Source organism: Halopseudomonas laoshanensis (assembly GCF_008365385.1).
Classification (GTDB): Bacteria; Pseudomonadota; Gammaproteobacteria; order Pseudomonadales; family Pseudomonadaceae; genus Halopseudomonas; species Halopseudomonas laoshanensis.
In genome coordinates this window covers 57,672-115,342 of the sequence record NZ_QOVF01000008.1, presented here as the reverse complement: position 1 = coordinate 115,342, position 57,671 = coordinate 57,672, and the positions used below count along the sequence as shown (strand labels likewise).

52 protein-coding genes, 2 tRNA genes, 1 other RNA gene and 1 pseudogene (2 of these 56 cut by a window edge) are annotated in these 57,671 nt (G+C 57.4%); 15 read left to right on the top strand and 41 right to left on the bottom strand.

Annotated features, from left to right (window positions below; all coding sequences use genetic code 11):
• Positions 1-1,280: the 3' portion of a tetratricopeptide repeat protein gene (locus tag DT594_RS17420; RefSeq protein WP_149334255.1), read on the top strand. It extends 541 nt beyond the left edge of the window; 1,280 of the gene's 1,821 nt are visible here — the last part of the coding sequence; its start codon lies off the left edge, out of view; its stop codon occupies positions 1,278-1,280.
• Positions 1,281-1,358: 78 nt separating this feature from the next.
• On the opposite strand, the gene DT594_RS17415 is transcribed toward DT594_RS17420, so the two are convergent.
• Positions 1,359-2,486, bottom strand: a complete 1,128-nt coding sequence (locus tag DT594_RS17415) for an acyl-CoA dehydrogenase family protein (RefSeq protein ID WP_149334253.1) — start codon at positions 2,484-2,486, stop codon at positions 1,359-1,361.
• 194 nt (positions 2,487-2,680) lie between these two features.
• Here DT594_RS17415 and DT594_RS17410 point away from each other — a divergent pair, with 194 nt between their 5' ends.
• Positions 2,681-3,406 carry a winged helix-turn-helix transcriptional regulator gene (locus tag DT594_RS17410; protein ID WP_149334251.1) on the top strand — a complete coding sequence of 242 codons (726 nt, stop codon included), beginning with the start codon at positions 2,681-2,683 and terminating at the stop codon, positions 3,404-3,406.
• Between the two features lie 19 nt (positions 3,407-3,425).
• Here DT594_RS17410 and DT594_RS17405 read toward each other — a convergent pair whose 3' ends face one another.
• The 4 genes from DT594_RS17405 to DT594_RS17390 all read right to left on the bottom strand — a co-directional run bounded on the left by DT594_RS17405 (position 3,426) and on the right by DT594_RS17390 (position 6,045).
• Complete coding sequence (locus DT594_RS17405) at positions 3,426-4,388, bottom strand: alpha/beta hydrolase (protein ID WP_149334249.1); 963 nt, start codon at positions 4,386-4,388, stop codon at positions 3,426-3,428.
• A 108-nt stretch (positions 4,389-4,496) separates the two neighbouring features.
• Positions 4,497-5,069 (bottom strand): DUF488 domain-containing protein, encoded by a 573-nt coding sequence (locus tag DT594_RS17400; RefSeq protein WP_149334247.1) that lies wholly within the window; start codon positions 5,067-5,069, stop codon positions 4,497-4,499.
• A complete protein-coding gene (locus DT594_RS17395; RefSeq protein ID WP_149334245.1) occupies positions 5,066-5,278 on the bottom strand; it encodes a hypervirulence associated TUDOR domain-containing protein in 213 nt (70 codons plus the stop codon). The genes DT594_RS17400 and DT594_RS17395 overlap by 4 nt, the downstream gene beginning before the upstream one ends.
• Positions 5,279-5,343: 65 nt before the next feature.
• Positions 5,344-6,045 (bottom strand): nitroreductase, encoded by a 702-nt coding sequence (locus DT594_RS17390; RefSeq protein WP_149334244.1) that lies wholly within the window; start codon positions 6,043-6,045, stop codon positions 5,344-5,346.
• Positions 6,046-6,441: 396 nt separating this feature from the next.
• Between DT594_RS17390 and DT594_RS17385 the strand changes: the two are divergent.
• Positions 6,442-8,460: pseudogene (locus tag DT594_RS17385) on the top strand (TonB-dependent siderophore receptor).
• A gap of 355 nt (positions 8,461-8,815) precedes the next feature.
• Positions 8,816-10,288 (top strand): NCS1 family nucleobase:cation symporter-1, encoded by a 1,473-nt coding sequence (locus tag DT594_RS17380; protein WP_149334242.1) that lies wholly within the window; start codon positions 8,816-8,818, stop codon positions 10,286-10,288.
• Between the two features lie 123 nt (positions 10,289-10,411).
• Here the strand turns inward: DT594_RS17380 and DT594_RS17375 are convergent, their stop codons facing one another.
• From DT594_RS17375 to DT594_RS17365, 3 genes are all read right to left on the bottom strand, one after another.
• Positions 10,412-12,769, bottom strand: a complete 2,358-nt coding sequence (locus tag DT594_RS17375) for a mechanosensitive ion channel domain-containing protein (RefSeq protein WP_218574550.1) — start codon at positions 12,767-12,769, stop codon at positions 10,412-10,414.
• 515 nt (positions 12,770-13,284) lie between these two features.
• Complete coding sequence (locus DT594_RS17370) at positions 13,285-13,698, bottom strand: hypothetical protein (protein WP_149334240.1); 414 nt, start codon at positions 13,696-13,698, stop codon at positions 13,285-13,287.
• The gene (locus DT594_RS17365) at positions 13,695-15,161 is read right to left on the bottom strand and encodes a GMC oxidoreductase (RefSeq protein ID WP_149334238.1); all 1,467 of its coding nucleotides are present in this window, start codon (positions 15,159-15,161) and stop codon (positions 13,695-13,697) included. The genes DT594_RS17370 and DT594_RS17365 overlap by 4 nt, the downstream gene beginning before the upstream one ends.
• Positions 15,162-15,516: 355 nt before the next feature.
• Here DT594_RS17365 and DT594_RS17360 point away from each other — a divergent pair, with 355 nt between their 5' ends.
• Entirely contained in the window at positions 15,517-15,930 is a 414-nt protein-coding gene (locus tag DT594_RS17360) for a hypothetical protein (RefSeq protein ID WP_149334237.1), read from the top strand.
• Positions 15,931-16,048: 118 nt separating this feature from the next.
• Here the strand turns inward: DT594_RS17360 and DT594_RS17355 are convergent, their stop codons facing one another.
• Together DT594_RS17355 and DT594_RS17350 are read right to left on the bottom strand one after the other, a co-directional pair.
• A complete protein-coding gene (locus DT594_RS17355; protein WP_149334235.1) occupies positions 16,049-16,843 on the bottom strand; it encodes an SDR family NAD(P)-dependent oxidoreductase in 795 nt (264 codons plus the stop codon).
• Positions 16,844-16,912: 69 nt separating this feature from the next.
• Positions 16,913-17,236, bottom strand: a complete 324-nt coding sequence (locus tag DT594_RS17350) for a winged helix-turn-helix transcriptional regulator (protein ID WP_149334233.1) — start codon at positions 17,234-17,236, stop codon at positions 16,913-16,915.
• Positions 17,237-17,331: 95 nt separating this feature from the next.
• Here DT594_RS17350 and DT594_RS17345 point away from each other — a divergent pair, with 95 nt between their 5' ends.
• Together DT594_RS17345 and DT594_RS17340 are read left to right on the top strand one after the other, a co-directional pair.
• Positions 17,332-17,886, top strand: a complete 555-nt coding sequence (locus DT594_RS17345; RefSeq protein ID WP_149334231.1) for a carboxymuconolactone decarboxylase family protein — start codon at positions 17,332-17,334, stop codon at positions 17,884-17,886.
• Between the two features lie 105 nt (positions 17,887-17,991).
• A complete protein-coding gene (locus DT594_RS17340) occupies positions 17,992-18,864 on the top strand; it encodes an alpha/beta hydrolase (RefSeq protein WP_149334229.1) in 873 nt (290 codons plus the stop codon).
• A 75-nt stretch (positions 18,865-18,939) separates the two neighbouring features.
• Here the strand turns inward: DT594_RS17340 and DT594_RS17335 are convergent, their stop codons facing one another.
• The 18 genes from DT594_RS17335 to rlmE all read right to left on the bottom strand — a co-directional run bounded on the left by DT594_RS17335 (position 18,940) and on the right by rlmE (position 36,419).
• The gene (locus DT594_RS17335) at positions 18,940-19,383 is read right to left on the bottom strand and encodes an ion channel (protein ID WP_149334228.1); all 444 of its coding nucleotides are present in this window, start codon (positions 19,381-19,383) and stop codon (positions 18,940-18,942) included.
• Between the two features lie 248 nt (positions 19,384-19,631).
• Positions 19,632-19,913 (bottom strand): DUF503 domain-containing protein, encoded by a 282-nt coding sequence (locus DT594_RS17330; protein ID WP_149334226.1) that lies wholly within the window; start codon positions 19,911-19,913, stop codon positions 19,632-19,634.
• Positions 19,914-19,953: 40 nt separating this feature from the next.
• On the bottom strand, positions 19,954-20,886 hold the full coding sequence (locus DT594_RS17325; RefSeq protein ID WP_149334224.1) for a DUF72 domain-containing protein: 933 nt from the start codon (positions 20,884-20,886) through the stop codon (positions 19,954-19,956).
• Positions 20,887-21,101: 215 nt separating this feature from the next.
• The gene (gene pnp, locus DT594_RS17320; protein ID WP_149334222.1) at positions 21,102-23,210 is read right to left on the bottom strand and encodes a polyribonucleotide nucleotidyltransferase; all 2,109 of its coding nucleotides are present in this window, start codon (positions 23,208-23,210) and stop codon (positions 21,102-21,104) included.
• A gap of 88 nt (positions 23,211-23,298) precedes the next feature.
• On the bottom strand, positions 23,299-23,568 hold the full coding sequence (rpsO, locus tag DT594_RS17315; RefSeq protein ID WP_149334221.1) for a 30S ribosomal protein S15: 270 nt from the start codon (positions 23,566-23,568) through the stop codon (positions 23,299-23,301).
• Positions 23,569-23,744: 176 nt separating this feature from the next.
• Positions 23,745-24,665, bottom strand: coding sequence for a tRNA pseudouridine(55) synthase TruB (gene truB / locus DT594_RS17310; RefSeq protein WP_149334219.1), 921 nt, complete (start codon positions 24,663-24,665; stop codon positions 23,745-23,747).
• Positions 24,666-24,668: 3 nt separating this feature from the next.
• Positions 24,669-25,055 (bottom strand): 30S ribosome-binding factor RbfA, encoded by a 387-nt coding sequence (rbfA, locus tag DT594_RS17305; protein WP_149334217.1) that lies wholly within the window; start codon positions 25,053-25,055, stop codon positions 24,669-24,671.
• A gap of 123 nt (positions 25,056-25,178) precedes the next feature.
• Positions 25,179-27,734, bottom strand: a complete 2,556-nt coding sequence (infB, locus tag DT594_RS17300; protein WP_149334215.1) for a translation initiation factor IF-2 — start codon at positions 27,732-27,734, stop codon at positions 25,179-25,181.
• A gap of 61 nt (positions 27,735-27,795) precedes the next feature.
• Positions 27,796-29,277, bottom strand: a complete 1,482-nt coding sequence (gene nusA / locus DT594_RS17295) for a transcription termination factor NusA (RefSeq protein ID WP_149334213.1) — start codon at positions 29,275-29,277, stop codon at positions 27,796-27,798.
• A gap of 52 nt (positions 29,278-29,329) precedes the next feature.
• Complete coding sequence (gene rimP, locus DT594_RS17290; protein ID WP_096344963.1) at positions 29,330-29,785, bottom strand: ribosome maturation factor RimP; 456 nt, start codon at positions 29,783-29,785, stop codon at positions 29,330-29,332.
• Positions 29,786-29,936: 151 nt separating this feature from the next.
• A tRNA-Met gene (locus tag DT594_RS17285) sits at positions 29,937-30,013 on the bottom strand.
• Between the two features lie 101 nt (positions 30,014-30,114).
• Positions 30,115-30,199: transfer RNA gene (locus DT594_RS17280), tRNA-Leu, on the bottom strand.
• A gap of 12 nt (positions 30,200-30,211) precedes the next feature.
• On the bottom strand, positions 30,212-30,592 hold the full coding sequence (gene secG / locus DT594_RS17275; RefSeq protein WP_096344964.1) for a preprotein translocase subunit SecG: 381 nt from the start codon (positions 30,590-30,592) through the stop codon (positions 30,212-30,214).
• Positions 30,592-31,350, bottom strand: coding sequence for a triose-phosphate isomerase (gene tpiA, locus DT594_RS17270; RefSeq protein WP_096344965.1), 759 nt, complete (start codon positions 31,348-31,350; stop codon positions 30,592-30,594). The genes secG and tpiA overlap by 1 nt, the downstream gene beginning before the upstream one ends.
• A gap of 66 nt (positions 31,351-31,416) precedes the next feature.
• The gene (glmM, locus tag DT594_RS17265) at positions 31,417-32,760 is read right to left on the bottom strand and encodes a phosphoglucosamine mutase (RefSeq protein ID WP_149334211.1); all 1,344 of its coding nucleotides are present in this window, start codon (positions 32,758-32,760) and stop codon (positions 31,417-31,419) included.
• 56 nt (positions 32,761-32,816) lie between these two features.
• Positions 32,817-33,674, bottom strand: a complete 858-nt coding sequence (gene folP / locus DT594_RS17260) for a dihydropteroate synthase (RefSeq protein ID WP_149334209.1) — start codon at positions 33,672-33,674, stop codon at positions 32,817-32,819.
• Positions 33,675-33,679: 5 nt separating this feature from the next.
• Positions 33,680-35,632, bottom strand: a complete 1,953-nt coding sequence (gene ftsH, locus DT594_RS17255) for an ATP-dependent zinc metalloprotease FtsH (protein ID WP_149334207.1) — start codon at positions 35,630-35,632, stop codon at positions 33,680-33,682.
• 157 nt (positions 35,633-35,789) lie between these two features.
• A complete protein-coding gene (gene rlmE / locus DT594_RS17250; RefSeq protein WP_149334206.1) occupies positions 35,790-36,419 on the bottom strand; it encodes a 23S rRNA (uridine(2552)-2'-O)-methyltransferase RlmE in 630 nt (209 codons plus the stop codon).
• A gap of 113 nt (positions 36,420-36,532) precedes the next feature.
• On the opposite strand from rlmE, the gene yhbY reads away from it, so the two are divergent.
• Entirely contained in the window at positions 36,533-36,847 is a 315-nt protein-coding gene (gene yhbY / locus DT594_RS17245; RefSeq protein WP_149334204.1) for a ribosome assembly RNA-binding protein YhbY, read from the top strand.
• Between the two features lie 5 nt (positions 36,848-36,852).
• Here yhbY and DT594_RS17240 read toward each other — a convergent pair whose 3' ends face one another.
• The 4 genes from DT594_RS17240 to carA are packed head-to-tail and all read right to left on the bottom strand — an operon-like array spanning position 36,853 to position 42,157.
• Positions 36,853-37,299, bottom strand: coding sequence for a DUF4149 domain-containing protein (locus tag DT594_RS17240; protein ID WP_246164677.1), 447 nt, complete (start codon positions 37,297-37,299; stop codon positions 36,853-36,855).
• Entirely contained in the window at positions 37,296-37,772 is a 477-nt protein-coding gene (gene greA, locus DT594_RS17235; RefSeq protein ID WP_149334202.1) for a transcription elongation factor GreA, read from the bottom strand. Before greA ends, DT594_RS17240 begins: the two co-directional genes overlap by 4 nt.
• Positions 37,772-40,987, bottom strand: a complete 3,216-nt coding sequence (gene carB, locus DT594_RS17230; RefSeq protein ID WP_149334200.1) for a carbamoyl-phosphate synthase large subunit — start codon at positions 40,985-40,987, stop codon at positions 37,772-37,774. The genes greA and carB overlap by 1 nt, the downstream gene beginning before the upstream one ends.
• Before the next feature lie 33 nt (positions 40,988-41,020).
• Entirely contained in the window at positions 41,021-42,157 is a 1,137-nt protein-coding gene (gene carA / locus DT594_RS17225; RefSeq protein WP_149334199.1) for a glutamine-hydrolyzing carbamoyl-phosphate synthase small subunit, read from the bottom strand.
• A 371-nt stretch (positions 42,158-42,528) separates the two neighbouring features.
• Between carA and DT594_RS17220 the strand changes: the two genes are divergently transcribed.
• On the top strand, positions 42,529-43,287 hold the full coding sequence (locus DT594_RS17220) for a hypothetical protein (RefSeq protein WP_149334197.1): 759 nt from the start codon (positions 42,529-42,531) through the stop codon (positions 43,285-43,287).
• Positions 43,288-43,363: 76 nt separating this feature from the next.
• Here DT594_RS17220 and dapB read toward each other — a convergent pair whose 3' ends face one another.
• From dapB to grpE, 4 genes are all read right to left on the bottom strand, one after another.
• The gene (gene dapB / locus DT594_RS17215) at positions 43,364-44,170 is read right to left on the bottom strand and encodes a 4-hydroxy-tetrahydrodipicolinate reductase (protein ID WP_149334195.1); all 807 of its coding nucleotides are present in this window, start codon (positions 44,168-44,170) and stop codon (positions 43,364-43,366) included.
• Between the two features lie 11 nt (positions 44,171-44,181).
• The gene (gene dnaJ / locus DT594_RS17210; RefSeq protein ID WP_096344975.1) at positions 44,182-45,327 is read right to left on the bottom strand and encodes a molecular chaperone DnaJ; all 1,146 of its coding nucleotides are present in this window, start codon (positions 45,325-45,327) and stop codon (positions 44,182-44,184) included.
• A gap of 136 nt (positions 45,328-45,463) precedes the next feature.
• Positions 45,464-47,386, bottom strand: coding sequence for a molecular chaperone DnaK (gene dnaK / locus DT594_RS17205; protein ID WP_096344976.1), 1,923 nt, complete (start codon positions 47,384-47,386; stop codon positions 45,464-45,466).
• An 88-nt stretch (positions 47,387-47,474) separates the two neighbouring features.
• On the bottom strand, positions 47,475-48,053 hold the full coding sequence (grpE, locus tag DT594_RS17200) for a nucleotide exchange factor GrpE (RefSeq protein WP_096344977.1): 579 nt from the start codon (positions 48,051-48,053) through the stop codon (positions 47,475-47,477).
• A 191-nt stretch (positions 48,054-48,244) separates the two neighbouring features.
• Here grpE and recN point away from each other — a divergent pair, with 191 nt between their 5' ends.
• A complete protein-coding gene (gene recN, locus DT594_RS17195) occupies positions 48,245-49,915 on the top strand; it encodes a DNA repair protein RecN (RefSeq protein WP_096344978.1) in 1,671 nt (556 codons plus the stop codon).
• Positions 49,916-49,935: 20 nt separating this feature from the next.
• Here the strand turns inward: recN and fur are convergent, their stop codons facing one another.
• Positions 49,936-50,343 (bottom strand): ferric iron uptake transcriptional regulator, encoded by a 408-nt coding sequence (gene fur / locus DT594_RS17190; RefSeq protein ID WP_149334193.1) that lies wholly within the window; start codon positions 50,341-50,343, stop codon positions 49,936-49,938.
• 93 nt (positions 50,344-50,436) lie between these two features.
• Between fur and DT594_RS17185 the strand changes: the two genes are divergently transcribed.
• Positions 50,437-50,877 (top strand): outer membrane protein assembly factor BamE, encoded by a 441-nt coding sequence (locus DT594_RS17185; RefSeq protein ID WP_149334191.1) that lies wholly within the window; start codon positions 50,437-50,439, stop codon positions 50,875-50,877.
• A 27-nt stretch (positions 50,878-50,904) separates the two neighbouring features.
• Here DT594_RS17185 and DT594_RS17180 read toward each other — a convergent pair whose 3' ends face one another.
• The 3 genes from DT594_RS17180 to DT594_RS17170 are packed head-to-tail and all read right to left on the bottom strand — an operon-like array spanning position 50,905 to position 53,076.
• Complete coding sequence (locus tag DT594_RS17180; protein WP_149334189.1) at positions 50,905-51,222, bottom strand: RnfH family protein; 318 nt, start codon at positions 51,220-51,222, stop codon at positions 50,905-50,907.
• Entirely contained in the window at positions 51,215-51,652 is a 438-nt protein-coding gene (locus tag DT594_RS17175) for a type II toxin-antitoxin system RatA family toxin (protein WP_096344982.1), read from the bottom strand. The genes DT594_RS17180 and DT594_RS17175 overlap by 8 nt, the downstream gene beginning before the upstream one ends.
• 20 nt (positions 51,653-51,672) lie before the next feature.
• Complete coding sequence (locus DT594_RS17170) at positions 51,673-53,076, bottom strand: sodium-dependent transporter (protein ID WP_149334187.1); 1,404 nt, start codon at positions 53,074-53,076, stop codon at positions 51,673-51,675.
• 109 nt (positions 53,077-53,185) lie between these two features.
• On the opposite strand from DT594_RS17170, the gene smpB reads away from it, so the two are divergent.
• Together smpB and ssrA are read left to right on the top strand one after the other, a co-directional pair.
• Positions 53,186-53,668 (top strand): SsrA-binding protein SmpB, encoded by a 483-nt coding sequence (gene smpB, locus DT594_RS17165; RefSeq protein WP_096344984.1) that lies wholly within the window; start codon positions 53,186-53,188, stop codon positions 53,666-53,668.
• Between the two features lie 248 nt (positions 53,669-53,916).
• Positions 53,917-54,304, top strand: a transfer-messenger RNA (tmRNA) gene (gene ssrA, locus DT594_RS17160).
• A 67-nt stretch (positions 54,305-54,371) separates the two neighbouring features.
• Here ssrA and lldD read toward each other — a convergent pair.
• Positions 54,372-55,541, bottom strand: coding sequence for an FMN-dependent L-lactate dehydrogenase LldD (gene lldD / locus DT594_RS17155; RefSeq protein WP_149334185.1), 1,170 nt, complete (start codon positions 55,539-55,541; stop codon positions 54,372-54,374).
• 415 nt (positions 55,542-55,956) lie between these two features.
• On the opposite strand from lldD, the gene rfaH reads away from it, so the two are divergent.
• Both rfaH and DT594_RS17145 read left to right on the top strand, forming a co-directional pair.
• On the top strand, positions 55,957-56,460 hold the full coding sequence (gene rfaH / locus DT594_RS17150; protein ID WP_178091570.1) for a transcription/translation regulatory transformer protein RfaH: 504 nt from the start codon (positions 55,957-55,959) through the stop codon (positions 56,458-56,460).
• Positions 56,461-57,081: 621 nt separating this feature from the next.
• Positions 57,082-57,671, top strand: the 5' portion of a protein-coding gene (locus DT594_RS17145; protein ID WP_149334184.1) for an outer membrane beta-barrel protein. Its footprint extends 565 nt past the window's final position; 590 of the gene's 1,155 nt are visible here — the first part of the coding sequence; the start codon lies at positions 57,082-57,084; the stop codon falls past the right edge of the window.

Here is a 57,671-nt window from a genome sequence, read left to right as displayed (position 1 = left end):
CGCACTTCGCCAGGGCCTATGGCGGGCTGGCGCTGTCCTGGTTCAATGAGTGGACCTGCCAGTTCTGGCACGCCTTCGACGCCAATGGCGAGAAAGCTTATAAATTTGCTCACCAGGCCCTGGCCCTGGATGACACCGACCCACTGCTGCACGTGGTGATCGCGCGCATACTTCTGCACCGGCGCGATTTCGACCAGGCCGCCTGGTACGTGGACCGTGCGCTGGCGCTGTCACCCAATCATCCCGACTGCCTGATTCAACTCGCGCTGTGCCACGCCCTGCTGGGTAACCACGACGCCAGCATCCGCTGTGCAGAACGCGCGTTTCGACTGCATCCTTTTCATCCGCAATGGTATTCCGCCTACGCCAGCGTGCCTTATCTGCTCGCCCGGCGTATTGATGAAGCCATCGAATTCGCGCGCAGTAGCCTGGACGTTCCGGTGGTCGATCTGCCAGCGGCGCTGGCGATTGGATACGTGCAGAAAGGCCAGATGGAAGAAGCCCGGCACTGGTACGGAAAGTTCGAAGCGCTGTTCCGCGCTAAAATCACCGGCGACCGGGAAGCACGCCCCGGCGAAGCAATTGACTGGCTGCTATCGGTCAACCCGTTGCGCCAGCCCGAAGACATCCGCTTTGTTCGCGAAGCCATGGCCCGCATCGATGCGTCGAAATCCTCTCCGGCCGCGCCTGTTGCAACTAACCCGGAGCCGGCCAAGGAGTCGGCAATGCTCCGCCAGGGCGCGGGATGGATGCTCAGCTATGCCGGACAAAGCGTACTGCTGCCGGATATGAAAGGCCTGCAGGACATCCGGGTATTGATCCGCAGTGCCGGCACCAGTATTCACTGTTTCGACCTTTCGGGCCATGTGAAAAATGCCGGTAAAAGCGACCAGGTACTGGATGACAAAGCCCGCAGTGGATACAAGGCACGCATCCGCGAACTGCAGGAGGAGCTGGCCGAAGCCGAGGACAGTAATGACCTCGGCCGCAGTGAACGGGCCCAAGCGGAACTGGATAGCCTGCTCGAAGCCCTGTCCGACGCGCTAGGCCTCGGCGGCCGCAGCCGGCGCCTGGGTTGCATGGCAGAGCGGGCCAGAACCACCGTTACCTGGCGCATTCGCTACGCCATCAAAAAAATCGAGACAGTGCATGCCCCACTCGGCCGGCATTTGCGCAAAGCGATCCGCACCGGGCTATTCTGCTGCTATGAACCCGAAACGCCGGTGAAATGGCGGCTGGCCGATAAAACCGACCCAGCCGAGGCAACGCTGGCGGGTTGAGGCCAGGCCGACGGTGCTGGCCTGTTCAGCACCGCCAGCCGGCATATTGAGGTCGTACCGCCTCACAGGTTGGCGCATTTATAAACAATGCTCCGTGACGTATTGCCCGGTAAATTCCACCTGCCGTCGTTCCGGCAACGGGTGAAAGTGCATTGCCCGGCTGTCGCGGATCAATCGCTCCATGACATGGCCTTTAAAGAATCCCGGCCCACCAATCAAAGTTGCTCCTAACTCGATCACCTGCTGCACCGCCTTGGTCGCCAATGTTTTGCGTACCAGAATGCTGTTGGTCAGGCCCTTGTCAGGCTGGAACTGGTAGTTGTCGCATAAGCGGATCATGTCCTTGAGTGCAATCTGGGCATTAGTGAGCGCGTTGGTCGCCTCGCCGACCAGGCCATCCTGGCCAGCGGTCTTCTTCGCCTGTTCGATGATCAGCCCGTAAGCTTGCTCTGCAAGTCCGGTATACGCGGCAACAATGATCGGCATGGCAATCGGCAAAATAGCATCCCAGACTGGGTGCCAGACGCCACGAGGCCGACGCGCGACTATCGCCGCATCGGGCACGAACACCTGGTCCAGTGTCACGTCATGGGAGCCGGTCGCGCGCATGCCGAGCGTGTTCCAGTTGTTACCTATGAGAATGCCCTCAGAGGCGAACGGTATCGAAAAGTGGATGATCTCAGGCCCCTGCTCGCCTTCAGTTACCGAACTGGTGACCAGCACGTTGGCAGCCGGTGCACCACTGACAAAATGCTTGGTGGCCGTGATTCGGTAACCGCCTTCGACCTTCTCGGCATGGCCGCTGGATTCAAGCCAGTCATTGGCACCGGTGCCGGCAATCACCAGTTCCTTTTCCGCAATACGACGCAGTGTTTGCTCAGCTTTGGCGTCGCCCCGTTTGTACTTGAACACGTTCAGGCATACCGGGTGTGAGTGCATCGCGTAGGCCAGCGCAGTGGAGCCACAGCCCCGGGCAATCAGCCGAGTGCTGTCGCAAACCTCTTCATGGCTGGCGCCACCACCACCCAGCTCCACCGGCACAGCAATGGAGAAAAAATGCGCTTCACGCAGGGCTTGGTAATGGGCAAATACGAATTCGCCGCTACGATCATATTCAGCCGCTGAATCGCCGAAACGCTCCGCCAGCGCGGTCGCAGTATCTCGCCAGCCGGCCAGATGCATGGTTTCCGTCTTGAGTTGTTCCATTTTCTGTCACCTATTCATCTTGTTGTGGTTTTTGCTGCTCTCAAACGCCACTATGGACGGCACACAGGGTGTATCTGAAGCCGCGTAGGCATTTGATGTGGTCAGTTTTTCACCAGCGACCAAGAGGAACTAGTACAATTTTTGTACCTCAAATATTGTTACTCCTCACATATATTTGAGGCGGGAGGTGATCGATGCAAAGTTACGGTCAGTTCTGCCCCGTCGCCAAAACGGCGGAAATTCTCGGCGAACGTTGGACGCCGTTGATCATCCGCGAGCTTCTTTGTCACCCGCAGAGCTTCAACGAGCTGCGCAATGGCGTAGCGCTGATCTCGCCAACGCTGCTGTCCAATCGCCTGAAAACGCTTGAGCACCGCGGTATCATACGGCGCGATTGTTCGGGAAAAGGTGTCATCTACTGCGTCACCGATGCTGGCGAGGAGTTGCGCAGCGTAATCACCGAAATGGGCGTATGGGGTCAGCGCTGGGCGCGCTCGAATTTAGCCTGGGGTGATCTGGACCCCACGCTTTTGATGTGGGATATCCATCGGCGATTGGATACAGAGCAGCTTCCCGCAGGGCGCACCGTCATGCGCTTCGAGTTCAACGACTGCCCACCTGCAACGCGCTTCTGGTGGTTGGTGGTGGATGGCGGCGAAGTCGACGTTTGCCTCAAGGATCCAGGCTATGACCTCGACCTTCTGGTCCACAGCTCGCTGAATATCATGACCGGCGTATGGATGGGTGACCGCTCCCTGCATGAGGCACTCAAATCACAGGCCATACGGCTGGCCGGCGATATCGCATTGAAAGAAAGCCTGCCGGACTGGTTTCTGTTGAACGTATTTTCGGACGTGAAGCCGGCTATCGATGCCGGCCGCCCTGGATCTGACGAGGACTCCGTTCGGGTTGGGCCTTAAACTGAATCTCGCCTGACCCTTAACGGGGATACGCTTCCACGAACTGACGCATCTCCCCCCATGCCCGCTTACTCTCATCGAGCCATGGTAATGCGAGCGGCCAGTCATGCTGCATGCCCTCACCCACCAGCATGCGAGACTCAGTGCCCTCCCGGCTAGCGGATTCATGGACGCGGCGAGCGTCATCGAGCAGGAGCTCGTCCTCACCCGCAAATAGCAAAAGCGGTGACAACTCTGAAAGGTCGGCAAAAACCGGAGAGAGGTAAGCCGAGTGAGCGTCCGCCTGGCCGACGTAGTAGTCTGCCCATACCTCGAGATGATTACGCGAGAACCACAGATCGCGCCCGTGATTGGCCTCGACCGAATCACCCGAGGTGGTCATGTCCGTCCAGGGTGACAACAGGATCGCGCCATCGGGCATCGCTAAACCGCGCTCGCGCAGCCTGATAAGTAGGCTCAGACCAAGCCCGCCTCCTGCAGAGTCGCCAGTGATAAAAATCGGTGCATGAGGCCGAAGTGCTCGCACGTGGCGAAAGGCCGCGTAGGCGTCGTCAAGCGCCGCAGGGTAAGGATGCTCAGGCGCCAGCCGATAGTCTGGGACGTAAACTTCGGCATCGAGACGATAGCTCAACCGTATTGTGCGTGTCCGGTAGGACGCAGGTGAACCCATAAAGAACGCACCGCCGTGAAGATGAAAGACGACGCGCTTTGGCGACTCGACGGCGCGAACAACTTCGATGCCAAGCGCGCCGACGCGCTGATCGTCAAACTCGACGTTGGGAAATTTCCCCTGAAGGGTATCTCGCGACACGCTACCAAAGCGCTCAAATCGGGCGCGCATTTTCTGCGGCGATGTGGTAGCGCCGAACAACATGCTCGTGACGAGCCCATAACCGCGTAGAGATAACCACTGTTTCAACGAGGTCATTGAGCGTCGAGGCGGGAGACCACCGTCGATCGGTCCGATCTTTTTCCCGGTCATGGCCACCTCCCGTCGCGCTTCGACTCAGGTGTTCAAGAATTCAACTCCACAGAGCCCAATGAATGGAGTATAGGCGCTACTTGGGGTTGCGAAGGCCGTCTTGGATATTCAGGCGCGGCCCCGCTCCTTGTCGTTCAAAACCTCACCCTTGGCTGAATCATAGGTCAACGTGCCTTTATAGAGACGAGCAGGCCCTGTAAACGGATGCTCAACAACACGCTTTTCATCCTGAATATGCATGACATTGACGCCCTCGACCATCAGTACATCTGACACCAGTGCCCGATGGCAGCGCCACCAGAGCACTTCAGCACACATCAACGTCGTTCTGTGCTCTGAAGCGAGCTTGTACAAGCGCTCCATCCCCTGGCCAAATTCCGCGCTTGCCAAATGATCGGCGTAGCCGCGAAACGACGTATTGTGCCACGCGGTGTTCAGCGAATCCGCCGCGGGACGTCGGCGCCCGCCCAGCTCCTTGATTAGCTGATACTGAATGCCCTGGCTTTCAAGACTTGCCTCCAGTGCCTTGCCACCAAACTGCGGCAGACGCCGGGAGCCAGGAAAGCGGCGGATATCGGCAACAGCCTCAATCTCGTAGTGCTTTAATACCGCTATAAACTCTTCGATCGAACGCGTGGAATGGCCGATGGTCCAGACTGTGTCAGGCGAAGTTGCACTCACTCTATCTTCCTGAGCGCATCTTCCTTGTGCATCGCAATATGATCGGTCTTGTCGCTCTGGATTTCATATTGCGGCTCGTCTTCACTGGCTCGGCGAGGGTGGCCTTTGTAAGTGGTGTCAGACGTATGCACCTTGATAATGGTGCCACTGACGCGCCCGGCTTCGGAATTCCAGCTGACGTGATCTTTGACTTTGAATTTATGAGCCATGTCGTTTCCTCCTTAGGTACCTGTTTTTGTGACAAGCACCTGGAGCGAAGGTTTACTGATGGCTTTTACTGACCGGCTTCTTTGAGCGGGTCATCGGCAAAACCCACAAAGGTCGCCACTTCATTAACAGGCCGACGCTTCGACACCACCGCGTTAGCCGGAAACTCCTCGTCCGGGTAACCCATGGCCACGCAGATCATGATCACCTGATCTTCGGGAATACCGGCATGCTCGCGCACTACGGGCGAATGCATGATGCCCTGGCTGTTAACCACACAGCCCAGACCGCGGGACCAGGCGGCATTGACCAGGCCGTTTACCAGCGCGCCGCAGTCGAACTGGGCGATATCGCCTTCCTGCAGAACCCGGTCATAGGTCACGACGATGGACACCGGCGCGTCGAACTGACGAAAGCCGCGCAAAATCCAGTCCTGGCGTTTGTCCTTGTCATCACGGGCAATGCCCATGGCCTTGAAGAGTTGCACCGCGATCTCTACCTGCCTGTCTCTATGCTCGCCTTCATAAGTACCAATACCCCGGCTTTCCTTGGAGGGCGGTACGCCGCCGAGCATGCGCTCGGTATTCTCGGCGCGAATACGGTCCAGCGGCTCCCCTGACAACACGTGCAGGTGCCACGGCTGGGTATTCATCGATGACGGCGCGCGCGTGGCCAGCTCAATCACTTCCTCCAGCACGCTACGCGGAACCGGCTTCTGCTGAAACGCGCGGATGCTGCGACGGCCCAGTACAACCTCTTCATATTTCAACCTGAATCTCCTCAAAAAAGTCTGGCTTGCAATGCAGCGCTCAGGGTCGCGCCGGCCTGAGCCAGACATTAGCATATCCGCGTCGGCGCTGAGGACCGCAAAGGAGCCGACACGCACTCACCTATCCCGCCACGAACTTCCTTGTAAGGCGTGCGCTTTACGAGCCATTATCCTCTGCGAATGAGAATACCTATCGTTCTTATAAAGAATTGGTATTATAATCCCGCCACAAACGCCATGGCACCTTTGCAGCAGAATAAAGCGAAGGGCCAAAACCACTGAATCACTAGGGACCTTAGGATGACTGAAAGTAAAACCGGGCTGAATAAGCCCCGCGCACCTTGGCAACGTACTACCACCGTTTTCCTGTGCTGCGCGCCGCTGGTAGCCGCATCCATGAGCACCAGCGCTCAGGAAACAGGCAAAGCCAATAACGATCAGCCGTACCGCCTGGCGCCGGTGATCGTCAACGCACAAGCCAATGCTGATGATGATGCCAACTCGGTCGTTGCTAAGGAGCTCTGGGTCGGCGGCAAGGTCGCTACCAGCCTGCTCGACACACCCGCCTCGGTATCAGTGGTTACCCAAAAGGAAATTGAGCAGCGCAGCGCGAGTACCACCGAAGAAGTGCTGCAATATACGCCGGGCGTGATTACCGACTACTACGGCACCGACGATCGTAACGATTACTTCACCATTCGCGGCTTCCAGGCGACTACCTACCGCGATGGCTTGACGCTGGGCTCGATGCGCGGTGTGCGTGAAGAGCCCTTTGCCTACGAACGTGTTGAAGTGCTGCGCGGTGCCAACTCCACTCTGTTTGGGCCAGCTGACCCAGGTGGCTCGGTCAATTTCGTCAGCAAGCGGCCACGCTTTGAGCGTATTGGTCAGGGCTATCTCACCTACGGCTCCTTTGATCACAAGGAGGCGGGGTTGGATGTGGGCGACTCGCTGAATGAAAACGAAACCCTGGCGTATCGCCTTACCGGCAAGATCCAGGACAGCGAGCGAGAATACGACTATTCACGTGACGACAACGAATTTGTCATGGGCGGCCTGACCTGGGAGCCAACGGTCTTCACCTCAGCCACAGTGATTTTGGATCACCTTAAATAGGACACCACACCCAACAGTGGCGGCTATCCCCGGGACAGGGAATATAACCGCAAAGACTTCTTTGGTGAGCCTGACTTCAATTATCACGATGTCGAGCGCACCAGCATTACTGGCAACCTCACCCACGATTTTGACAACGGCTTTGTGCTGCGCAGCAATCTACGTTACAGCGAGCTGACCGATGATTTCGGTTATGTCTATATCACCGACTCCCCTACTCGGGTGGGAACCGTAGTAGACCGCGGCTACTTTGGCACCGACAGTGATGCTGACGAGCTTATTGGTAACCTGATGCTGCAGTACGATGCCCGCTTTGAGCATTTCGACAGCAGCACGCTGGCAGGCGTCGAGTATCGTGATGCATCTACCGACGACAGTTCCTTTTATGGCGTTGCTGCTCCTATCGATCTCGCCAACCCGGTTTACACCGGCGCTCCGGCTAGCCTGAATATCTATGCCGCAAACGACCGGGACTACAAGACCAAGTCATTGTTCTTGCAGCAAAACATCTCCCTGCATGACTTCATTGTCGCAGCAGGTGTGCGCCACGATAAGCTGGATCTGTCCAGCACCGATATCTCTGGCGTTAACGCTTCGGATGACTTCTCGGAAACCTCGCTTCGCGGCGCCTTGACCTACATGGTCAGCGATGAGATCTCCACCTACATCAGTATGGTTGAATCCGTTGCACCGCCCACGATTGGCGTAGATCCCGAGCGCGGCAAGCAATATGAAGTCGGTGCCAAGTATGCACCCGCCGGTATAAATGCGCTGTTTTCGGCAGCCATCTATGACCTGACGAGAGAGAATCTGACCATCGCTGTGGTACAGCCGGATGGCAGCATCAACCGGGAAACAGTCGGCGAGTCGCGCGCTCGGGGTTTTGATCTGGAAGCCAAGGCTGAGCTGACCGATAACCTGAGTCTGGTCGGCGGCTATTCCTATATAGATTCCGAAGTTATCCGCGATAACAACGCATCCAGAGAAGGCAACCAGTTTGGCCAGGTACCGAAGCACTCCGCCTCGCTGTGGACCTACTTTGGTCTTCCCGGCACCGATATGAGCGTGGGCTTCGGTACGCGCTACCTCGGTTCCTATTATTTCGATGCGGCCAATACCGCCGAAAGCGATTCAACCATGCTCTTTGACGCAGCCTTCAACTATCCCATCGTCGAGGGTACGGATCTGGCGATCAACGTTAGCAACATCCTGGACGAGCAGTATGTTGTCGGCTCCGGCACTGCGGATTACTACAATCCCGGCCGCGAGATCACTGCCAAGCTGAGCTATAACTGGTAACACTCTGCATCACCACCTGCGCGGCCTAATGCCGTGCAGGTGGGCACTACCCCCCTCCCATTTCCCCTCTGCCCGTTCACCAGCGACTCTGCTCATCCGCAAGACGCGCACCGCCTTGGCGCGCAGTTTGCCCCGCATTTGTGCAATCCCCAGCCACGCTTTCAACAACTGAATACAAACCTGCTATATTTTGTACACAATTTTTAAGTGTTCCCGCTTGCGCACACGCCTGCCCCGGCAATCCTGCCGGGCGGCGCGATTAATACGGAACAGAACTTGCTTGCGCCACCTGCGAGGGTAGCGGAGCTGTAGCCCTGGCAAAAAACGATCACAACAACACGCAAGGACCAGCCCCATGAACAACGATGACTTTAAGATTCAGGATATTGACCCCTCGCTGTACAACGAAGACCTGGCGCCGCTGCCGCCGAGCAAGCGCACCTGGGGTTGGTTCGAAATCTTCAACGTTTGGTCCAACGACATTCAGAGTCTGTTCGGCTATACGCTCGCCGCGACGCTGTTTATTTCCTACGGCCTGAACGGCTGGGCGGTGTTGGCCGGGATTGTACTGGCGGGCTTTATCGTGATGGGGCTGGTGCAGCTGACCGGTAAGCCGAGCGTGAAGTACGGCATTCCCTTTCCAGTCATGGCCCGCTCGAGCATGGGCGTGCGCGGTGCAAATTTCCCGGCGATGGTGCGCGGGATTGTGGCGATTTTCTGGTATGGCGTGCAGACCTACTTTGCTTCAACGGCGGTCGCCCTGCTGCTGAACTCGGTACTGGAGACGCCAGCGGACGCGGCCACCTTCATGGGCATTACCGCAATAGGCTGGGTGTCCTACTGCCTGGTCTGTGTGTTTCAGGTATTGCTCTTCGTGCGCGGCATGAAGTGGATCACCAAATTTCTCAACTGGGCTGGTCCCTTGGTGTATATGGTGATGATCGCGCTGATGCTGATTATCTGGTACCAGGCCGGCCCCACCTTATTGAGCGAATTGGGCAGCATCTTCAGCGGTAGCGGAGTGTATGAAACCGGCCCGGTGGCGGCATTTTTCGCGGTGGTCGGCACCATGGTCGCCTACTTCGCAGCGGTGGTGATCAACTACGGTGATTTTGCCCGCTTCGTCAAAAGTGAAAAGCAGATGACCACAGGCAACTTTCTCGGCCTGCCGGTCAGCCTGGCGATTTTCTCGCTGATTGCGCTGGTGATCACCGCCGGCACCGTGGTGGTGTTTGGCGAAACCCTGACCAACCCCACCGATATTGTCGCCCGGGTCGACAACCTGACGTTGACCATCATCGCCGCGCTAACTTTCTTTGCCGCAACCGTGGGCATCAACCTGGTGGCCAACTTTATTCCGCCAGCCTATGACATCGCCAACCTGGCACCCGCGCACATCAGTGCACGCACCGGTGGCTTTATCACCGCCGCCATCGCCTTTTTTATTGGCGCGCTCTGGGTGGCATTTATCAGTCAGGTGGGTATAGCCGCATTCGTTGATACCCTGGGGGCGATTCTCGCGCCGCTGTACGGGATCATCGTCGCAGACTACTACCTGGTGCGTAAGCAACACCTGAACCTGCAGGATCTGTTCAGCGCCAAGGCCACCGCAACCTACTACTTTGATGGCGGCTGGAATCGCAAGGCGATGATCTCCTTCGCTATTGCATCGGTATTCTCGGTAGCGTCGGTATGGGTGCCGGCTGTCAGCCAACTGCATGGCTACGCCTGGTTGCTCGGTGCCCTGCTGGGCGCCGTGCTGCATTACCTGTTGATGCGCAATGCCGCTGCGCTGCACGCGTCCAAAACCGCGGCCAGCCAAGGCTGATCATCACTGCCTGCGCCGTGAGCTTCTGACGGCGCAGTGTGCTGAACACATTGACTTAGCCATGAACCATTGCAAGCACTGAGGCTGGCACCTTACCTGGCGCCAGCCTCATACCAACCGGTATTAGTCGGCCTCGTCGTAGTCCTCGCCCGGCTTGGCATTGGTAGCCGCTTGCTCGTCGGTCACGCGTTCCGCGGTACCACCTTTCTTCTCGGGCTTGGGGCGCTGAACAAGCAATGGCGCCGGTGGTGCATTGCCTTCCTTGTCCTCCCCGAAGTACATGGTGAGGTGCGGGAAAGGAATCTCGATACCGGCCGCATCCAGGTGATATTTGACCAGACGGTTATAGGCCCGACCCACAGACCATTGCGACCCTGGCATGGTCTTGATCCGCACACGGATATTCACCGAGCTGTCGGCCAGCGCGGTCACGCCGTGCACCTCCAGGTCTTCCAGAACCTGAGCTTTTTGATCGGGATCCGCAATCAGTTCGGCAAAGGCCTCGCGCAGGCGCACGATCACCTCGTCGATATCTTCGCGGTAAGCCACGCCGTACTCACCCACGTGATAGCCAAATCCACGCATGTAGTTGGATACGGTATCCACCGAAGAGAACGGAATTACGTGATAGGTGCCGGACAGATCGCGGATACCCAGCGAACGGATCGTCAGCCTTTCCGCGGTACCGGTAATACCGCCAGCGGTCACTACTTCACCGGTATTGATGGCGTTCTCAAGCTGAATGAAGACCCCGGTAATAATATCCTGCACCAGCTTCTGGGCACCAAAACCGATAGCCAGACCCAACACACCGGCGCCGGCAATAAGGGGCCCGATATTGATACCGATCTCTGCCAGCACAATCATCAGGGTCATGACGATCAATGTGATCGCCAGCGCATTACGGAAAATGGTCAACAGCGTCTTTTCCCGTGCACTGGGCTCGCCCTTACCCGTTTCCGGGTTCAGGCGCTGCTCAATCCAGCTAGCCGCGCCAATCCAGAACACCATGGCCAGGGTCACGATGATAGCCACCGAAACAGCTGCGCCGACTACCCTGCCGCCCGCGTCTGAACCGATCCATGCCGCCAGGCTAAAGGGTGTCCAGGCATCCACTATAAAGCCCAGCACTACAATCACGATGGCTACTCGGATGACCTTCAGAGCAGTGGGAATAAAGCTGTTGAGGCGCGCTTCCAGCATCGGGAAACGCAGTCGCGTTTCATCGTTGATCTTGAAACCACGGCTGACCAGTTGAGTCAGTACCACCGAGACGAACAGGCCTATTCCGATCGCCAGCAAGGTCTTGAGCGACGCTCCCAGCATGAAGGGCAATGCATCGTCCGGCCGGGCGACGGTCAATATCACCAGTGCGGCAAAATAGGCTATCGCGAGTATATGCCAGCACTTCGCCAACATACCCAACAACACACGGACAACACCCGAGTCCGAATTACGCGCCCGCTCGTGCAGGCGTTCGGAGACCAGTGCCTTGTTCTGCAGGATAATCATCAAGGCATACAGGAACGCCAGCACCATGATAATCAGCGCCGCCAGACGCCCGACCGCAGGGGAAACATTGAAGTTGATCATCGGCACGATCAGCAGAATGCCGTAGCCAATAAAGCTACTGAGGCGTGCCAACCATGCATTCCAGTAGGCGGCCTGCTCTGCAGGCAGGGGCAGCAACCTGAGCCCGTCGTCCTTGTCGGCGAAGAGCATGCGTAAAAAGGCTTTGAACACCTCAACAACCAGAAATGCATTCAGGAACAGGGATTCGCGTTCATCGATCTCACCCGACTCGCCGATGACAAAAATCGCCAGCAGATAACCAATCAAGAATGCTGCCAGAATCACCGCAAAATCCAGCAGTGCCGAACCCAACACCGCTATGGAACGTCGTAACAACGGGCTGCCGCGCGCGTCCCGCAGGGACCAGCGATTTGCCGCAGCAAACAGCGGCCGCACCAGGCGCCGCAAAACGAAAAACACCACCACTGTCGCCAGAATCACCAACGCCAGGTTGATCGCAGCGGCCGTGAGCGCGCTCTTGTCTATCTGCTGATCGCCACTGCCGACGGCGCTGAGGGCCTCCATGCCAGTGGAAAGCTGGCTGACAAAATTCTGCGCCGTTTCCTGTGTGGTATGGGCTATCCGCCGGGCAAAGGAAACCTCCTCTGGCGCCTCTGCCCCGGGTAACAGGGGCGGCTCCTCCAGCTCTGCCCGGTCTGACTGCTCCTGCTCTTGTGCCCGCTCTTGCTCTTGGCCGGACAATTCACGCAACTCGTTGACCAGGCGCTCGCGGGCTTCATCATCCTCCAGAATATCCGCCAGAGACGCGTAGCTGGCCGCGCTTTCCCCTTCAGAAGACTGCGCCCCTTCTGCAGACTCCTGCGCAAAGACAGCCGCCGAGAACACCGTAGTCATGAGAAAAAACAGCAGCAGGGCCGGAATGGCCCTCAGAAATGTCAGATTGGTCACTATCAGGCTCCGTGCTTCGCAGTGATGGGTTCGCGCAGCGCGTATCACCGCTATTAATTAACAACGTCCTACGAGAGGTAAATCAATCAGAAATGCCTGTCCGGGTCTAAGCCAGAGCGGGCCTTCCTTGGTAACCGGATCCGAGGTCGCAAACCCGGTCATATCGTTCGGCTACTAAGAATGTATGAGGGCCAGGTGCAGCTTGAGTTCAATCGAATCGCAAAACAGCCGCGCACAATAAACCTCAGCGAGTCTTATCGAGCAACATAAGCAATCACCAATGTGGCCGGAAGCGCCGCTCCCTGTGCCAGAGTCAAAACAAGAGGCGCGGCTGCAGATTTTTATTCCGCACAACAAAACGCCCGTCTATCAAAGCATGGGCGCTCACCTGTTTATCGAAAACCTGATGATCTTCCCCGACATCGTGACCTTTCTACCGAATTTGTGTGGTTCAGGTAGCAAGGGGTTTAGATAGCAGGGATCGTGGCCGGGCACTTCAGGTAACAGAAAACGATTCAAACTCGCCGGGCGAAGGGGTTGCTGCAGGGTAGTTTGAAGCCTCTGAAAGTGACGTGCGGTACTGTCTCCAGCTGATATTTCTGGAAAAAATCCGTTGACGAGATGAAATCCGAAACCAGACGACGTTGGAATAACTCCACCTTTGAATGGGTATAGGGCGTACCCAGCGATGTCGCCTCGCGAATGCGGTGCAGCCCGACGAAACCTATGATCTTGTCGTTCCCGTAGAACTCGCTGAATGCGTCCACGAACTGTCGTTCATCCTCTTCATCCATGGTGAACTGACCTAGGTACTCTTGAAGCAGAGCAGGAATATAGGCATGTGGATGTTCAAGTATTGCGATGGAGCCGCCCACAGCTGCGGCACTCAAGGCCGTGCCTGACAGAATGAGAAATTTGCGCCGGTTCATAGCGATGCTCCCTGTCGATAAAGCAGGTCAGCCGCGCGAATAGACATCGCCGCCGTCGTCAGACTCGGATTAGACGGTGAGCAGGTCGGGGACGTTGAGGTGCCCACCACCAAGAGGTTGCGTTTTTGATGATGCATCAGGCGATGATCAACTACGGAACCATCGCCATCCACGCCCATGCGCAGGGTGCCCTGTACATGAGATTCAGTGATGCGCCAACGTCGGAAATGAATGGATTCAACCGGCAAAGGAGCGAGTAACTCGTCTAGATGGCTCATGACGTAATCGAGCCCCTTCTTTCCGTATTCCGATGGCCCAGTGTGATGAACAATCGCCTTGCCGGTAGTTGGGTCGACGGTGATCTTGTTATCCAGGCTCGGCAAGTCCTCGGTGATAATGCACAGCGGCAGCAGATGGTGCCACTTGCCCTGTTCAGTCCGCAGCCCATGGGGCCAACGGTTCTCAAACGAAACCACAGTGCCCGCGCGTTCCTTGCGAAAATCGCCATCGTAAAAATGGTAGTTCAAGCCGGTGGTTATGGTGCTGCCATCCATGCCGGCTAGCCCATCCAGGTAGATCTCGTAATCTGCACCAATCTGCTCATGAAGATTCAGCGCAGTTTCGCCGTACACGATGTCGGACCGGAGCATGATCGCCGGAGCCTGAATAGCGTTTGCCCCAAGAACAAACAAATCGCCATGGACTTTAAATTCTTTGCCGCCGGATTCGAAAACCGCACTGGTGATGGTATCACCGCGATACTCCAGTGACTTCACTTCCGACAACAGGCACACATCGACTTTCGGATGCCCGAATAATGTGGAGAAGCCGTTTTCAGCGGTAAATTTGGCGTTGACCGGGCAGTGATAACAGGTCGCGTTCGCACAACACATACCACGCTGGCTATTGGGAATGCTGGCGCGCCCCGTAGGCACAATGAAATGATGATCAGGCATTGCCGCTTTCATCATGTCATCTATCGTCATGCCTCTATGCGGAGGCAAGGGGAAGGGCATGCTGCGGGGAAGCATTTTGCCCATTGCCGGATCGCCGGAGATGGACATGATGGTTTCTGCCCGGCAGTAGTAAGGTTCGAGCTCGTCGTAATCCACTGGCCAGTCGTTGCTCACCCCATAGAGCGTCTTCATCTTGAAGTCGTTCGGGTGTAGCCGCGGGGTTTGAGAGAACCAACAGTTCAAACCACCCCCCAATCCAATGGTCATATTCCAAGGCTTGTCGCCCCGATTTTCGTAGGTGGTCTCGTGCGGAATCTTGCTATTTTGCTGCTCCTGGACCTGCTTCGCCCAGGGGTAGTGGTCGCCCCATTCAATAACCAAAGCGCGACCTGCGAGGTGCTTTACCGCCTCGTTAAGAAAAAAGATAGAACCGAACCCGGACCCGATAATAATGAGTTCGTAATGCTCATTCGCAACCTTTTCGGGCGTTACCCGATTAATATCCATATCGGCATACCTTTCACTAGCCTGGCGCTCCGTCCGGTTGATCCCATGCGGCCTGGCATCAAACTCGCGAAATACGCATCCTTGCTCCACTGGTACAAAAGATATCTCGCCGTCGAGCCGTGCCCGAATCTTCAGACCGCGTTATCAGCTTAGGACATTCCGTGAATATGTCACGCTTGAACAGCATCCAATAGCCTAAATTCCGAGTCGACTGCGCATCCGCCTCACGCTGCTTTCGTGAGTCTCCAATTGAACTATTTTTTCTTTGCAGACCCTATTCGTTAGCTGGAAATGCTTAACGACAAACCGTTACAACAAAACCATTCACGACTTTCCAACAGCGGTGATACGAACCATGCTCAAAACAATCCTCACCCTGAGCGCGCTCCTTCTGATCAGCGGATGTACTGACGACAGCCACACCCAAGAAACCCAGACGCCTGCTGTTACCGAGCCAAGCCAATCTGATTATCAGACCACGGATCAATGGGTCGGAAAATGGATCGGGGTGGAAGGGTTGGTTCTGGACATCAGCGAGAACCAGGCCGTTGGCCCTGGCCATTATCTGCTGGAGATGCGCTACGGCCTGGATGCCGATCAAAGCGGGACATTCGAAGGCCAGGCAACAGAGCAAGGGATCAGCTTCAGCCGCGAGGGCGACACATACCTGCTCCGCGCCGGTAACGGCGAAGACACTGGCATGAAATGGCTAGCGGAAAAGCAAGACTGCCTGATAGTGCAATCAGGTGAGGGATATTGCCGCGACTGATCTGCGCGGGGGGATGCTTGGCTGTTTAATGAAGCAATAAAGGATTTCTCCAAAAAGCAAAAAAGGGGGCTGATTCAATCAGCCCCCTTTACTGAAAACGATCTCACCCTTGCGGCGATCAACCAATACTGTCGACAATCCCGCCTTCTACGCGCAAGGCCGCACCCGTCGTCGCCGAAGCCTGTGGCGAGCATGTGTAGACCACCATATTGGCCACTTCCTCGGTGCTGGCAATGCGCTGAATAATCGAAGAAGGCCGCTTGGCTTTAACGAACTTGTCGCCCGCCTCCTGCATTGAAATGCCTTTTTCTTCAGCCATCGGCTTGAGCATTTCGGCCACACCTTCAGACATGGTCGGCCCAGGCAACACGGCATTCACCGTTACACCGGTACCGGCCAACCGCTTGGCCAAACCCCGCGCGATGGACAGGTTAGCGGACTTGGTGAAGCCGTAATGAATCATGTCCGACGGGATATTCAGGCCCGACTCGGAAGAGATAAACACCACCCTGCCCCAGCCCTGATCCACCATTGCCGGCACATACGCGCGTGCAACCCGCACGCCCGACAGCACGTTCACATCGAAGAACTCTTGCCACAGCTCATCAGACGTCTCAAAAAAGTCCTTCTGGCCATAGATACCCAGGTTATTGACCAGAATATCCGCCTTCGGCTCCGCTGCCTGCAATTGGGTCAACCCTTCTGAGGTGCTCAGGTCTGCCGCTACGCCGCGTACCTGCGCTTTGGGCAGAGCCTCTTTTAGCTGTTTCAGGGCTGAGTCTACGCTCTCCTGTTTGCGGCCGTTGATGATCACGGTGGCGCCTGACGCTGCCAGGCCTTGAGCAATGGCAAAGCCGATGCCGGCGGTTGAGCCTGTGACGATGGCGGTTTTGCCGGTAAGATCGATTAGCATGTTGTGTCCTCGTTAATGGCTATGGTGAAGAGTAGTCAAATACGGCAGAGCGGTGGGTAAATAGGCGTATTAATCTTTAGCCCAATGTTCCGCCCAATGATGAAGGTCCAACAGCTTTGCACCCAACTCCTGGCCTGGGATGGTCAGGCGATAGCCGGCGCCCTCTACCAGTTCGACCAGCTCCATTTCCCGCAGGAGCTTCAAGCGGCTGTTGAGCACCGTCGGGGAAAGCTGATCGCAGCGCTCACGCAGATCACGGAACGATAGCGGCCCAGGGGTCAACTCCCAGAGAATACGCAACGTCCATCGCTGGCCGAGCGCATCGAGCAGCACCATGATCGGACGGCCGCTGTCGGAGCCGCACACGGGTTGGTTAATGGCTTTGCTGACCATCGAATACCTCTCATCGTCGAAGCCTTGACCGCTACAGAAAATGTAGCACAGAATCGAGTCGCTACACATTCCGTAGCAGAAAATGGGAGGTTACCATGAGTCACGATCTTGCGCTCCTGCCCGGGCCTGATTTCCCTCCAGCCATCCAAGAGATATTGGATCGTTATTATCCGAGCAGGGACGGTGAAGTTTTGAGCCTGTTCCGGGTGTTCGCGCGCAGCCCACGCCTGATGAAAAAACTCGGCGCTGCCGGGCTGCTGGACGCCGCCAGCCCGTTGACCGTGCGACAGCGTGAGATCGTTATCCTGCGCACTACCGCCAACAATGACTGCGAATACGAATGGGGCGTGCACGTTACGGTATTCGCTGGCGCCGCTGGATTCAGCGACGCGCAGATCCGCGCTACAAGGCTGGCGCCAGCGGAGTCGGAAGGCTGGGATGAGAAAGAGCAGTTGCTGTTGCACGCGGTTGATCAACTGCACATTAATGGCCGCATGGACGAACCAACCAGCCAGCGCTTTACGGCCTGCTGGAGCACAGAGCAACAGTTAGAGATTCTCGCCCTGTGCGGTTACTACAAAACCATTAGCATGATCGCCAACACCGCGGCATTGCCGACGGAAAGTTGGGCGGCGCGTTTTCCGGAGTAGAGTGGACCACGGGTACCAAGGGTAAGGTCTTGCCTATTGCCCTGCCAGAATGCTCCGATGGGGTAAACGGCAAGACCAGCCCCCTCGCTTAACTCAGGAGCTTTTATGCTGCTTCGTCTTGGCTCCTTGCTGGCCCTGTCTTACCTGACGATCATGCTGCTTATGTGGTTGTTTCAGGAACAGCTGCTGTACCTGCCTGGCCAAGGTCGCGAGCATATCGCAACGCCCGCGGATATCGGGCTGGAGTGGCGAGCGGTGGAGCTGACCACCGAAGATGACCTCCTGCTTGATGCCTGGTGGCTGCCGGCGAAGAACACGCGTGCGGCCCTGCTGTTTCTGCATGGCAATGCCGGCAATATCTCACACCGGCTGGCGTCTCTTCAGCAGTTCAACCGGCTCGGGCTGTCGGTACTGATTATCGACTATCGGGGCTATGGTAAAAGCCAGGGGCGCCCCTCCGAGGCAGGCATGGCGCTGGATGCACATGCCGGCTGGCGCTGGCTAAAAGAGGAGTCCGGCCAGGACCCTGACCGGCTGGTGATCTTCGGCCGCTCTCTGGGGGCGGCCGTAGCGGCCGAGCTGGCCACCCGCACTGACCCGGCGGCGCTGATTCTGGAATCGCCGTTTCGCTCGGTGCCCATGCTCGGCCAGCAGCTCTACCCCTGGCTGCCGGTGCGTGCACTGGCGCGGCTAGATTACCCGACGGTCGAATATGTAACGCAGCAGAGTGCGCCGCTGCTGGTCATCCACAGTGAGGATGACGAGATAATACCCTTTACTGAGGGACAGGCCGTATATGAGGCCGCACCATCGCCGAAAACGCTGCTAACCATTCAAGGCGGCCACAACACCGGGTTTCTGCGCAGCGAGGCCACCTACCTACGCGGTATTGACGATTTTCTGAGCGGCGCGGGATTGAACGCCAGGCCACAAAGAAATCAGGGGCAGAGTGCTAGTAACAAGGAAACGTTACTCTGACCACCAAATAACGCTCGCTGACCCAGAATTCTCTGGCACTGATCGGACCGCTTCAGCAACCTGAAGCTGGTGTATTCAATCACGCTTGTTCCAGTTTCTTTGCATTTCTAGAAATGCAAACGAGGCTGAACAGGTAATCAAAACGAAACCCACTAATCCCTGAGTTCCGTAGAGAAAACGAATGGGACCGAGGGGGATCATGTCGCCATATCCCAGCGTTGTGTACGTGACAGCTGACATAAATATATAGTCAAAGAATGACATGGCTTCATATCCCATAACAACGCCGGCACTGTTTACTTCCACAAGCCACCAGGCACTGATACCGAAACCCCAAATTGCGATGACATGAACAAATAGCAAACCAAATATGAGTAGAAGCATGCGTCGCCGATGAGAAAGCGTAAGCTTTCCAACTAGACGATCAAACAGAATAAATGATTCATAGTGCAGCATCACGGCCATCACCGCCGTTATCAGCGTAACTCCGAATGCGATCACGTGAGCCTGATTTAACATGCAACTCGCCACCTTCTGAACAAGCGGAATAGATTAGTGCTTCGGTCTTGATCGGCTGCACTCAATATCTCGGTTCCAACCGCCTGCTTAATACTCTCTATTTCGATAAAGAAACGCTGGTCTGCTGGCACTCACAAGGGCTCATAGAATCTTTGTCGAATCATAGCTCAATCGCATGAACCCCCGTTGTCCACAAATGGGAGGGGGGTATTTGCGGTGGCGGTAATTGGAGGAAGCTTCCCCTGGAGCTAGAGCAGCTCGCGCGACACCTCGAGTACCCGACCGTCTACGGTACGTTGAAGCTTGTCCTCAATCTCGCTACAGATCGACTCCACCTTCTGCGGCGATGTTGCCAACACCACAAAGGACCACTCACTGGATTCGAGTCGATCCAGATGACCGCTTTCACATACCGCGATCGCCGGCGTGCGGCCGAAACGCTCATGCAGGCCGCCCATACGCTGGCGTTTTTCTTTTAGCGAGGCACATCCTGGTAAGGAGAACTGGATTGTCAGCACAGCTATGTTCACGCTACCTCCCCCCGACCCATAAACTTTACGTTGACCTCAATTATTCGAACAACACATCCTGCACCGGCTGCTCGGCCAGTTCGCATTCGCCTGGCCACGCCGGCATCGGCTCTAGTCCAGGCACCCGCTCAGCCAGTTGCTGCACAAATAGACGTGCCAGTTCAGGCGCGAGCCGGTTGTCCGGAGTATGCACAAACAGCATAGGCTCTCGCCCTTCCGCCAGCCATTGCTCACACTTGTCTAGCCAGGGCTGGAGAAAGCCCAGATTGGCCTGATTATCCATGCCGCCGATAAAACGCACCGCCGGCTGTTGCCCCAACGCCAGCGCGTGTACCGGCAATCGCGGTTTGCGCGCCTTGGCCTCAACTGTGGCCGGATCAGTCGAATCACTGGCGAATAACGCCCGGCTATCAAAGATCAGGCGTTCGATACCGCGCTCATGCAATTGGCGGTTAAGTTGGCGCTCCGCCTCATCCTTTAGAAAAAAACCGGGATGACGCACTTCGACGGCGTAACGCCAAGCTGTCGGTAAGGTATCGAGAAACCCCAGCAACTCACCCAGCGCATCCGGACCGAAACGGGCCGGCAGTTGCAGCCAGATCGGCCCAAAACGCCGCTCCAATGGCGACATGCGCTGAAAAAAGCGCTGCAGATCCGGACTCTGCGGATCCAGACGCCCAGCATGACTGACTTCGCGCGGCAGCTTGGCGCAGAAGTGAAAGGTATCCGGCAGTAACTCGGCCCAGCGCGCCACCGTCACCGCGCTCGGCAGCGCATAGAACGTGGTGTTGCCCTCCACCGCGCCAAATACCTGCGCATATTGCTGCAGACGCTGGTCGGCATCGGCATCACTTCGGTACAAAGCACCCCGCCATGCAGGTTCAGCCCAGAGTGGGCAACCAAGAACGATTCGAGGTGGATTGGGCGTTGTCACGGAGAAGCGCAGAGGGAAATCCAGGTCAGGTAGAAACATCAAGATCGGGCAAGGGTATCGGTTAGATCTAGGGATGGGAAGGCTCAGATGTTCACCACGTAGACGCAGGGAGGGCGGGACACCTGTAAAGTGACGTGGGCGCTTTGCGAGTATGAAAAAGCCCGGACGTTTAGTGGCAAAGTACTGAGGATTAGCGGGTATAAAAAAAGCCCAGGCAACTAACTGCCCGGGCTTCTCGGTACTACGGGTAGCGCTTAGGCGTCTTGGGCTTCAGTGCCTTCAACGTCCTTGATCGACAGCTTGATACGGCCGCGGTTGTCCACGTCCAATACCAGTACGCGTACCATCTGGCCTTCGGTCAGTACGTCGGTGACTTTCTCGATGCGCTGGTTGGCGATCTGAGAGATGTGCACCAGGCCGTCTTTGCCGGGCAGGATGTTGACGAATGCGCCGAAGTCGACGATGCGCTCTACCTTGCCTTCGTAGATCTTGCCGATTTCCGCTTCTGCAGTGATCTCGTCAACGCGCGCCTTGGCGGCATTGGCGGCGTCCTTGGTGGGCGCGAAGATCTTGACTGAACCGTCGTCGGTGATGTCGATGGAGGCACCGGTTTCTTCGCAGATACCGCGAATGGTGGCGCCGCCCTTGCCGATCACGTCGCGGATCTTGTCGGAGTCGATCTTCATGCTGATCATGGTCGGGGCGTTGGAAGACAGCTCCTTGCGCGACTCGCCAAGGATCTGGTTCATCTGGCCGAGGATATCCAGACGCGCTTCCAGGGCCTGGCCCAGGGCGATTTCCATGATTTCTTCGGTGATGCCCTTGATCTTGATGTCCATCTGCAGAGCAGTAACGCCCTTGCTGGTACCGGCTACCTTGAAGTCCATGTCGCCGAGGTGATCTTCATCACCGAGGATGTCGGTCAGTACAGCGAACTTGTCGCCTTCCTTGACCAGACCCATCGCGATACCGGCAACGGGTGCGCTCAGCGGTACGCCGGCGTCCATCAGAGCCAGAGACGCGCCACACACGGAAGCCATGGAGCTGGAACCGTTGGACTCGGTGATTTCCGATACCACGCGGATGGTGTATGGGAAGTCATCCATGTTCGGCATCACAGCGGCGATACCGCGGCGGGCCAGACGGCCGTGGCCGACTTCGCGACGACCAGTGCCGCCCATACGACCGCACTCGCCTACGGAGTAGGGAGGGAAGTTGTAGTGCAGCATGAAGGGGTCTTTCTTCTCGCCTTCCAGGGTGTCCAGCAGCTGTGCGTCGCGCGCCGTACCCAGGGTGGTAACAACCAGCGCCTGTGTTTCGCCACGGGTGAACAGAGCGGAACCGTGGGTGCGATCCAGTACGCCAACTTCGATGTTCAGCGGGCGAACAGTCTTGGTGTCGCGACCGTCGATACGCGGGTTGCCGTTGACGATGCTTTCGCGCACGGTGCGGTACTCGATCTCGCCGAAGGCGTCTTTGACTTCACTGGCAGAAGGCTTGCCTTCTTCGTCGCCAGCCAGCGCTTCGATAGCCTGGGTGCGCAGCTCGCCAAGGCGAGTGTAGCGGGCCATCTTGTCGGTAACGGTGTAACCTTCGGCGATGCCGGCGCCAAACTGCGACTTGATCGCGTCCAGCAGTACGGTGTTTTCCGGGGCGGCGGTCCAGTCCCAACGAGCCTTGCCGGTTTCAGCGGCGAGTTCCTTGACGGCTTGAACAGCGGGCTGGAATTCCATGTGGGCGAAGAGTACGGCGCCCAGCATCTGGTCTTCGGTCAGTTCTTTGGCTTCGGATTCAACCATCAGTACGGCGTCTTCAGTACCGGCTACGATCATGTCCAGACGCGAGTCTTTCAGCTGTTCGTAGTTGGGGTTGAGGATGTAGCCGTTGTTGGCGTCAAAGCCAACGCGTGCGCCGGCGATGGGGCCGTCGAACGGGATGCCGGAAATGGCCAGCGCGGCGGAGGTACCGATCAGGGCGGCGATATCCGGGTCAGTAGTCTTGTCAGTGGAGACAACAGTACAGACCACCTGGACTTCATTCATGAAGCCTTCTGGAAACAGCGGGCGGATCGGACGGTCGATCAGGCGCGAGGTCAGGGTCTCTTTCTCGGTAGGACGGCCTTCACGCTTGAAGAAACCACCGGGGATGCGGCCTGCGGCGTAGGTCTTCTCGATGTAATGCACAGACAGAGGGAAGAAGTCACGACCTGCATCGGCTTTCTTGGCGCCGACGACGGTACACAGAACGCTGACAGCATTGTCGATGCTGACCAGTACGGCACCAGAAGCCTGGCGGGCGATGCGGCCCGTTTCCAGGGTGATGGTGTTGTTGCCTAATTTGAATTGTTTGATAACCGGTTTCACGGTGTGCTCTCTCTCTGTATTTGCCTTTGGGGAAACTCTGGGCACGACCGGGTTTCGGACCCGGCCATGTCCAAACGGGACTTGTCGCTTAGCGACGCAGACCCAAACCGCTGATCAAGCTGGCGTAACGCGGAATGTCTTTCGACTTCAGGTAATCCAGCAGCTTACGACGCTGGTTTACCATCCGGATCAGACCACGACGGGAATGGTGATCCTTCTTGTTTTCCTTGAAGTGACCCTGCAGCTTGTTGATGTTTGCAGTCAACAGCGCTACTTGGACTTCCGGAGAACCGGTGTCACCTTCGCCACGTGCGTATTCGCTTACGATTGCAGCTTTCTCTTCGACGCTCAGTGCCATGATAGCTTTCCTCTGAGTGAACAGGCCGGGAACCTTATTCCCGTGTTTTAAATCGAGGAGTGACCATGCCTGTTAACAGCCACCCTCGTCGTGACCCTGATGGGTCAACTTCTTAAGCAAGCTCGGCTTTGTGGGCTGAGTCCGCTTGGATTCCCGCCTTCGCGGGAATCCATTGTCTATCCGTTGAAACGCATCAAGCGCTTCGGTGCTACTCGGGCGTCGTCGGTCATTTCGCCGATGCCGATAAACTGGCCATTCTGATCGCGCAGACGCACCATGCCAAAGGCTGGGCTGCCGGGTACCCGGACAGCTTGGCCGTGGTTCAGGTAGTAGGCGGTCTGTTCGGTCAGTTCTACTTCGGGCCAATCCTGCAGGCCACAATCGCTGGGCATCAGCAGGTGGTCCAAGGCCAGGTGGCCGCCTTCGGCATGCAATGCCTCCAGCTCTTCCAACGTGACAGCCTTGCTAAGATCAAAGGGGCCGGCCTGAATGCGGCGCAGCTCTGATACGTGCGCGCCACAACCCAAGGCATTGCCCAAATCTTCCACAAGTGTGCGAATGTACGTGCCTTTGGTGCAGTGCACTTCCAGCCGCAGGCGATCGCCTTCCAGGCCCAGTACTTTAAGCTGATTGATAGTAACAGATCGCGGCTTGCGCTCCACTGTTTCGCCGGCGCGGGCCAGCTTGTAGAGCGGTTGGCCTTCGTGCTTGAGCGCGGAGTACATCGGCGGAATCTGCAGGATGTCACCAGTGAACTGCGGCAGGAAGGATTCGACCTGTTCCAGGGTGACGTTAACCGGCTTGCTTTCCAGCACATCACCCTCGGCGTCGCCGGTGGTGGTGGTCATGCCCAGGCGCGCTTCGGTCACGTACGCCTTGTCAGCGTCGAGCAGGTACTGGGAAAACTTGGTGGCTTCACCCAGGCACAGCGGCAGGACACCACTGGCCAGCGGATCAAGGCTGCCGGTATGCCCACCCTTGGCGGCATTGAACAGCCAACGGACTTTTTGCAGGGCATTGTTGGAGCTCATGCCCAGGGGCTTGTCGAAAATCAAGACGCCGTCGATATCACGGCGTTTGCTACGCGGTGCCGACAAAGCTTACTCCTCGTCTTCCGATTGGTGGCTGCGGTCTTCAGCCACGGCACGTTCGATCAGCGACGACAGATGCACGCCACGGCGCACGCTTTCGTCGTAATGAAAGTGCAGTTGCGGCACGGAGCGCAGCTTCATGACCTTGCCCAGCTGCATGCGCAGAAAGCCGGCCACGCCCTTGAGGATCGACAGGTTCTGGGCGATGTCTTCTTCGCTGTCCTTGTCCATCAGGGTGATATACACCTTGGCGTGGGCCAGATCGCGGCTCACTTCCACGGCGGTGACGGTGATCATGCCAACGCGCGGATCGCGAATATCGCGCTGCACCAGGATGGCCAGTTCTCGCTGCATCTGGTCCGCTACGCGGTGGGTACGACTGTTTTCATTTGCCATTACATTCTGTCTCTGACCGCCTGTGGCAGCCTAAAAAATTCGATCTGCGGAAACGCCAACGGCAAGTCCGTGAATTCGCTTGCGCAAACCCCCGAACTTGCCGTGTGACGCCGCTAAAGGCGGTTACAGACTGCGCTGTACCTGGATACGCTCGAATACTTCGATACGGTCACCGGGTTTAACGTCATTGTAGTTCTTCACACCGACACCGCACTCCATGCCATTACGCACTTCGGCGACGTCATCCTTGAAGCGACGCAGGGATTCCAGCTCGCCTTCATAGATGACCACGTCCTGGCGCAATACGCGGATCGGACGGTTACGGTGGATGGTGCCTTCAATGACCATACAGCCTGCCACGTCGCCAAACTTGGGCGAACGGAACACGTCGCGTACTTCGGCGACGCCGAGGATCTGCTCGCGAACGTCGCTGCCGAGCATGCCGCCCAGGGCCTTTTTCACGTCGTCGATGATCTCGTAGATCACGCTGTAGTAGCGAAGATCCAGACCTTCGGTTTCAACGATCTTGCGCGCTGTTGCGTCGGCGCGGACGTTGAAGCCGAAGACCACGGCGTTGGAAGCCAACGCCAGGTTGACGTCGGTCTCGGTGATCCCGCCGACACCGCCGGAGATGATCTTGACCTGGACTTCCTCGTTACCCAGTTCGCTGAGTGAGCTCTGCAGGGCTTCCAAAGAACCACGTACATCGGATTTGAGTACGATGTTGAGGGTCTTCTTCTCGTCCTGACCGAGGTTGTCGAACATGTTCTCCAGCTTGGAGGACTGCTGACGGGCCAGCTTGATCTCGCGGAACTTGCCCTGACGGAACAAGGCCACTTCACGGGCTTTCTTCTCGTCAGTAACAACGGTCAGTTCGTCACCAGCATCCGGCGTGCCGTCCAGGCCGAGAATCTCGACCGGGATGGATGGGCCAGCTTCCTTGATCGGCTTGCCGTTTTCGTCATACATGGCACGTACCCGGCCATAGTTGACGCCGGCCAGAACGATGTCGCCCTGACGCAGGGTACCGTTCTGAACCAGTACGGTAGCAACCGGGCCACGGCCCTTGTCCAGACGCGATTCAACTACAACGCCACGGCCCGGAACGGACGGTTGCGCTTGCAGTTCAAGTACTTCGGCCTGCAGCAGTACGGCTTCAAGCAGTTCATCAATACCGGTACCGGCCTTGGCCGAAACGGGCATGAACATGGTGTCGCCGCCCCACTCTTCCGGGATCACATCAAGCGCCGCCAGTGCGTTCTTGATGCGGTCCAGATCGGCGTCTTCCTTGTCGATCTTGTTGATGGCAACCACCAGCGGCACGCCGGCAGCTTTGGAGTGAGCCACGGCTTCTTCGGTTTGCGGCATCACGCCGTCGTCCGCGGCTACTACCAGAATCACGATGTCAGTGGCCTTGGCACCACGGGCACGCATGGCGGTAAACGCCGCGTGGCCGGGGGTGTCGAGGAAGGTGACCATGCCGCGCTCGGTTTCTACGTGGTAGGCACCGATATGCTGGGTAATACCACCGGCTTCGCCGGAGGCAACCTTGGCACGACGGATATAATCGAGCAGGGAAGTTTTACCATGGTCAACGTGACCCATGACGGTTACTACCGGTGCACGGTTAACCAGTTCGCCTTCATGCGCCTGGGACGCGGATACCAATGCGTCTTCCAGATCGTTGTCGCTGATCTGCTTGACCTTGTGGCCCATGTCTTCAGCGATGATGCTGGCAGTGTCCTGATCCAGTACCTGGTTGATAGTCACCATGTTGCCGGACTTGAACATGTACTTGATGACTTCTGCTGCCTTGATCGACATCTTCTGCGCCAGTTCGGACACAGTGATGGTCTCGCCAATTACAACTTCACGCACTAGAGGTCCTGTCGGCTTCTCGAAGCCGTGCTGATTACGTTTTTTGTTCGCCTTGAGCTTGCCACCACCGCCACGGCGACGGGCCATGGCCTCGTCGTCATCGCTACCGCTGCGCGTGGCGTTGCGGCCTTTGCCAGCATGACCACCAGCGCGCTTGCGGCTGCGCTCTTCCTCTTCCTCGGCGCGGGTCGGCTTGCGATGCGCGTCTTTCTTCTTGGAATGGTCGGGCTTGTCGGCTGGCGGCGCGATAACAGTCGGCGCGGCCTGCACTTCAGGCGCTGGAGCAGGTGCAGGGGCTGCAGGAGCCGGTGCGGGCGCTTCAGCAGCTGCTGGAGCTTCGGTTACTGCGGCGGCGGGCGTTTCGGCCTTGGCTGCGGCGGCGGCTTCGGCTGCCTTGCGGGTTTCTTCTTCAGCTTTGCGCTGGGCTTCAACTGCAGCCTTGCGCACATCTTCAGCAGCCTGCTGCTCGTCTACTTCACGAACGCGTTCTGCTTCCAGCTCGGCCGGATCGCGCTTGACGTAAGTCTTCTTCTTGCGCACTTCGACGTTGACCGTCTTGCTGCCAGCGACTTTCAAGGTGCTGACGGTTTTGCGCTTGAGCGTGATCTTGCGTGGTTCGGACGGAGCCGAATCACCGCCATGAGAATTCTTCAGGAACGCCAGCAGTTTCTGCTTTTCGTCATCACTGACGCGCTGTTCCGCGCTGGTTTGGGGCAAACCGGCTTCCTGCATCTGCTGCAGCAGGCGCTCCAGAGGCGTGCCTACTACCTGCGCTAAATCTTTGACCGTTACTTCCGCCATTCAACTCTCTCCTCAGTCGGGGCCCTGCGTTATCGCAGGGTGGGCTTGCTATGCCGACCGGTTATTCAAACCAGGGTGCGCGGGCAGCCATAATCAAAGCGCCGGCACGTTCTTCATCTATATTTTCGATATCCAGCAGCTCGTCAATTGACTGCTCTGCCAGATCTTCCATGGTGATAATGCCTTTGGCGGCCAGATGAAATGCCAGGGCGCGATCCATACCTTCCATGTTCAACAGGTCGTCAGCCGGCTGTACTTCATCCAACTTCTCTTCACTGGCCAGGGCCTTGGTCAACAGCAGGTCCTTGGCGCGCGAACGCAGCTCGTTGACGATGTCTTCGTCAAAGCCGTCGATCGCCAGCATTTCTTCCATCGGTACGTAGGCAATCTCTTCCAGGGAAGTGAAGCCCTCTTCTACCAGCAGCTGCGCCAGGTCTTCTTCAACGTCCAGTTCGGCGATGAAGGTCCGCAGGATGTCGCCGGTTTCGGCTTCCTGCTTGGCGCGGATGTCGTCTTCGGTCATCACGTTCAGAGTCCAGCCGGTCAGCATGCTGGCCAGACGAACGTTCTGACCGCTGCGGCCAATGGCTTGTGCCAGGTTGTCCTCAGCGACGGCGATGTCGATGGTGTGGGTGTCTTCATCAAGGATGATCGACGCGACTTCGGCCGGGGCCATGGCGTTGATCACGAACTGGGCGAAGTTGTCGTCCCACAATACGATGTCAACGCGCTCGCCACCCAGCTCACCGGAGACGGCCTGAACGCGCGAGCCGCGCATGCCGATACAGGCACCTTGCGGGTCGATACGCTTGTCTTTGGAGCGCACGGCGATCTTGGCGCGTGAACCCGGGTCACGGGCAGCGCCCATGACTTCGATCAGCTCTTCGGCGATTTCCGGCACTTCAATGCGGAACAGCTCGATGATCATTTCCGGACAGCTGCGCGACAGCACCAATTGCGGACCACGGTTCTCGGTGCGGATATCCTTGAGCAGCGCACGGATGCGCGTGCCGGTACGGAAGGTCTCACGCGGGATCATTTCTTCGCGCGGCAATACGGCTTCGGCGTTGTTACCCAGATCGACGATGACGCTGTCGCGGGTCACTTTCTTCACGGTGCCGCTGATGATTTCGCCAAGGCGGTCACGGTAAGCGTCAACCACCTGGGCGCGCTCTGCTTCACGGACCTTCTGGACGATCACCTGCTTGGCGATCTGCGCGGCAATACGGCCGAATTCGACGGAGTCGATCTTGTCTTCGACCACGTCGCCGACCTTCAGCGCGGCATCGCGCTCCTGGGCCTGGTCCAGCGTCAGCTGCATACCGGGCTCTTCGAAATCCTCATCAGCGACCACAGTCCAACGCATGAAGCTTTCATAGTTGCCGGTGTGGCGATCGATTGCCACGCGCACATCAACCTCGTCTTCATAACGCTTCTTTGTCGCTGTGGCCAATGCCAGTTCCAATGCTTCGAAAATCACATCGGGCGGTACGCCCTTTTCATTGGAAACGGATTCCACAACCAGCAGCACTTCTTTGCTCATCGTATGCCTCGCCTAACGCCATCCATTGGGGCCATAGAGCCCGAAATAATGCTCAAAACCGCGGAATAATGTTGCTCTTGTCGATGCTGTCGATCGGCAGCAGATATTCGTGCTCATCTACCTGCAGTATGATCTCGTCGCCTTCGACTCCACGGATGACACCTTGAAAATTCCGCCGCCCTTCATAAGGGACGCGCAATCTGATCTTGGCCTGCTCGCCGACATGATCGGCAAACTGCTCAAGTGTAAATAACGGCCGATCCATACCCGGGGATGACACCTCCAGGGTGTAGTCGCCAGTGATGGGGTCTTCCACATCGAGTACGGCACTTACTTGCCGGCTGACTTCCGCGCAGGCTTCCACGCTGATACCGTCATCATGGTCGATATAAACCCGCAGCAGGGTGTGTCGCCCTTGAGACAAATACTCGATGCCCCAACAACGATAGCCCAAGGCTTCGACAATCGGGACCACCATGGCCTCCAACTCAGTCAATTTGCCGGACAAATTTACCGCCTCGCATAGTCTTAAAAGTCTTGAAAATTATAGTTTAAAAAACTTTCACAAATAAAAAATGGGCACTAAGCCCATCCTGTCTACAGCGTCCGTCATTGAACAGGACAGCTAACAAAAAGCCCCTAAAAAGGGGCTTTAAAACTGGTTGCGGGGGCAGGATTTGAACCTACGACCTTCGGGTTATGAGCCCGACGAGCTACCAGACTGCTCCACCCCGCGTCGAATCTAGGGCGATGATTATACGCTTGGAAGCCTGACAAGACAACCAGCGCACTCAGCCCTGAAAACAGCAGGGCCTGCAAATGCAGGCCCTGTTTGATTGGTGCGGAAGATGGGACTCGAACCCATACACCCTAAGGCACTACCCCCTCAAGATAGCGTGTCTACCAATTCCACCACTTCCGCAAAACTGTTGGCTTATTCTGCCGCAGGTACATCATCTGCTGCAGGAGCCTGAGGAGTCAGCTCTTCTTCAAGAACTGGTACATCTTCACTCGCCGCCGGTGCTACTGGCGCTGTCTGCAGAGCCGGTTCCGGCAAACCTGCATCGCGAATTTCATCCGAATGGTGACTCGCGTAATACGCCAGACCCAGGGAAGTAACAAAGAACACCGTGGCCAGGATCGCTGTCAGGCGGCTGAGAAAGGTAGCCGAACCCTGACTGCCAAACACAGTACCAGACGCACCGGAACCAAAGGATGCACCTGTTTCGGCACCCTTACCCTGCTGGATCAGGACCAGCCCGACCAGACCGATGGCGACCATCAGGTGAACAACTATGACTACGGTTTCAATCATTACACTCGTCCCGCGGCACGTGCGATCGCGCCAAATTCATCTGCATTGAGGGAGGCACCACCTACCAGCCCCCCATCGATATCCGGCATGGCAAAAAGGTCTTCGGCGTTATCGGCCTTGACGCTGCCACCGTAAACAATCTGTACCAGCTGGGCCTGCTCGTCGTCCATGATGGCCAGCCGTGCGCGAATCATGGCGTGCACATCCTGGGCTTGCTCAGGATCGGCTGTCAAGCCGGTTCCGATTGCCCAGACCGGCTCATAAGCGACCACGCCTTGAGCCAAACCACCGACACCAAAGGCGTCGAGAATAACCTGCAACTGAGTACCCACCACTTCGGCGGTCAGGCCGGCGTCGCGCTGTTCGCGCGTTTCACCAACACAGAGTACCGGACGCAATCCGCAGGCCAGTGCTGCAGCAAACTTCTTGCGTACTACCTCGTCGGTTTCACCGAACAGACTACGCCTTTCGGAATGCCCCACGAGTACATATTCACATCCCGCGTCACGCAATTGCGCCGGGGAAATTTCACCCGTTAACGCACCCGGCTCGGCCTGGGAAGCGCAGCTTTGAGCACCGATATACACAGGCGATTTGATCAGACTCGCGTGGCACTGCTGAATATACAGTGCCGGCGGGGCGATCATGACATCCACACCCTCTGGCCAGTCCTGCTGATTAAGCCCTTTCAAAAGGCTGTCAACGGATTGCCGAGTACCGTGCATTTTCCAGTTACCGGCGACTAGCGGGCGACGCATGCCTAACCTCTCAGCTCAAGCGGGCGCCAATCTTAACCAAGTTGCCCGAGTGACACAACTGCCTTTTTAATCAGCGAACAGTGCGCGGACCTGTGCTGCCAGGCCATTGGCTTCAGCGGACACCTGCTTGGCGTCCTGCCCTTCAACCATGACCCGCAATACTGGCTCAGTGCCTGAAAGTCTGAGCAACACTCGGCCGGTCTGACCCAGGCGTTGCTCGGACTCTTTCACTGCGGCCTGCAGCGTAGCATCGGCCAGCGGCGACTCACTGCCGCGCTGGTAACGCACGTTGATCAATACCTGCGGGCATTTGTGCATACCCTGGCGCGCTTCTGCCAACGACAGGCCGGCACGCTGCAACGCCTTGAGCACCTGCAACGCGGCAATGATGCCGTCGCCGGTGCTGGAATGGTGCAGGCACACCAAGTGTCCGGAGGCTTCGCCACCCAGCACCCAATCGCGCTGACGCAATTCAGCCATTACATAACGGTCGCCGACCTTGGCGCGGACGAACTCGATGCCTTTTTCCTGTAGCGCCAGCTCCAGACCCAGATTGCTCATCTGCGTGCCGACCACACCGCCGCGCAACTGGCCACGCTCGTGCAGTTCCATGGCCATGATGAACATCAATTCGTCGCCATCCACTTCATTACCTAGATGGTCGACCATCAACACCCGATCACCATCACCATCCAGCGCAATACCCAGGTCTGCGCCCTTGGCCAAGACCTGCTCGCGCAGCGCAGTAAGATCAGTAGAGCCGACCTTGTCATTGATGTTCAGGCCGTCCGGGGTAGCACCGATCACGGTGACATCGGCGCCCAACTCACGAAACACGTTGGGAGCGACCTTATAGGTCGCACCATTGGCGCAGTCGAGGATGATCTTCATGCCCTTGAAGCTGGTACTGGTCGGCACGCTGCTTTTGCAGAATTCGATATAACGGCCGGAGGCATCTTCAACGCGAAACACCTTGCCCAACGAGGCCGAATCCACCACGACCATCGGCTCATCAACCAAGCGTTCGATTTCCAGCTCAAGGCTGTCGGGCAGCTTGCTGCCATCGGCCGAGAAGAACTTGATGCCGTTGTCATAGAAGGGATTGTGCGAGGCGCTGATCACGATGCCGGCATCAGCCTGAAAGGTGCGTGTCAGATAGGCAATCGCTGGCGTGGGCATCGGACCGAGCAGCTGTACGTGAGCGCCGGCAGCGGACAAGCCGGCTTCCAGCGCCGACTCGAACATGTAGCCGGAGATGCGCGTGTCTTTACCTATCATCACGCGGCAAACGCCCTGCTTGCGAAAGGCGGTACCGACCGCCCAGCCGAGCTTGAGTACAAATTCAGGTGTAATTGGGTGAGTACCCACCTGACCGCGAATGCCATCCGTGCCGAAATACCTTTTGTCCATCTGAAGAATCCTGGAGTAAGAGCGGGTGTATGTATGTTATTGCAGCAGATTGCCGGTTAGCGCTGCGCTGCCGCCAGCACAGCCTCGGTCATGCGCACCGCATCCACGGTGGCCGCCACGTCATGGGCTCTGATGATACGCGCGCCCCGGGCGACCGCCAAGGACGTAAGCGCCAGACCACCAGCCAGACGCTCTTCCACTGGCCGCTGCAGCAATTGGCCGATCATGCTTTTGCGCGACACGCCTACCAATAGCGGCAAACCATGGGGCTGCAGCAGATGCATCTGGGCGAAGAGTTCGAGGTTATGTTCCAGCGTTTTGCCAAAGCCAAAGCCGGGATCCAGCAGCAACTTTTCCCGAGCAATACCAGCCTGCTCGCAGGCCTCAACGCGTTCGCTAAGAAAGCGCCCGACCTCGTTCAGAATGGATTCGTAACGCGGGGCGTCCTGCATGCTTTTAGGGTCGCCGCGCATATGCATCAGGCATACCGGCAAGCCACTATGCGCGGCAGCCTGCAACGCTCCGGGGCGCAACAGGGCGCGCACATCGTTGATCAGGCCGGCACCCACGGCAGCACTGTCGCGCATTACTTCAGGTGTGCTGGTATCAATCGAAACGATGGTATCGAAGCGCGCCTTGATGGCTTCCACCACCGGCACCACACGATGCAATTCCTGATCGACAGACACTGGATCTGCGCCAGGGCGCGTGGATTCGCCGCCGACATCAATTAGCGTGGCGCCTTCTTCAAGCATGCGTTCGACGTGCCGCAGCGCCGCATCCAGTTGCTGATACTGGCCGCCGTCGGAAAAGGAATCGGGAGTGGTATTGAGAATACCCATGACATGCGTACGGGATAGATCAAGCTCCCGGTCGCCGCAAGGCAACCAGGACCCATGGTCAGTGCTGCTCATTCAGATCAGTGCCCGCTGGCCGGACCGCTGACAGTGCTGCTGTCGTCGTCTGACTTGCCGTCACCGGCGACATCAATGCTGTCATCCGGTTCGGGCTTGGCCGCTGCACCCGGGCCAGGCTTGTCGTCCTTGCCCCAGTCCTTTGGCTCACGGGCCGGGATGCCGGTCATGATGTCGTTGATCTGGTCAGCATCGATAGTCTCGTACTTCATCAAGGCTTCAGCCATCAGGTCCAGCTTGTCGCGGTTATCCTTGAGCAGTTGCTGCGCCGTGGCGTAACAGCTGTCAATGATGCTGCGCACTTCCTGGTCGATCAGCTTGGCCGTCTCACCGGATACACCGGACGCCTGACCACCGCCGCCACGACCCAGGTAGCCCTGCTCTTCGTCTTCGCCATACATCAGCGGACCGAGCTTCTCGGACAGACCCCACTTGGTGACCATGTTCTTGGCCAGTTGCGTGGCACGCATGATGTCGTTGGACGCGCCGGTAGTGACGCCATCAAAGCCCAGCGTCATTTCCTCGGCAATACGGCCACCGAACAACGAGCAGATCTGGCTGATCAGCGCACGCTTGGACAGGCTGTAACGATCTTCTTCCGGCAGGAACATGGTCACACCCAGGGCGCGGCCACGGGGAATGATCGATACCTTGTAGACCGGATCGTGTTCAGGCACCAGACGACCAACAATCGCGTGACCCGACTCGTGATAAGCGGTGTTGAGCTTTTCCTTGTCGGACATGACCATGGATTTGCGCTCGGCGCCCATCATGATCTTGTCCTTGGCCATTTCGAATTCTTTCATCTCTACCAGGCGCTTGCCGAACCGCGCAGCAAACAGCGAGGCTTCGTTGACCAGGTTGGCCAGATCGGCACCGGAGAAGCCCGGTGTACCACGGGCAATGTTGCCCGGCACCACGTCATCACCCAGCGGCACTTTACGCATGTGTACCTTGAGGATCTGCTCACGGCCGCGGATGTCTGGCAGACCGACCACAACTTGACGGTCGAAACGGCCTGGACGCAGCAGCGCCGGGTCAAGCACGTCAGGACGGTTGGTTGCAGCCACAACGATGATGCCGTCGTTGGCTTCAAAGCCGTCCATCTCAACCAGCAACTGGTTCAGGGTCTGCTCGCGCTCGTCATGACCGCCGCCCATTCCCGAACCACGGTGACGGCCGACCGCATCGATCTCGTCGATAAAGATAATGCACGGAGCGTGCTTCTTGGCCTGGTCAAACATGTCACGTACGCGGCTGGCACCTACACCGACGAACATTTCCACGAAGTCGGAACCAGAGATGGTAAAGAACGGCACCTTGGCCTCACCGGCAACAGCTTTGGCCAGCAGCGTTTTACCCGTACCCGGCTGACCGACCATCAACACGCCGCGCGGAATGTGGCCGCCCAGACGCTGAAACTTGCCTGGATCACGCAGGAATTCAACCAGCTCGCTGACTTCTTCCTTGGCTTCGTCGCAACCGGCAACGTCGGCAAAGGTAGTCTTGACCTGATCTTCAGAGAGCATGCGCGCCTTGCTCTTGCCAAAGCTCATCGGGCCGCCACGGCCGCCCGCCCCGCCCTGCATCTGGCGCATGAAGAACATGAAAATGGCAATAATGATCAGGATCGGGAAACTGGCAATCAGCAACTGGGTCCAGATGCTTTGCTGCTCCGGCTGCTTACCCTCGATGATCACTTCGTTGTCCAGCAGATCACCGATCAGGCCGTTGTCCTGAATCGCCGGACGCACAGTCTTGAAGGTGTTGCCATCAACACTCTTGCCGGTGATCTCGAACCCGTCAACGGTGACCCGCTCTACCTGACGATCCCTGACCAGCTCCAGAAACTGCGAGTAGTTGAGGTTGTTGGTCGTCTCTGCGGGACCGCTGAAGTTGTTCATTACCGTTACCAGAACGGCGGCAATGATCAGCCACAGAATGAGGTTCTTCGCCATGTCATTCAAATCGCTACCCTCTTGCCTGACTGCCCATGCAGCTCAGGCCTAGCTGAGTCTAATAAAACTCTCATTACCTTACACCAGATTCACTCGGCGCTGCAGTGAAACCAATGTAACGCACTATGTCGCCGAACCCCGGATTAGCGAGGCCCGATCAATTCGTATCGCCCTTGAAACCCTTGCCCAGCAAGTAGGTTTCGCGGGAGCGGCCGCGGGATGCGTCAGGCTTGCGCGTGACCATCTTGTCGAAGCGGCTGCGTGCCAGCTTATGGTAAGCGTCAAAACCTTCACCGTGAAACACCTTGATGAGGAAGTCACCACCCGGCTTGAGCACCTTCTCGGCCATATCCAGCGCCAGCTCACAAAGGTAGATTGCCCCGGGCTGATCTATTTCCGGTGTACCACTCATGTTGGGGGCCATATCGGAAATAACAAGGTCTACCGGCTGATTATCGATCGCAGCGAGAATCGCTTCAAATACGCTGTCTTCGGTAAAATCACCCTGAATAAAGGTGACATCCGGAATACTGTCCATCATCAGGATGTCCGAGGCGATGATAGTGCCCTTCTCGCCAATCAGCCGACTGGCCACCTGCGACCAGCCACCGGGCGCCGAGCCCAGGTCCAGCACGGTCATGCCAGGCCTGAGCAGGCGGTCCTTTTCCTGAATTTCCAGCAACTTGTAGCTCGCCCGGGAGCGGTAACCATCCTTCTGTGCCTGTTTGACAAAGGGATCGTCGAAATGTTCTTTCAACCAGCCTTTGCTGGTCTTCGATTGTGCCACGGAATACCCCATGCAGCGGAACGCGCCGCCTGTTAAACTGTGGTCCGCACTGCCAGACTGGCAGGCACGACATTGACTACTTCATTTTCATACCGGTAAGCATACAGATCATTATGACCCTCAGCTCAGCTCAGAAGAAAGACTACAAACGTATTGGCCATCACCTCAAGCCGGTGGTCATCGTCAGCGATCAGGGCGCCAGCGAAGGCGTATTGTCTGAGCTGAATCGCGCGCTGGATGATCATGAATTGATCAAGATCCGTATCAGCGTGGCTGACCGTGACACCAAGAATGCCTTGGTAGAGCAGGTTTGCAAGGCCAGTGGTGCCGAATTGGTGCAGGTGATCGGCAAGATGGTCATTTTGCTGCGCAAGAACAAGAAGGCCAACCCCAATCTGTCGAACCTGACCCGCTTCAAGGATATGTGAGCGACCTAGCGCCCGGTTTCATCCGGGCGCGGCTGCAGCACCAGAATCAGTCCGGCAAAAGCCACCACCAGATAGGCGAATAACTGCAGATAGGCGCCATTGGGCATAACCGCGACTGCAAAGAAGCCCGCCACTCCCAGAATGACCAGCGCCAGAAGTTGCGCACGCAGATCCCGCGCCATACCTTGCCCCACGCCCTGCCCCAACGCTGCCCACACGACCAGTAACTGCAATGCAGCACATACGCCGGCGAAGCCCATCATCAATGGCCGCATATAATTGGCCAGCTCGTCGATCAGTAGCGGCGCCAGGCCGAACTGCTGGAGTGCCGGCAACAGCACGAAATGCAGCATCCACACGCCACCAACCCACAGGGTTAGCGTCAGTTGCCAGGCAATACGCCCGCCACGCAGCCCGGAAGCTGGTGGCGTCGGCGTAAGCGAGTTGCTCACTTGTGCGCAACCTCGACGATCTCGTACTCGACCACGCCACCCGGGGTTTTCACGGCGACGATATCGCCCTCTTCCTTGCCGATCAACGCACGGGCGATCGGCGAGCTGACGGAGATCTTGTTGATTTTGATGTCGGCCTCGTCGTCACCGACGATCTGATAACTGACCGACTCTTCGGTATCGACATTAACGATCTCAACTGTGGTGCCGAAGAACACCTTGCCGGTGCGCGGCAAGGTAGCCACGTCAATCACCTGGGCATTGCCCAGACGACCTTCGATATCACGAATGCGTGCTTCAACCATGCCCTGCTGTTCACGCGCGGCATGGTATTCAGCGTTTTCCTTCAGGTCACCCAGCTCGCGCGCTTCGGCGATAGCCTGGGTAATCTGCGGGCGCATCACGCTTTTCAGATGCTTGAGTTCGGCTTCCAGGGCTTCTGCGCCCTGCTTGGTCATTGGATATTTCATAATCAGATTCCTGCGTGCAGGTCCTGGAGACGGCGAACCGTTTTTTCCGGACCGAATTTCAATGCCATGCAGATAGCCTCGCCACCCGCCAACGTAGTGGTGGAGGTGACCTTGTGCTGCAATGCATTGCGACGAATGGAGTAGGAGTCCGCCATGGACTGTCGACCTTCGGTGGTATTGATCACCAGGCTGATCTCGTCATTCTTGATCATGTCGACAATATGCGGACGCCCTTCGGTGACCTTGTTGACGCGGCGCACCTTGAGGTTGGCTGCCTCAATCACTTTGGCCGTGCCGCTGGTGGCGACCACTTCAAAACCCAGATCGATCAGCGCACGGGCGACGTCGACCACATAGGGCTTGTCGTCTTCACGCACACTGATAAAGGCGCAGCCGCCATTTGGCAGCGTTTCACCGGCGCCGACCATGGCCTTGGCGAAGGCCTCGGCGAAGCTGTCGCCCACACCCATGACCTCACCGGTGGATTTCATTTCTGGCCCCAGGATCGGGTCGACGCCAGGGAATTTGGCGAACGGGAATACTGCCTCCTTGACGCTGTAGTAGGTCGGCACCACTTCCTGGGTAAAGCCAACTTCCTTGAGCGTCTTGCCGGCCATGACTCGCGCAGCGATCTTGGCCAGTGACTGGCCAATGCACTTGGAGACAAAGGGTACGGTACGTGACGCGCGTGGGTTAACCTCGATGATATAGACGGTCTCGCCCTGCACTGCCATCTGCACGTTCATCAAACCGACCACACCCAGCTCCAGCGCCATTCTGGCGACCTGATCGCGGATCTCGTCCTGAATATTGGCCGGCAGTGAGTACGGCGGCAGCGAGCAGGCGGAATCACCGGAGTGCACACCAGCCTGTTCGATATGCTGCATGATCGCGCCGATAACCACATCAGTACCGTCGCAAACAGCGTCGATATCCACTTCAATGGCGCAGTTGAGGAAGTGATCCAGCAGCACTGGGCTGTCATTGGAGACTTTCACCGCGTCGCGCAGGTAGCGCTTGAGCTCTTCTTCCTGGTAGACGATTTCCATCGCCCGGCCGCCCAGTACGTAGGACGGGCGTACCACCAGTGGGTAACCGATCTTGCCGGCAGCGCGGATCGCTTCCTCTTCACTGCGCACAGTCGCGTTCGGCGGCTGACGCAAGTTCAGGCGCTCAACCATCTGCTGGAAGCGCTCACGGTCTTCCGCGCGGTCAATGGCCTCCGGACTGGTACCGATAATCGGCACACCGGCTTCTTCCAGCGCACGTGCCAGCTTCAGCGGAGTCTGGCCGCCGTACTGCACGATCACACCCTTGGGCTGTTCGACGCGGACGATTTCCAGCACGTCTTCCAGGGTCACCGGTTCGAAGTACAGACGGTCAGAGGTGTCGTAATCGGTGGAGACGGTTTCCGGGTTGCAGTTGACCATGATGGTCTCGTAACCGTCTTCGCGCATGGCCAATGCCGCGTGTACGCAGCAGTAATCGAACTCGATACCCTGGCCAATACGGTTTGGACCACCGCCCAGCACCATGATCTTGTCACGGCTGCTGGGGTTGGCTTCGCACTCTTCCTCATAGGTCGAGTACATATAGGCCGTGTCGGTGGCGAATTCGGCGGCGCAGGTATCCACCCGCTTGTACACCGGGTAGACCTTGAGCTTGTGCCGCAGGCTGCGCAGGGTCTTTTCACTGACACTGAGCAGATCCGCCAGACGGATATCCGAGAAGCCCTTGCGCTTGAGACGGAACATCAGGTCGCGGTCAACATCAACCAGACCCAGAGTCTTGATGCGCTCTTCGTCCTTGATCAGGTCTTCAATCTGCACCAAGAACCAGGGATCGATCTTGGTCAGATCAAAGATCTGCTCCATGCTCATGCCGAAACGGAAGGCATCGGCGACGTACCAGATACGATCGGCGCCGGGCACGGTCAGCTCGCGGGTTAGATCAGTCTTGGCATCGGTCGCCGCCATATCCAGCTTGGGATCCAGGCCGCTGACGCCGACTTCCAGACCGCGCAGGGCTTTTTGCAGGGATTCCTGGAAGGTCCGGCCGATGGCCATGACCTCGCCTACCGATTTCATCTGCGTGGTCAGACGCGCGTCGGCGCTGGGGAATTTCTCGAAGGCGAAACGCGGGATCTTGGTCACCACGTAATCGATCGACGGCTCGAAGGACGCTGGCGTGCGGCCACCGGTGATATCGTTCTGCAGTTCGTCCAGGGTATAACCCACCGCCAGCTTGGCGGCGATCTTGGCGATCGGGAAGCCAGTAGCCTTGGAAGCTAGCGCAGAAGAACGCGACACCCGCGGGTTCATCTCGATCACAACCATGCGGCCGTCGACCGGATTGATACCGAACTGGACGTTGGAGCCACCGGTTTCCACACCGATTTCACGCAATACCGCCAATGAGGCGTTACGCATGATCTGGTATTCCTTGTCGGTCAGCGTCTGGGCTGGCGCTACGGTGATGGAGTCACCGGTGTGCACACCCATGGGATCGAAGTTCTCGATCGAGCAGACGATGATGCAGTTGTCCTTTTTGTCGCGGACCACTTCCATCTCGTACTCTTTCCAACCGATCAGCGATTCGTCGATCAGCAGTTCCTTGGTTGGCGACAGATCCAGACCACGGTTACAGATCTCTTCAAACTCTTCGCGGTTGTACGCGATGCCGCCACCAGTGCCACCCATGGTAAACGAGGGGCGAATGATGCACGGGAAGCCGACCTGATCGAGAACCTTGTAGGCCTCTTGCATGTCATGGGCGATGCCCGATACCGGACAGGCCAGGCCGATGGACTTCATCGCCTTGTCGAAGCGCGAACGGTCTTCGGCCTTGTCGATGGTGTCAGCATTGGCGCCGATCATTTCGACGTTGTATTTTTCCAGTACGCCGTGCTTTTCCAGGTCCAGCGCACAGTTCAGCGCGGTCTGCCCACCCATGGTCGGCAGTACGGCATCGGGACGCTCCTTGGCGATGATCTTCTCGACCGTCTGCCATTTGATCGGCTCGATATAGGTCGCATCGGCCATGGACGGATCGGTCATGATCGTGGCCGGGTTGGAGTTAACCAGAATAACGCGGAACCCCTCTTCCTTCAGCGCCTTGCAAGCCTGGGCACCGGAGTAGTCGAACTCGCAGGCCTGGCCAATCACGATAGGGCCGGCGCCGAGGATCAGAATACTTTTAATGTCTGTACGTTTTGGCATAGTCGTCTACAAATCCTTGGGTGTACCGGCGGCTCAGCGGCTTTTCGCCATGGCCTCGATGAAACGGTCAAACAGCGGCTCGACATCGTGCGGGCCGGGGCTCGCTTCCGGGTGACCCTGGAAGCTGAAGGCCGCTTTGTCGGTACGCTCGATACCCTGCAATGTGCCGTCAAACAGCGATTTGTGCGTGATCCGCAGATTCTCCGGCAGCGACGCTTCGTCCACCGCAAAGCCGTGGTTCTGGCTGGTGATCATCACCACGCCAGTATCCAGATCCTGCACCGGGTGGTTGGCGCCGTGGTGGCCGTGGCCCATCTTCACCGTTTTGGCGCCAGAGGCCAGTGCCAACAGCTGGTGGCCCAGGCAGATACCAAAGACCGGAATCTCGGTTTCCAGCACTTCGCGAATCGCCTGGATGGCGTAATCGCAAGGCTCCGGATCACCCGGGCCGTTGGCCAGGAACACGCCATCGGGCTCCATCGCCAGCACTTCAGAGGCCGGCGTCTGCGCCGGTACTACGGTCAGGCGGCAGCCGCGCGCGACCAGCATGCGCAGGATGTTGAACTTGACGCCGTAGTCGAAGGCGACCACGTGATAGGGCAAATCCGCATCAGCGATTTCCGGGTGGCTGTCAGTCGCCAGATCCCAAACGCTGGAACGCCACTGGTAGCTCTGCTTGACGCTGACCTCCTTGGCCAGATCCATGCCCTTGAGACCGGGGAAGCTGCGCGCCAGCTCAAGCGCCTGCTCATCGGTGATGTTGTCACCGGCGAGGATGCAGCCATTCTGCGAGCCTTTCTCGCGCAGAATGCGCGTCAGGCGGCGCGTATCAATGCCGGCAATCGCGACAACATTGTTGTCGCGCAGGTAGGCGTCCAGCGGCTGTTTGCTGCGCCAGCTGCTGGCCAGCAGCGGCAGATCGCGGATTACCAGACCAGCGGCCTGCACACGATCAGACTCGGCATCTTCCGGCGTGATGCCGGTGTTACCAATGTGCGGGTAGGTCAGCGTAACGATTTGGCGGGCGTAGGACGGATCGGTGAGGATCTCCTGATAACCGGTCATGGCCGTATTGAAAACGACCTCACCGACACTGGAACCGTCGGCGCCGATGGCCTCACCACGGAAGATGCTTCCGTCGGCAAGGGCGAGAATGGCTGGCTTGGACAAGAAAACCTCCGATAGGACTGACAGATTTTACCAAACGCGGGCTGCACAAAAGCGGGAATGAGGTGCTTAACACTTCATCCCGCTGCAAGGCATTGTCAGATGCGCGCTGAATAGACAGATTAGCTCGCAATTGTAACGGCTCGACAGGCAAATATCCACACCGAATGACCTGTACAAACAGACGAGCGAGTGCCACCCACGACAACACAAATGCCACTATGTTTCATATGCCGAGACATTTGTGATAAAACAGCCGCTGGAATACGGAAGCTGGCAAGATCCGACCCGATCCCGTACCGGCATAGCCGGCACAGGAGTTGGCCTGATAGACGTCAGCACACAAAAACAAAAAAGGATTCGGGGACTAGATCATGGTATTGCACCTGAAACGCTTCCTAGTGCTGATATTGCTATGCTTGGCACCCATGGCTTACGCCGACGTACAGCGACTGCAAACACTGCACGAGCTGCGCAGCGAAGGCTATACGGCGGGCACCTACCTGTTGATTGACAATAATCTGTTCGAACGCGTCCGCGAACCGGGCAACCGCGAAGAGTACAACCGCGCACTCGCGACCATGAGCCAGCTGTTGCAGCAACTAGGCAACCCCTCTGAATTGACCACTCCATTTGCCAACTTCCAACTGTTGATTCGCGAACTGGAAGCCCTCGGAGATGAAGAAGCCCACTACAATCTGGCTACAGTGAACCGGATCATGCAGGCCCATGGCGCCTTCGACGCCGCCGCTGCCAGCGCCTATGAAGCAGCAGCTGCGGATATGCCCGAGGATTTGCTGGCACTGCACAAGCAGAGCCTGGAAACCAGCCAGATCCTGATGCTGTACCAGAACAACATGTTCAGTTCGGTGGGGGTGTATTTCCTGGAAAACCAGGAAGGCCTGTTCGATATTCTTGATGCCAGCATTCTGGCTCGTTCCGCCGAACTCAAAGGGATCTATCCGGATCAGAGCGAAACCTTCTCGCGCCTGGACAAGCAATATGAATTTATCCAGCCTCGACTGAAGAATCCGTTATCAGACTGGGTGCCGACGATTGCCGCCTTCTATCTACAGCGCAACGTGCAAACGCTGAACAACATGGCTCGCGACGTGGCACGCAGCGGCGCCTGAACAACAGCCATAAAAAAGGGCGGCGAACCTCTGGCTCGCCGCCCTTTTTGTTTTGCAGATGACACTTACCGCCCGCTTAATCCTTCAGCGACAGCACATCCTGCATGTCATACAGCCCGGGAGCGCGCGCATCCAGCCATAGCGCAGAGCGCACGGCGCCCTTGGCAAAGGTCATGCGGCTGGAGGCTTTATGGGTGATTTCCACGCGCTCGCCTTCGGTGGCGAACAATACCGTGTGATCACCAACCACATCCCCCGCTCGCACCGTGGCAAAGCCAATGGTATCGCGCTCGCGGGCGCCGGTCTGACCTTCGCGACCATATACCGCCACCTTGCTCAGATCACGACCTAGCGCATCAGCTACAACCTCGCCCATGCGCAACGCGGTACCTGATGGCGCATCAACTTTGTGCCGGTGGTGCGCTTCAATGATTTCGATATCAGCGTCATCACCCATCACCCGAGCTGCCATATCCAGCAGTTTAAGGCACAGGTTTACGCCAACACTGAAGTTCGGCGCGAAGACAATCGGCACATCCTGACCCGCATCGAGCAGCAAGCGCTTTTCGTCATCACTGAAGCCGGTAGTGCCGATGACCAGCGCTTTGCCGGCCGCGCGACAAAGCGCCAAGTTGACCAGCGTAGTGGTCGGATGGGTAAAATCGATCAACACATCAAAATCGTCGAGCACCTCACGCAGGCTACCTCTGACCTTGATGCCATTGCGCCCGATACCGGCCAACTCGCCAGCATCGGCCCCGACCAGAGAGCTCTCCGGTCGCTCGATGGCGGCGGTCAGCTGAGCGCCGGGAGTCTGGCTTACCGCCTCAATCAGCGTTTTGCCCATGCGCCCGGCGGCGCCAATCACGGCTATTCTTCTCATGCTGACTCCGCTCAGAATTTCATGTCTTCAAAGAAGTTCTTCACCCCGTCAAACCAGCTCTCGGCTCGCGGCGACTGATTGGAACCCTCTTCCTGCAGCGTTTCACGCAGCTCCTGAATCAGCTCGCGCTGACGCTTGGTCAGATTGACCGGCGTCTCCACTACGACCTTGCACAACAGGTCGCCCGCAGAACCACCGCGCACGGGCGTTACACCTTTGCCACGCAAGCGGAACAGCTTGCCGGTCTGAGCGCCATCCGGAATCTTCAATTTGACCCGGCCATCCAGCGTGGGCACTTCCAGCTCGCCACCCAGCGCGGCATCAGCAAAGCTGATCGGCACTTCACAGAACAGGTTCTTGCCATCGCGCTGGAATATCTTGTGCTCACGCACCGAGACTACAACGTAAAGATCGCCTGCAGGACCACCGTGCACACCCGCCTCACCTTCGCCGGCCAGACGAATGCGGTCCCCGGTATCCACACCGGCCGGTACTTTGACCGACAGGGTCTTCTGCTCTTCCACCCGGCCATGGCCGTGGCAGGTATTGCAGGGATCGGTGATCATCTTGCCTGTACCGTGGCAGCGCGGACAGGTCTGCTGCACGGAGAAGAAACCCTGCTGCATACGTACCTGACCGTGGCCACCACAGGTGGTACAGGTCACTGGTGTGGTGCCCTTCTTGGCACCGGAACCGTCGCAGGTACCGCACTCGGCCAGCGTCGGCACGCGAATGGTCACGGTGGTGCCACGCACCGCCTCTTCCAGATCCAGCTCCAGGGTATAACGCAGATCACTGCCGCGCTGCACACTGGAACGGCCGCCGCGCCCACCGCCGCCGCCACCAAAGATATCGCCGAATACATCACCGAAAATATCCGAGAAATTGCCACCACCGAATCCGGCACCACCGGCGCCGCCGCCCATATTCGGGTCAACCCCGGCATGTCCGTATTGGTCGTAGGCTGCGCGTTTCTGGGCGTCGGTCAGTACTTCGTAGGCCTCGTTAGCCTCCTTGAACTTCTCGATCGCGCTTTCGTCATCCGGGTTACGGTCCGGGTGATACTTCATTGCCAGACGACGGTAGGCTTTTTTCAGCTCCGCCTCGCTAGCGCCGCGCTCGACACCCAGCACCTCATAAAAATCACGCTTGGCCATCGTTCAGATTTCCTTTACCGGGACGCTTGCCTGCCCCTGTTACACAAACGGCAACGCGGGAATAGCTCCCGCGTTGCCTGGTAATGGTCGGTTACAGGCGCATCAGCGCGCCTGCAACTGCCGATGAGTCAGGAGCTTACTTGTTGTCCTTGACCTCTTCGAACTCGGCATCGACAACGTCGTCGCCCGCTTCCTGCTGACCATCAGCCTGGGCATCCGGACCACCTTGGCCTGGCTGCGCCTGCTCGGCGTACATCTTCTGCACCAGCGGACCGGATGCTTCAGACAGCGCCGTGATCTTGGCTTCGATGTCGGCCTTGTCGTCGGTTTTGATCGCCGCTTCCAGATTCGCCAAAGCGGTCTCGATTGCGGTTTTCTCTTCCTCGGTGGCCTTGTCGCCAGCTTCAGTCAAGGTCTTGCGGGTAGCGTGGACCAGCTGATCTGCCTGGTTACGGGTGGTTACCAGCTCTTCGAACTTGCGATCTTCCTCGGCGTTGGCTTCGGCATCACGAACCATGTTGTCGATTTCTTCATCGCTCAGACCGGAAGAGGCCTTGATGATGATCGACTGTTGCTTGCCGGTTGCCTTGTCTTTCGCAGACACGTTAAGGATACCGTTGGCGTCGATGTCAAAGCTCACTTCAACCTGCGGCACACCGCGTGGGGCTGGCGGAATATCGGCCAGATCGAAACGACCCAGCGACTTGTTCTGCCCGGCCTGCTTACGCTCACCTTGCAGCACGTGAATGGTCACGGCGGTCTGGTTGTCGTCAGCAGTGGAGAACACCTGCGACTTCTTGGTCGGGATGGTGGTGTTCTTCTCGATCAGCGTGGTCATCACGCCGCCCATGGTTTCGATACCCAAAGACAGCGGCGATACGTCGAGCAGCAACACGTCTTTTACGTCACCGGCGAGTACCGCACCCTGAATCGCTGCGCCAACGGCGACTGCTTCATCGGGGTTAACGTCTTTGCGTGGCTCTTTGCCGAAGAAGTCAGCAACGGTCTTCTGCACCAGCGGCATACGCGTCTGACCACCAACCAGAATCACTTCGTTGATCTCGGACACGTCCAGACCAGCGTCTTTCATGGCTACGCGGCAAGGCTCGATACTGCGCTTGATCAGCTCTTCAACCAGCGACTCCAGCTTGGCACGGGTGACCTTGACCTGCAGGTGCTTGGGACCTGTGGAGTCGGCAGTAATGTACGGCAGGTTGACGTCAGTCTGGCTGCTGGAAGACAGCTCGATCTTGGCCTTCTCCGCCGCCTCTTTCAGACGCTGCAATGCCAACGGATCGGTGTGCAGGTCAATGCCATTTTCTTTCTTGAATTCGTCTGCCAGGTAATCGATCAGACGCATGTCGAAATCTTCGCCACCCAGGAAGGTGTCACCGTTGGTGGCCAACACTTCAAACTGGTGCTCGCCATCAACTTCGGCAATTTCGATCACGGATACGTCGAAGGTACCGCCACCCAGGTCGTAAACGACGATGGTGGAGTCGCCACGAGATTTATCCATGCCGTAGGCCAGCGCGGCAGCAGTCGGCTCGTTGATGATCCGCTTGACGTCCAGACCAGCGATACGGCCGGCGTCTTTGGTCGCCTGACGCTGGCTGTCGTTAAAGTAGGCCGGTACGGTGATAACCGCTTCAGTTACGGCTTCGCCCAGGTAATCCTCGGCAGTCTTCTTCATCTTCTTCAGCACTTCGGCAGAAATCTGCGGAGGTGCCATTTTCTCGCCCTTCACTTCGACCCAGGCATCACCATTGTCAGCCTTGACGATCTTGTAAGGGACAAGCTTGATATCTTTCTGGACCACTTCTTCTTCGAAACGACGGCCGATCAGACGCTTGACCGCGTTCAAGGTGTTCTGCGGGTTGGTCACCGATTGACGCTTGGCGGACTGGCCGACCAGCGTTTCGCCGTCGCCGGTGTAGGCCACGATCGAAGGAGTGGTGCGAGCGCCCTCAGCGTTCTCGATGACTTTGGCAACGCCATTTTCCATGATTGCAACGCAGGAGTTGGTAGTCCCCAGGTCGATACCGATAATCTTGCCCATATCTATTCTCCGATTAAACTTGCCGCGGATAACCGGCGGCACGGGTTAGTCTGTTCATGCACCCTTAATGGGGGCAGTGGAATTTATTTCAAGCCTGCTCATCAATCGATGGAGACGCCGGCTTGTCTGTCGGGGTCTTGCTGACCACGACCATGGCCGGGCGCAACAGACGACCATTTATGGTGTAGCCCTTTTGGAATACGCGAATAACGGTATTGGGTTCGACGCTATCGCGTTCCTCCATGGCCATCGCCTGATGCAGTTCCGGATTGAAGGGCTCGCCATGCGGCTCGACCGGAACGATCTGGAAGCGCGCTAGGGTTTCGGCAAACAGCTTCAGGGTCAGATCCATGCCATCGCGCATGGGTTTGATTGCCGGGTCGCTGGCATCGGACAACTCCATGCCGCGCTCAAGGCTGTCAACCACCGGCAGCAGCTCATTGGCGAAACGCTCAAGGGCAAACTTGTGCGCCTTTTCCACTTCCTGCTCCGCGCGGCGGCGGGCGTTCTGCACATCGGCAGCTGCCCGCAGAGCTTGATCCTGCGCGGCCGCCAACTGCTCTTCGAGGCTGGCAACCTGCGCTGCCAGATCGTCAGTTACCACGGTGTCCAACGCATCTTCAGCCAACTCATCGGTGGCCGGATCCTGTCTCTGTTCGTCTGCCATCTGTGTCTCCTGTTCTAGCAATCAGGCGGCATGCCGCCCTGTTGATCAATGTCTGCACCTTATATGGGGTCTTTAAATCAGGCTTCAAGGGTTGGAAAAACCAGAGTTCAGAAAAATCGCAAATTCCGGGCTCTTGTGAACAAAAGCCAAACTACTGTATAAATAACCAGACTGAAAACGGGAGCGCGGCCATGCTGGTACATCTTGCGGTGAACAATTACGCCATCGTCGATCACCTGGAACTGGAGCTAAGCAGCGGTATGACGGTCATCACCGGGGAAACCGGCGCTGGCAAGTCGATCATGCTGGATGCTCTGGCACTGACTCTGGGCGACCGCGCCGACAGCGGTGCCGTGCGTCCGGGTACCGACAAGGCGGATATTCTCGCCACCTTTGATATCAGTCAGATCCCTGAAGCCCAGGCCTGGCTGGATGAACGCGACCTGAACAGCGCGGACCAGCAGGTGATTTTGCGTCGGGTGATTACCGCCGAGGGTCGCTCGCGTGGCTATATTAATGGCAGCCCCTGCCCGCAGCAGGATCTGAAAGCGCTGGGCGAAATGCTCATCGACATTCACAGCCAGCATGAACACCAGTCACTGCTCAAGCCCGACACCCATCGCCGCCTGCTGGACGATTACACCGGCAGTACCGACCTCGCCCGCCAGGTGCAACTGGCCGCGCAGCGCTGCAAGCAGACCGAACAGGCACTGAAACAGGCCAGCGAAAAAGGTAATGAGCAGACTTCGCGCCTGCAACTGCTGACCTATCAACTGGAGGAACTGGACAACCTGAGCCTGCAGGAAGGCGAGCTGGACGAGCTGGAAAACGATCAACGCCAGTTGGCCAACGCCGAGCAGATCATGCAGTCCTGCCAGCATGTGATCAACCTGTGCAGCGAGAACGATAGCGGCAGCGTGCTGCATGCGCTGACCATCAGCCAGCAGCGGCTGGCGGCATTTCGCAGCAGCCATCACAGCCTGGAAGAAGCCGACGGCATGCTGGCCAGCGCGCAGATTCAGATTGAAGAGGCAGTGGGTGAGCTGACGCGTTATCTGGATCATTTCGAGGCCGACCCCGAGCGCCAACAACAGGTTGAAGAGCGTCTGGGCGCCATTTACGACCTGGCGCGCAAGCACAAGGTCAATCCGGATCAACTACCCGTACTGCAGCAGCAACTGATCGATGAACTGGAAAGCATGCAGCAGCAGGACGCTGATGCCGAGCGCCTGGCGGAGGAGCTGGAAGCCTACCGCGAACACTACCGGCAATTGGCAGACGAGCTGAGTGGCAAGCGTCAGGCTGGCGCCACCAAGCTGGAAGAGGCGGTGACGCGGGAGATTCAACAATTGGGTATGCCCGGCGGCCAGGTCAAGGTCCAGCTCAATACCCACGAAGCGCATAGCTGCCTGCCGCACGGCCGGGAAAGCGTCGAACTGCTGGTCAGCGCCAACCCCGGCCAACCAGCCAAACCGCTGGCCAAAGTGGCCTCCGGCGGTGAACTGTCGCGGATCAGCCTGGGCATCCAGGTATCTACCGCGCAGACCTCACGGGTGCCCACGTTGGTATTCGATGAAGTGGATGTGGGCATCGGCGGACCAACCGCGGAGATCGTCGGCAACCTGCTACGCCAACTTGGCGGCCACGGCCAGGTGTTGACGGTGACTCACTTGCCACAGGTAGCGGCGCAAGGGCATCAGCATCTGTTCGTACGCAAAGAGCAAGGCAAAGAGTCGACAAGTACTCGCATCGACAACCTGGACAAGGATGGTCGGGTACACGAAGTTGCGCGGATGTTGGGAGGTATCGATCTGACCGACGAGTCGCTCGCGCACGCGCGCAAGCTACTCTCGGCGGTATAGCTGGAACACGAAAAGGGTGCTTAGGCGCCCTTTTTCTTCACATACAGCACCAGATTGTGATCAACCATTTCGAAACCGTGCTCCTTGACGATTTCGCGCTGGCGACGCTCGATCTCGGCATCGAAGAATTCGATTACCTCACCGGTGTCAACGCAGACCATATGATCGTGATGCTCGCCATCGGCCAACTCAAACACGGCGTGGCCGCCATCGAAATTGTGGCGCACGACCAAGCCGGCCGACTCAAACTGCGTCAGGACGCGGTAAACCGTGGCCAGGCCGACGTCTTCACCCGCTTCCATCAGGGCTTTGTATACGTCTTCCGCGCTCATATGGCGCTCAGGTGAGTGGTCCAGCATCTGCAAAATCTTGACGCGTGGCAGGGTGACCTTAAGGCCAGCTTTCCGGAGTTCTTGATTCTCAACCATGTCAGTTTCTCGTTCAGCGCTTCGCAGGGCGGGATCTGTCGGGTATGATTCAGGGCCATTCAGCCATTTCACGATAGTGGATGTTACCACGCGATGCCAAATAGCTTATACCGAATCCTATGTATCCTGTTGTGTCTCTCCGTTCTGGGCCTCGCCGGCTGCAGCTTTCCCGGCGTTTACAAGATCGATGTCCAACAGGGCAACGTGGTCACCCAGGAGATGGTTGACCAACTGCGCCCCGGCATGACTACCCGTCAGGTGCGCTTCATCATGGGCACGCCCCTGGTAGAAGATACCTTCCATCCGAATCGCTGGGATTATATCTACAGCATGCAGGCGGGTCACCAGGAGCGCACGCAAGAGCGCATCAGCCTGAACTTTGAAAACGATCTGCTGGTTGGCTTGTCCGGCGATTTCGTTCCCGGCGCCAGCCGCGATGAACGGATCATGGGCGCTGGCCAAGAGGAAGAGCCTGAAGTACTGGAAACCTACCCCGTAGATCTGGGTGCTCCGCTGGGCACCGGTGAAGAGTAATACCGCCCGGGCTGTCTGCTGACAGCCCTAGCCTTCCTCAGCTTCATCCTTCGCTGCCTTGGCTTTAGCTGCCCTCTGCTTACGAACCTCTTTCGGATCGGCAATCAGCGGACGATAAATTTCCACTCGCTCACCTGACAGCAAAATCCGCTCTGCCGGCTTGGGTATCCCTTTGCCAAAAATTCCCATGGCGCTTGCGTCAAGATCGAGCTCTGGAAAATGGTTCTGGATACCCGATTGCTGCACCGCCTGCAGCGCCGTGGTGCCCTCCGGCACGGTCAGGCTGAGAATCTTCTGCTTGTGCGGCAGCGCGTAGGCTACTTCTACCACCAGCGTTTTATCCATTGCCGTATAGCTCCTTCGCACGCTGACAAAAAGCTTCGACCATATTATTGGCGGCCTGATTGAACAGCGGTCCCAGCGTCGCCTTGACCACCGGGCCGGCATAACTGAAGTGCAGATCCAGACTGATCTTGCAGGCGTTCTCACCCAGCGCCTTAAACTCCCACACACCGTGCAGATCACTGAACGGGCCGTCTTCCAGCCGCAGCTCGATACGCTGACCAGGGACCAAGGTGTTATTGGTGGTGAACGACTGGGTTAATCCGGCCTTGGCCACCGTCAGGCGCGCACGCATCTGGGTGTCGGTTTCGCTGAGAATCTCCGCCTTGGCACACCAGGGCAGGAACTCGGGGTACCGCTCCACCCGATTGACGAGATCAAACAGGCGTTGAGCCGGATACGGCAGCAACGCCGAGCGCTGGATATGGGTCATAGCCGGTTATTCAAGCCTCTTTATTTGAACAGTTCAGTCACAAACACAATCAACACCCCTGTCGGGGCCACATAGCGTAGCAGCCAATATACCACTGGAAACAGCCGCGGATGGCGCAGCGCCAGCTCGGCTCGAAATACGTCTCGCCCGATCACCCAGCCGGCGAACAGCGCAAAGAGCAGCCCGCCCAGCGGCAGCATGATGCGGCTGGTCAGATAATCAATGCTTTCAAACAGCGTTTTCCCGCCATCGGCGCCCCATACAAATAGCCGCCAGCCGGAGTCATCGCTGACAAAGAAGCGTGCGTCTGCCAATACATTGAATGACAGCACGGTGCCCAGCCCCACGACCCAGCAGATCAATGCGATCAGTGCCGTGATCTGTGTCCGCGTGCGCCCGGTCCGCTCAACCCAGTACGCGACCGCAGGCTCAAGCATGGAAATCGCCGAGCTCCAGGCCGCTACCGCGACCAGCACGAAAAACATTAGCCCGAACACCTGGCCCATGGCGATATTGCCGAAGGCAATCGGCAGCGTGACAAACATCAATCCCGGGCCGGCACTGGGCTCCAGGCCGGCAGCAAATACGATGGGAAACAGCGCCATGCCTGCTGTCAGTGCAACCACGGTATCCAGCAGCGCTACCGTCATTACGGTGCCGCCTATGGATGAATTCTTCGGCATATAAGAGCCGAACACCATGATCGATCCCACGCCGACACTCAGGGTAAAAAACGCGTGCCCCATGGCTGCGAGAATGCCGTCCGGCACTTCGGCGAGATCAAAATGAAACAGAAAGGTCAGGCCCTGCATGAAATGCCCGGTGGTCATGCTGTAGCCGAGCAGAATGATCAGCAGCACAAACAGCATCGGCATCATGATGCGCAAACTCTTTTCCAGTCCCGCCACGACGCCGCGGGCGATGATCACCCCGGTAACCAGCATGAACAGACTGTGCCATAGGGTCAGACGCCATGGGTCGGCCGTCAGGCTGCCAAAACGCGCGCCAGCACTGTCGCCGTCAATACCTACAAATTCACCGCGGCCCATGCCGATGATGTAATCCAGTGACCAACCAGCGACCACACTGTAAAAGGACAATATCAGCAGCGCCGCGACCATACCCATGATCGCCGCCCAAGACCACCGCGCCGAGGCGCCTGCCTGCACTGCCAAACTCCGCAGCGTATTGACCGGGCTCTGCCGTCCGCGCCGGCCCAGCACCGTCTCCGCCAGCATGATCGGCAGCCCGACCAATGCAATACACAACAGGTAAACCAGCACGAACGCCCCGCCACCGTACACGCCTGCCATATAGGGAAACTTCCAGATATTCCCCAGGCCAACGGCCGAACCGGTCGCCGCCAGAATAAAGACCCACCGGCTGGTCCAGATGCCGTGAATGGAAGTGCGCTCGTTGGCCATGCAGAGTTACCGCCCGCTAGCGAAAAAGAGGGGCATTGTCCAGATTTTGATCAGGGGTAACAAGGCCCGTATAGCCGAACGCCGTGGTAGGCCCTATAATGCGCCGCCTATGAGCAATCAAAAGAAACCCCAGGCCAACAGCGGCACCATCGCGCTGAACAAGAAGGCCAAACACGAATATTTTGTCGAAGACCGCTTTGAGGCCGGCGTTATGCTGACTGGCTGGGAAGTGAAAAGTCTGCGTGCCGGTAAGGCGCAACTGGTCGACAGCTATATCCTTCTCAAGGACGGCGAAGCCTTCCTGCTCGGCGGCCATATCACCCCCCTGAAGACGGCCAGCACCCACGTCATCGCCGACCCGACGCGCACGCGCAAGCTGCTGCTCAACGCGCGCGAGCTGGACAAGCTAATTACAGGCGTACAGCAGAAAGGTTTCAGCTGCGTCCCATTAGCCCTGTATTGGAAAAACCACCTCGTCAAATGCGAGATCGCCCTAGTGCGCGGTAAAAAAGACTTCGACAAGCGTCAGGTCGAGAAAGAACGCGACTGGGCACGTGAGAAACAGCGCGTGGTGCGCGATAACAGCCGTTAACAGCGTCGTGCTCGCCGTTCGAATTTTTTCACCCGGCCGGTGAACTTTTGCAACAGCCTCAAGTCAAATCATTCATACCGGACTGGTCAGTTCCACCAATCCGGCGTGAGGCCAAGCAAGCAAGAATTTCTGCCCCGTTCTGCGGGGCTTTTTTTGCCTGCAGATCAGCGCCGTACCTAGCGCTGGCCTATCAACCAGGGAACCTTTGCAGTACAATTGCATCTGTAAGAAAAGACCATGATGGTTTTGGGGCCGATTTGGATTCGACGACGGTTACAAAACTGGAGGGGCATGCCGAGTTGGTAACAGAACTCGTAAATAAACTGTTGCAAACCTATATAATTGCCAATGATGACAATTACGGTGCCCAACTAGCTGCGTAAGCAGCCTAGTCGCACTTCTGGTAGCTTCGGCTCCAGCAATCATTAGAGGATGTCTGTAAACTCGAAATGATTGTCATATAGAACAGAATCGTCGCCTAGTATGTTACGGACGAAGCGGCTAAACATTACGTAACTCGCTCCAAACACCCTGCCACTCGGGCGGTGAGGAGTTAACTCAGTAGAGCTGGCTAAGCATGTAGAACCGATAGCGGAGGACTGGCGGACGGGGGTTCAAATCCCCCCGGCTCCACCAAATCAAAAAAGGCGTCCTTGGACGCCTTTTTTCTGCCTGAGATTTGACCCCAGGCTACTGGCCGATATCACTCTCCCGCCGCGTAAGCGCCCTGCTCCCGCGCCGTTCTGACCAGCATCTCCTCAGTAATACCTGAGATCGATTTGGCGCCAGTCAGCACCATGGCGACCTTCATTTCCTTTTCAATCAGGTTCAGCAGGTTGGCCACCCCGCTCTCCCCAGCCGTTGCCAGCGCGTAAATGAACGGGCGACCGAGCAAGGTGAAATCGGCGCCCAAGGCCATCATCCGCACGACATCGAGTCCGGTGCGAATGCCGGAGTCGACCAGGATCTTGATCTGACCTTTAACTGCGTCTGCTATGGGCGGTAGTGCCCGAGTGCTTGAGAGTACCCCATCGAGCTGGCGACCGCCGTGGTTGGAGACGACAATGCCGTCTGCGCCGAAGCGAACCGCTTCTCTGGCGTCTTCGGCATCGAGGATGCCCTTGATAATCATCGGACCTTCCCAGAAATCGCGAATCCACTGCAGATCTTTCCAGGAAATGGACGGATCGAAGTTGGCGCCGAGCCAGCCAATATAATCGGCCAACGCCGTGGGGCTTTCGCGGTACAGGGAGATATTGCCCAGATCGTGGGGCTTACCGTGCAGACCCACATCCCAGGCCCAGCGAGGGTGCATGGCCGCCTGAAACATGCGTCGCATGGCGGAATACTGACCGCTCATGCCCGAATGCGCATCACGATATCGAGAGCCGGGAGTAGGCATGTCCACCGTAAAGACCAGCGTCTTGACGCCCGCGGCCTTGGCCTGCTCCAGCGCATGCTTCATAAAGCCGCGGTCCTTGAGCACATAAAGCTGGAACCACATGGGTCGATTGATCGCCGAGGCGACCTCAGCGATAGGGCAGACTGATACCGTAGACAGCGTGAAGGGAATGCCCTTGGCCGCCGCCGCGCGGGCAGCTTGCACTTCACCACGCCGGGCGAACATACCGGTCAGCCCTACCGGTGCCAGGGCCACTGGCATGGTCAGCGTTTCATCAAACAACTGAGTCTCAAGGTTGACGCCTTCAACATTTTTCAGCACCCGCTGACGCAGCGCCACATCTGCAAGGTCCGACACGTTGCGACGCAGAGTATGCTCATCGTTCGCACCGCCATCGATATAGTCGAACAGGAAGCGCGGTAACCGGCTTTTGGCGGCAGCGCGATAGTCATTAGGCGAAGAGATAATCATAGAAATTCATACCTTGTTCTTGGCAGGAAAGCCAACAGAGCACCAGCATGCCCAGTTTTACCCCATCAGGGAAATTCTCAATAAGTATGAGGCGTAATTACGCGGAGAGCTTATTACAGGACTAATTGATCAAGCGATGAACAACTGGCTGGTACGGCGGTCCAAATATAGCTAACTGATCGACTAAATATGGCCAGAAGTACACCAGCTTGAGAAAACCATAGGATGGCTGCAGCCCAATGGGAATAGGGCTTCGCTATAAAAAGCCGATCATATATTTCTCTTTGATCACGCCGATCGTCGAAACGCTGGATACAATGATGAAAGTGGGCTTTATTATTGCAAATTATGAGTTGTCACTATTGGGCTCGATGGAATTACAGCGCGACCGGAAACCACTGAGCCAGGAGGGCTTATGAGCAAGCAAATGGAATTGCCCGAAATCGCTTGGTACCTGTTGCAGTGCAAACCCCGGCAAGATACCCGCGCGTGTGAGCACCTGACCCGGCAAGGGTTCGAGTGCTTCAATCCCAGCATCCAGATGCAAACCCTGAAACGCGGCTCCATTCAGCAAAAAGCTCAGCCACTTTTTCCCGGCTATATCTTTGTACGTGTTAAGGCCGAAGATAGCTGGACTTCTTTGCAATCCACCCGGGGCGTAACCCGAATTGTGGCGTTCTGCGGCACGCCTTGCCGAGTCAGCGATGACATCATTGTCCATTTGCGCGAACGTTGCGCCGCGGCTCAGAACACTCAGGCGCTGAATCCCGGCGACCGCATCCACGTCAAAGTGGGACCGTACGCGGAGCTGGATGCCGTATTCGTGTCAATGGATGGCGAACAGCGGGTGATGTTGTTGTTGAATGTGTTGAATCGGCAGCAATTGATCAAGGTGCCGCTCAAGCATATCTCGACCTGATTTCTGCCTTTTTAGGACGCAACTGTTTCGAGGGTGAACTATTTTGAGGCACGCAGGTCCGATGCGGTGAGATTGTATGAAGAGATTTCACAACGCTTGTAGCCTCCCGACACGGCATGCTTATTGCTTTGGTCACGTTAGATTCACACAGATGAATTAACCTTCTGATCGCTGTAAGCCTCTGTTGATGTATTTAGTGCTGCCTACCACAACATCTATCTAGTAGTTGCCCATCAGGAGCATGTCTTGGGCGGTAGCGTGGGTGAATGATTGTCAGATGTGGCGCACCAAACTGATACGCAACGATGAGAAACGGATCAGATCTGTGCACAGGATCTCCCACACACCCCGTTTAATAGATGCCCACCACCTGGCTGAATGTCGTGGTCGTTCTCCAAAAGCTTAAAACAGAAAAGAATCGCTGACGTTTCGGACATCATTGCTTTCGTGCATCCGTCCCGAGGTCCATCAGGTCTCGGATAGGAGACGGATGAGGGCTGGCAGCTCACGCTAGTGCAGCATATTTGTCATCAAAGTCAGCGCCTTAGATACCGGGGTGGGTCGCAACAAGGCCCTCTTCCTTTCACTGCAGCTGTATCTTTCGACAAGGACTTCATTTCTATGAGAACAACCACACTGACCATGGCTATGCTTGCTGGCACCCTTTCGGCTCATGCGCTTGCAGTGGAGCCGCAGAGCATCGATCTAGCAGGTTTTGACTTCACGCCGACCCTGCTGTTGGGTGAGCGTTACGATGATAATCTTCGTGGGGATGACGAGAACGAAATCTCTTCCTGGGTGACCACACTGGAGCCTAGCTTCCAGCTCACCGCAGAGGGGAGCAAGACCGGCCATCAGTTGGAGTATCGCGCAACCCGCGAGACCTACCATTCCGAGTCAGACGCGAGCCATACAAATCATCACCTGACATTGAAAAGCATCCTGGAATTTACCTCACGGCACCGCCTCAGAGCGGGGCTGGGCTACCACCGAATTGAAGAAACGACTGATACCACGCTTGATGGCGTCAACGATAAATACTCGTTAGCCAATGGCGAGCTGGGTTACACCTTCGGCGCAGTGACCGCGCGCAATCAGATCGACCTTTTGGGTCGTTACGAGCAGCGCCGCTTCCAGAACAGTGGCGGCATCAATGATGACCAGGAACGTGACACCGCGGGGTTGACCACCACCTGGTATCACCGTATATC

Bases quoted from the DNA above. Each gene is read 5' to 3' on its own strand.
- DT594_RS17415 (WP_149334253.1), bottom strand. From the start codon at position 2,486: ATGGAACAACTCAAGACGGAAACCATGCATCTGGCCGGCTGGCGAGAT.
- DT594_RS17410 (WP_149334251.1), top strand. From the start codon at position 2,681: ATGCAAAGTTACGGTCAGTTCTGCCCCGTCGCCAAAACGGCGGAAATT.
- DT594_RS17405 (WP_149334249.1), bottom strand. From the start codon at position 4,388: ATGACCGGGAAAAAGATCGGACCGATCGACGGTGGTCTCCCGCCTCGA.
- DT594_RS17395 (WP_149334245.1), bottom strand. From the start codon at position 5,278: ATGGCTCATAAATTCAAAGTCAAAGATCACGTCAGCTGGAATTCCGAA.
- DT594_RS17380 (WP_149334242.1), top strand. From the start codon at position 8,816: ATGAACAACGATGACTTTAAGATTCAGGATATTGACCCCTCGCTGTAC.
- DT594_RS17370 (WP_149334240.1), bottom strand. From the start codon at position 13,698: ATGAACCGGCGCAAATTTCTCATTCTGTCAGGCACGGCCTTGAGTGCC.
- DT594_RS17365 (WP_149334238.1), bottom strand. From the start codon at position 15,161: ATGGATATTAATCGGGTAACGCCCGAAAAGGTTGCGAATGAGCATTAC.
- DT594_RS17360 (WP_149334237.1), top strand. From the start codon at position 15,517: ATGCTCAAAACAATCCTCACCCTGAGCGCGCTCCTTCTGATCAGCGGA.
- DT594_RS17355 (WP_149334235.1), bottom strand. From the start codon at position 16,843: ATGCTAATCGATCTTACCGGCAAAACCGCCATCGTCACAGGCTCAACC.
- DT594_RS17350 (WP_149334233.1), bottom strand. From the start codon at position 17,236: ATGGTCAGCAAAGCCATTAACCAACCCGTGTGCGGCTCCGACAGCGGC.
- DT594_RS17345 (WP_149334231.1), top strand. From the start codon at position 17,332: ATGAGTCACGATCTTGCGCTCCTGCCCGGGCCTGATTTCCCTCCAGCC.
- DT594_RS17340 (WP_149334229.1), top strand. From the start codon at position 17,992: ATGCTGCTTCGTCTTGGCTCCTTGCTGGCCCTGTCTTACCTGACGATC.
- DT594_RS17335 (WP_149334228.1), bottom strand. From the start codon at position 19,383: ATGTTAAATCAGGCTCACGTGATCGCATTCGGAGTTACGCTGATAACG.
- DT594_RS17325 (WP_149334224.1), bottom strand. From the start codon at position 20,886: ATGTTTCTACCTGACCTGGATTTCCCTCTGCGCTTCTCCGTGACAACG.
- rpsO (WP_149334221.1), bottom strand. From the start codon at position 23,568: ATGGCACTGAGCGTCGAAGAGAAAGCTGCAATCGTAAGCGAATACGCA.
- rbfA (WP_149334217.1), bottom strand. From the start codon at position 25,055: ATGGCAAATGAAAACAGTCGTACCCACCGCGTAGCGGACCAGATGCAG.
- infB (WP_149334215.1), bottom strand. From the start codon at position 27,734: ATGGCGGAAGTAACGGTCAAAGATTTAGCGCAGGTAGTAGGCACGCCT.
- nusA (WP_149334213.1), bottom strand. From the start codon at position 29,277: ATGAGCAAAGAAGTGCTGCTGGTTGTGGAATCCGTTTCCAATGAAAAG.
- secG (WP_096344964.1), bottom strand. From the start codon at position 30,592: ATGATTGAAACCGTAGTCATAGTTGTTCACCTGATGGTCGCCATCGGT.
- tpiA (WP_096344965.1), bottom strand. From the start codon at position 31,350: ATGCGTCGCCCGCTAGTCGCCGGTAACTGGAAAATGCACGGTACTCGG.
- glmM (WP_149334211.1), bottom strand. From the start codon at position 32,760: ATGGACAAAAGGTATTTCGGCACGGATGGCATTCGCGGTCAGGTGGGT.
- folP (WP_149334209.1), bottom strand. From the start codon at position 33,674: ATGAGCAGCACTGACCATGGGTCCTGGTTGCCTTGCGGCGACCGGGAG.
- ftsH (WP_149334207.1), bottom strand. From the start codon at position 35,632: ATGGCGAAGAACCTCATTCTGTGGCTGATCATTGCCGCCGTTCTGGTA.
- yhbY (WP_149334204.1), top strand. From the start codon at position 36,533: ATGACCCTCAGCTCAGCTCAGAAGAAAGACTACAAACGTATTGGCCAT.
- carB (WP_149334200.1), bottom strand. From the start codon at position 40,987: ATGCCAAAACGTACAGACATTAAAAGTATTCTGATCCTCGGCGCCGGC.
- DT594_RS17220 (WP_149334197.1), top strand. From the start codon at position 42,529: ATGGTATTGCACCTGAAACGCTTCCTAGTGCTGATATTGCTATGCTTG.
- dapB (WP_149334195.1), bottom strand. From the start codon at position 44,170: ATGAGAAGAATAGCCGTGATTGGCGCCGCCGGGCGCATGGGCAAAACG.
- dnaJ (WP_096344975.1), bottom strand. From the start codon at position 45,327: ATGGCCAAGCGTGATTTTTATGAGGTGCTGGGTGTCGAGCGCGGCGCT.
- dnaK (WP_096344976.1), bottom strand. From the start codon at position 47,386: ATGGGCAAGATTATCGGTATCGACCTGGGGACTACCAACTCCTGCGTT.
- grpE (WP_096344977.1), bottom strand. From the start codon at position 48,053: ATGGCAGACGAACAGAGACAGGATCCGGCCACCGATGAGTTGGCTGAA.
- recN (WP_096344978.1), top strand. From the start codon at position 48,245: ATGCTGGTACATCTTGCGGTGAACAATTACGCCATCGTCGATCACCTG.
- fur (WP_149334193.1), bottom strand. From the start codon at position 50,343: ATGGTTGAGAATCAAGAACTCCGGAAAGCTGGCCTTAAGGTCACCCTG.
- DT594_RS17185 (WP_149334191.1), top strand. From the start codon at position 50,437: ATGCCAAATAGCTTATACCGAATCCTATGTATCCTGTTGTGTCTCTCC.
- DT594_RS17180 (WP_149334189.1), bottom strand. From the start codon at position 51,222: ATGGATAAAACGCTGGTGGTAGAAGTAGCCTACGCGCTGCCGCACAAG.
- DT594_RS17175 (WP_096344982.1), bottom strand. From the start codon at position 51,652: ATGACCCATATCCAGCGCTCGGCGTTGCTGCCGTATCCGGCTCAACGC.
- DT594_RS17170 (WP_149334187.1), bottom strand. From the start codon at position 53,076: ATGGCCAACGAGCGCACTTCCATTCACGGCATCTGGACCAGCCGGTGG.
- smpB (WP_096344984.1), top strand. From the start codon at position 53,186: ATGAGCAATCAAAAGAAACCCCAGGCCAACAGCGGCACCATCGCGCTG.
- lldD (WP_149334185.1), bottom strand. From the start codon at position 55,541: ATGATTATCTCTTCGCCTAATGACTATCGCGCTGCCGCCAAAAGCCGG.
- rfaH (WP_178091570.1), top strand. From the start codon at position 55,957: ATGAGCAAGCAAATGGAATTGCCCGAAATCGCTTGGTACCTGTTGCAG.